Here is a 57,671-nt window from a genome sequence, read left to right as displayed (position 1 = left end):
GCTCGAGAATCGCCATGGTGCAGCCGCCGCAGCCCGCGGCCTGCAGCCATAACAGGTTGATCGGTCCCATCGCGCTCCCTGGCCGGTCACTGTGCCGGATCTTGGCGGCAAGGCCTGCCGCCGTCCCTGGCCCATTTGTCGCCGATTTTTTGCGACCGCGCCACGGGGGAAATCGGCGACGCCGGCTCCGCGAGGTTTGTTCCTTAGGCCCATTCTCCCTTGCGGAACACCGGCACGCGGCGGCCGTCGGCCGCGATGCCGTCGACGTCGGTCTCGGCCGAGCCGATCATCCAGTCGATATGGATCAGGCTCTTGTTGCCGCCCTGATCGGCGATCTGCTCAGGCGTCAGACGGTCGCCGCCGAGGAAGCATTTCGAGTAGCATTGGCCGAGCGCGATGTGGCTGGCGGCATTCTCGTCGAACAGCGTGTTGAAGAACAACAGGCCGCTGTGCGAGATCGGCGACGAATGCGGCACCAGCGCGACCTCGCCAAGCCGGCGCGCGCCCTCGTCGGTGTCGAGCACCTTGTTGAGCACCTGTTCGCCGCGGCTCGCCTTGGCGGCGACGATGCAGCCATCCTTGAATTCCACGGCGATGTCGTCGATCAGCGAGCCCTGATAGGACAGCGGCTTGGAGGAGACCACCCGCCCCTCGACGCGGCGGGCATGTGGCGTGGTGAACACCTCTTCGGTCGGGATATTGGCGTTGCAGGTGATGCCGTTCTTGGCGGTGGACTCGCCGCCCTGCCATTCATGGCCATCGGCGAGACCAATCGTCAGATCAGTGCCCGGCCCGGAATAGTGCAAGGCCGCAAAGCGCTGGCCATTGAGCCAGGCGGTGCGCGCCCGCAGCTCGGCATTGTGAGCGGTCCAGGCCGCGACCGGATCGTCATTGTCGACGCGCGACGCCGCGAAGATCGCCTCGGCGAGTTTGCCGACGGCCACCTCCTCGGCGTCGTCGGGAAACACCAGCTTGGCCCAGGACGCGCTCGGATAGGCCAGGATATTCCAGTTGACGTCGAATCCGACGATCTTTTCCAGCGCCGGCTTGTAGGCGATCGAATTGGCTTTGCTGGCCCGCGACACCCGCGCCGGATCTTGCCCCGACAGCAGCATCGGATCGTCGCCGACGATGGCGAGCCGCGCGGTGTTTGCGCCGAACGCCTTCGCCATCCCCTCATAAAGCCAGCCGGCGGCGCGATCGAAGCTTTCGTCTTGCGCGAAGCGATAGCGCGCCAGCGTGATCGCGTCGTCCGACAGCATCGGGATCACCAGCCCGGCGCCGGCTCGATAGGCGTGCTCGGCGACCAGCCGGACCAGCGGCAGCGCCGCGGTCGGCGCGGTGACCAGCAGGTCCTGCCCGGCCTCGAGCCGCAGCCCGACCTTGATGGCGAGTTCTGCCAAGCGGTCCAGCTTCACCGGATCGATCGGGCTCGAGATGCCGCGCTGATGAATCGTCATGCGATCGCCTTTAACGTCGTGAGTGTCCCCTATCGTCGCCGGATCTTGCGGCTTTGTCGACCGCGGCGGCGGCATTTCGTGGCTGCATCGCGGTCATGTGTGCCAAGCCGCTCGGCTCAGGACGCCCGCTTGCCGTGCCCGCTCGGCCGCCGCTCGGCGGCCACGATCTCGAGCAGCCGCCATGCCGGATGATCCTCGGTGAGGCTGTCGATCGAATGGGCGTAGCGCCGCCGCCAGTTCGGATGCTCGTGCGAGGTCGCGGGGACGTTGACGGGATCGTGCTCGTCGAGCAGATCGTCGAGCTGCGTCACCGCCAGCACCGACGCGGTGCGGCCGAGAAACCGATGCACCGCCTCGGAAAACGCCGCGGCGGAGATCGGCTCGACGTCCTCCAAATCCAGCATCCGCAGCACCTTCAGCCGCTGCGCGTCGCGCCGCACGCCCTGCGAGAGCGTCTCCTCCGGGGTCGGATAGAGTCCCAGCCGATGCTTCAGATCGATATCGGTGCCGGCCAGCCAACTGCGCAGCGTCGGCAGATCATGACTGCCGGCGACCGCCACCGCGAGCCGCGGATAGAGCTCCGGGGGAAAGAACTCGCCGAGCTCGTCGTGCTCGAAGAACAGCACCCGATAGGACAGGATGTTGGCCTCCGCCATGCGCTCGCGGAAGCCGGGCGGCACCGTGCCGAGATCCTCGCCGACCACCAGGCACTGATGCCGGTGGCTCTCCAGCGCGAGAATCCCGATCAGATCGTCCAACGGATAGCTGATATAGGCGCCCTGCGATGCCGGCAGGCCTTCGGGAATGCAATACAGCCGCTGCAGCCCCATCACGTGATCGATCCGCAAGCCGCCAGCGTGGCGCATGTTGGACTGCACCAGATCGACGAACGGCCGGTAGCCCTGCCGCATCAAGGCGATCGGATTGAACGGCGGCAGGCCCCAGTTCTGCCCGGCCGGATTGAAAATATCCGGCGGCGCGCCGACCTGGGTCTGCGCCATGAAATCCGTCGGGCTCGCCCAGGTCTCCGAGCCGGTGCGATCGCAGCCGACCGCGAGATCGCGATACAGCCCGATCCGCATGCCGGCGCGCATCGCGGCGTCCTTCGCCGCAGCGAGCTGCTGATCGGCGATCCACTGCAGCCAGTTGTAGAAGTCGACGTTGTCTCGATGATCGTGGGCGAACTGCATCAGCTCGGGCGAATCCGGACGACGAAAGGCATCGGGCCAGCGCTGCCACTCGCCGAGCGCCGGATCGGTCGCGGTGAAGTGATCGCGCAGCGCCTGAAACAGCGAGGTGTTGTGCAGGCTTTCGCCGGCCTCTTTGACGAAGCCGTCGAATTCGCTTCCGCGCGCTTGATCGGCGTGGGCGTGAAAATCGGCATGGACCAGCCGCAAGGCTTCGAGCTTCAGCGCGTTGACCGCGCGGTAATCGACCTGGGCCGCGGCGCGGCAGCACGACAGGCGCTCGCTGAACGCCGGCTGCTCCAGCAGCGCGCGGGCGCGTGCCGAATGGCGGAATTCCGGGATCGCCGGCACGTCGATATAGAGAACGTTGAGAAAGCGGCGGCTCGCCGGCGAATACGGGCTGGCATGCTCCGGGTTGTCCGGAAACATCTGATGCAGCGGATTGAGGCCGAGCACGTCGCAGCCGTGGCTGGCGGAGAGCTTGGCGAACTGCGCCAGATCGCCGAAGTCGCCGATCCCCCAATTGCGCGCCGAGCGCAGCAGATAGAGCTGCAGCGAAATGCCGAACGAGCGGCCGCCGCGCGCGACGTTCTCCGGCAGCCAGCAACGGCCCGGCGTCACGATCAGCACGGTGTGCGCCTCCGGCGCCTCCAATGTCAGTTGATGATAGCCGTAGGGAATGTCGGATAACACCAACTGGCGGGGGGACCCGGGGCGGGCGCGGGTCGGTTCGGTTTCGCCGCGCCGCCGCTTGCCGTTTTCGAAGCGCACCTGCCAGGCGATCTTGCCCTGCGGAACGGCGTCGCTCAGCGTGATGGCAATTCGGCCGCGCTCGGCGCGGATCACCATCGCCGGCGGCAAGACCGCTGCGGCCTGCAACGCTTCGGCGACCTCGCCGCCGGGCCCCAGCATGCCCATGGCGTTCAACAGCCTCAGCAGCACGTCGTCCGCGACACCCACCGTGCCGCCGCGCGCATCGACATAGTCGGCGGCAATGCCGCAGTCGGCTGCAAGCCGCCTGATCTGTTGCGAATTCACTGGCTGCTCCCGGTCTCGTCCGCATCATCGGGGGTCTGCGGGAGCTGTCGGTCTGGCGGCCGACCATCGACCCGCGGATCGCGGGACTCCAGCTCCGGATGATGATGTCGGGTGAACACGCGGCGGGCGCTAGCGTTCCTTGTCGAGGAGCACCGGATGCAAGAATGCCGAGCATCTTCTGGTTCCCGGCCGATGCACGTGATCGGCTGCGGACCCATAAGCTGATGAGCGGTGGCGGCGCGGGCGCGATCGCGAGATCGAGCCCGACGCCTTCCACGTGATGGCCGGGGACGCGCTATTCCGCGGCGACGGGTTTCAGGAAGCGGAAGTCGCAGCCCTCGTCGGCGCCGAGAATCTGCTCGGCGTAGAGCCGCCCGTAACCGCGCTCGGGAACCGGCGGAACGACGCTGCCCTTCGCAGCGCGGCGCCGCTCGAGTTCAGCAGGCTCGACCAGCAGGTCGATACGCCGCTGCTTGACCGACAGCCGAATACGGTCGCCGTTGCGGACGAAGGCCAGCGGACCGCCCGAGGCGGAATCCGGCGTCACATGCAGGATGACGGTGCCGAACGCGGTGCCGCTCATCCGCGCATCGGACAGCCGCACCATGTCCTTGACGCCCTGCTGCGCGAGTTTCTTCGGGATCGGCAGATAGCCGGCCTCCGGCATGCAGGAGGCCGAGAACGGCCCGGCATTCTGCAACACCAGATAGTCGTTGGCTTGGACGTCGAGATCCGGATCGTCGATGCGCGCGGCGAGATCGGCGAGGGAATCGAACACCACGGCGCGCCCCTCGCCTTCGAACAACCGCTCGTCGGCGGCGGAGCGCTTGAGGATGGCGCCGCCGGGCGCCAGCGAGCCGAACAGCGCCACCAGACCGCCGACCGGCTCGATCGGCCGGTCGTAGGCCGCGATGATGCTGCGATCGACCCATTCCTCATCGGCGGCGAGCCGCTCGCCGAGCGTCTCGCCGGTCACCGTCAGGCAATCGAGATGCAGGTCGTTCTTCAATTCCCGCATCACCGCGCCGACGCCGCCGCCGGCGAAAAAGTCTTCCATGTAGTTGTCGCCGGTCGGCTTGAGATTCACCAGCACCGGCGTGGTGTCGGACAGCTCGTTGAGGCGATCGAGCGACATCGGCAGGCCGGCGCGGCCGGCGATGGCGGCGAGATGGATGATGGCGTTGGTGGAGCCGCCGATCGCCAGCAGCACCTGCAAGGCATTTTCCAATGACTTCGCGGTGATGATGTTGCCGGGCGTGCGGTTGCTGCCGATCATCTGCACCGCGGCGATGCCGCTGGCCTCCGCGGCGCGCAGCCGATCGGCATGGACCGCGGGAATCGCCGCGGTGCCGGGCAGCATCATGCCGAGCGCCTCGGCGAGACAGGCCATCGTCGAGGCCGTGCCCATCACCGCGCAGGTGCCGCTGGTGGTGGACAGCCGGCCCTCGATCTTGTCGATGGTCACCTTGTCGATTTCGGTCGCGCGATACTTGCTCCAGAACCGCCGGCAATCGGTGCAGGCGCCGAGCCGTTCGCCCTGATGGCGCCCGGTCATCATCGGACCGCCGACCAGTTGGATCGCCGGCCGGCCGGCGGACATCGCGCCCATCAACTGCGCCGGAACGGTCTTGTCGCAGCCGCCCATCAGCACCACCGAGTCCATCGGCTGGGCGCGGATCATCTCCTCGGTGTCCATCGCCATCAGATTGCGGAATCGCAGGCTGGTCGGGCTGAGGAACACCTCGCCGAGCGACACCGTGGGAAATTCCAACGGCAATCCGCCGGCCGCGATCACGCCGCGTTTCACCGCGTCGAGCAGTTCCGGAAAATGCCGATGGCAGTTGTTGAAGCCGGACGGCGTGTAGGCGATGCCGACGGTCGGCCGCGCCAGCATCTCGTTGGAATAGCCCATCGACCGGGCGAAGGATCTGCGCAAGTACAACGCGAAATCGCGGTCGCCGTAGTTCGTCAGCCCGTTGGCAAGGCCGTGCACGTCATCATTTTTCATGGGGGCTCAGTTCTCAGGTCAGACGGGTCTTGATGAATTTGGCTTCGAGATAGTCCTTGATGCCGAGGCTGCCGCCCTCGCGGCCCATGCCGCTTTCCTTGATGCCGCCGAACGGCGCATCGGCGGAGGCGATCGCCACTTCGTTGATGCCGACCATGCCGACTTCCAGCGCCTCCGCCGCCATCGTGGCGGTGCGAAGATCGCGCGAGAACACGTAGCCGGTCAAGCCGAACGGAGTTGCATTGGCGCGCGCCACCACGTCGTCGAAGTCGCGGAAGACCGCCAGCGGCGCGATCGGCGCGAACGGCTCCTCGATCATGATGGTGGCGTCGTCCGGCACATGGCCGAGCACGGTGGGTTCGAAGAAGAAGCCGCGATCGAGCCCGGCCGGCTGCTTGCCGCCGGTCAAGAGTTTCGCGCCGCGCTCCAGCGCGTCTTTCACGATACGCTTGCTATGCGCGAGCCCGCGGGCGTTGGCGAGCGGCCCGAAATCCGCGCCCGGCGCGTCGAACCGGCCGATCGTCAACTGCTGCGCGACCTCGGTGAACCGCTTGGCGAAGCGATCGTAGGCGGCTTCCTGCAGGTAGAACCGGCTCGGCGAGGCGCAGACCTGGCCGCAATTGCGGAATTTCGCCTTGGCGCAGGCCTCCGCGGCGGCCTCGATATCGGCATCGGCGAAGATCAGCACCGGCGCGTGGCCGCCGAGCTCCATGGTGGCCTTCTTGACGCCGTCGGCGCACAGGTGAAGCAACTGCTTGCCGACCGGAGTAGAGCCCGTGAGCGACACCTTGCGGACGATCGGCGAGCGGATCAATTGCTCGGCGATCCGCGCCGAGTTGCCGGTCACCATGTTGACCGCGCCGGGCGGCAGGCCGGCATCGTGGCAGGCCTTGACGATCGCCGCCGCGCAGCCGGGGGTTTCGCCCGCGGGCTTCAGGATCACCGAGCAGCCCGCCGCCAGGGCCGCCGCGATCTTACGCGCCGGCAGCAACGCTGGAAAATTCCACGCCGAAAACGCCGCGACCACGCCGACCGGCTGATAGATCACCGACATCCGCGTCGCCTCGTCGCGTCCCGGATAGATCTGTCCGAAAATCCGCTTGGCCTCTTCGGCGTACCACTCGAACTGCTCGGCGCAGGCGATCCATTCGCCGCGGGATTCGGCGAGCGGCTTGCCGGATTCCGTCGACATCACGATGCTTAACTCGTCGATGCGCTGGCGCAAGAGCTGCGACACGTTGCGCAGTTTCTCGCTGCGCTCCCACGGCTGCACCGCCTTCCACAGCTTGAAACCCGCCGCGGCGGACTGCAGCGCCTGCTCGATATCGTCGGAATTGGCGTCCGGGATGTGGCCGATCACGCCTTCGGTCGCCGGATCCAGAATCGGCTTCTTCTGCGTGCCGCTGCCCCAGCTCCAGCGTCCCTCGATGTAAAGCCCGAAATCGCGATCATGATACATGTCGATTACCCGCTGGTTGAATTCAAAGGTCTTGATGCAGCCATTCGTGCTGAACCGCCTCGCACCAATTGCCGACGTTCCATTCGCCCCAGGCGCCGAGCCCGCCGAGCGGATTTTCGCCGGCATAGACCGGAACGTGCAGCACGCTGAGGCCATCGTGGCCGTGCGCTTCTTCAAGCGCGCTCTTCAGCTCGGCCGCGGTCCAGCCGCCGTGGATCGCCTTGATGCCCGACACCGCCTGCGCCATCATCACATAGTCCACCGCGACGCGGTCGTTGGTGCGGAACTGCTCGCCATATTGCGCGAGCTGCAGGCTGGTGATCGCCGCCATGCGGCGATTGTCGAAGATCACCAGCATGCCGCGGACGCCGTGCTCGACGGCGTCGATCAGGATCTGCGGGTTCATCATGAACGAGCCGTCGCCGGTGAACGCGATCGCGTAACGCGGCTTCTCGGCCGCGGCCGCGGCGAGCAAGGCGCTCGCCGAAAACCCCATGTAGGAGGCGCCGGTCTCGGTGAAGGTGTCGCCGGTGCGGTCGTCCTCGACGACCTGGAAGCCGTTAGCTTGCACGTCGCCGGCGTCGAAATACTTCACCGCGTCGATCCGCCTCGCAAAATCCGCCACCACCTTGATCGCTGCCGGCTGGCCCAGCGCCGGCCGCTGCCACACCTCGTCGGCCAAGGGGCTCGCGTGAAAGCGGGTCTCGCGATAGGCGCGCCATTCCTGCTTCTTGGCGAGGCAGGCCTGCAGCCAGGCGTGCTTGCCGGCGTGATCGGCGGCCGCGGTGCGGGCCTCGAGACGATCCGCCAGCGCGTCGGCGATCACCGAAATGTCGCCGACCAGCGGCAGCGTGTGGTTGTAGTGCATCACGTCGTTGATATCGCCGTTGATATTGATGACGTTGGTGGCCGACTTGTAGCCGATGCCTGAGCAATCCGCCTGGCACACCGCGCGCGAGCCGACCATGATCACCAGCTCGGCATTCTCCATCGCGTAGTTGCCGCTGATCGAGCCCTTGGAGCCGCCGACATGCATGTTGCGCGGATCGGCGTCGGTCAGGACGCCGCTGGCGCCGGGCGACAGCACGACCACCGCGTTGGCCGCGTTGGCGAGCCGCCGGATCGCCCAATCGTGCCCGCGGGTGCCGCCGCCGGCCTTGATCATCACGCGGGCGTGGCTGGCGATCAGCTCGCTGGCGCGATCGAGCACCTCGGCCGAGGCGACCGTGGTGAGCGGAAACTCCGGCCGCTCCGGCAGCGCGGCGAGATTCAGCTCCACCATCTGCGGCTGGGTGTTGATCGGCAGCATCAGATAGAACGGCCCGGCCTTGTAGGGGTGAAACACCCGGCCGGCACCGCGACGCAGCGATTCCCGCAGCGCTTCCGGCGTATGCAGCGTATAGGCCTCGCCGATCTCCGCCATCATGCGACCGTACAGGCCCTGCTGCGGCTTCGGGATCTGCTGCATGTTGTAGCCTTCGCCAAACGTCGTCTCGTCGCCATAGACGTGATACACGCCGACGCCGTTGGACGCCGCCGCCAGCGACCCCGCCATCGCCTGCAGCGCGCCCGGCCCGATCGAGGTGATCACCGCCGGGGTCTCGCCGTAGGTCCAGCGCAACGCGGTCGCGGCGTGCGCCATCTCGACCTCGTTGCGGCAGTTGATGGTCTTGGTGACGCCCTCGTCATCGTAGATGCGCAGCACGTTGGCGATGTCGGTGGAGCCGTGGCCGAAGATCGCGAAGAACGTCGCGACGCCCTGCTTCAACAGACCGAGGATCAGCGCCTCCGACAGCGAGACGCGCAACTGGGTCGGCAGCGTGCCGTCCGCCAGAGCATGACCGAGTCCGCCGGCGGCGTGGATGGCGCGCGCGCGCGCCCGGATCTCGGCATCGCGGTCGTCACCCTTGCCGGGTTTCTTATCGATCTTGCCCAGCTCGCGGAGCGCGCCGCTGGCGACTGCCTGTTTGCTCATAGTGCCGTCCTCTGAAGTTTCGATGGGTGACCGGGCGCGTCCGTCAGGTCGCCTTAATCTCCGCGGAATGCCCCATATCCCAGGAGCGGGTTTCCTCGGTTTCGACAAACCCGGTGCGCAGCTCTTCCGCCGCGACCTTCATGTCGACCGCGCCGACCCAGCGGCCCACCACCAGCGTGGCGATGATGTTGGAGGTGAGGTTGGTGGCGGCGCGGATCTCGGCCATGAAGCGGTCGACGCCGAGCAGCAGCGCGAGGCCGGCGATCGGCACCGAATCCAGCACCGGCAGCGTGGCGGCGAGCGCAATGAAGCCGCCGCCGGTGACGCCCGCCGCGCCCTTCGAGGTGAACAGCATCACCAAGAGCGCCGAGAGCTGATGCCAGATCGTCAGCTCGACGTTGAAGGCGTGCGCCAGGAACTGTACCGCCATGGTCATGTAGATCGCGGTGCCGTCCATGTTGAAGGAGAACCCGCCCGGCATCACCAGGCCGACGACTTCCTTCGACACGCCGACCTTTTCCAGCTTCTGCATCGAGCGCGGCATCATCGTCTCGGCGGAGGTCGCCGCGAACACGAAGATGATCTCTTCCTTGAAGTAGCCCAGCACGTGAAAGATGTTGAAACCGGCCAGCCGCAGGAAGCCGCCGAGCACGAGGACGACGAACAGGATGCTGACGACGTAAACCGACGCCACCAGCTGGCCGAGATCGAGCAGCGTCCCCAGACCATATTTGCCGACGGTGAAAGCCATCGCGCAGAACGCCGCGAGCGGCGCGACGTACATGATGATCCGCACCATGCCGAACAGCGCCACCGAGATCGATTCAAGGAACGAGACGATCGGCTTGCCGCGCGATTGCGCGAGACTGAGCGCCATGCCGAGCAACAGCGCGATGAACAGCACCGGCAGGATGTCGCCCTTGACGAACGGCTCGACGAACGACGTCGGGATCATCGACAGGAAGAAGTCGGTCATGTTGACGTGCTTGGCGACCTTGGCGTAGTTCTCGACCGCCCTGGTGTCGAACGACGCCGGGTCGGCGTTGATGCCGACGCCGACCTTCCACAGATGGCCGACCACCATGCCGATCACCAAGGCGAGCGTCGACGCCACCTCGAAATAGATCAGCGCCTTGAGCCCGACATTGGCGACGCGGCGGATGTCGCCCATCTTGGCGATGCCGACCACGATGGTGGAGAAGATGATCGGCGCGACCACCACCTTGATCGCCTTGATGAAGGCGTCGCCGTAGGGCTTCAGATATTCCGACAGGTCTGGAAACTGGTGGCCGAGGATCGCGCCGAGCGCCACCGCCATCAGCACCTGGACGTAGAGCTTGCGATAGAACCGCGGTTTTTCCGCAGCCGCCTTGGCGACCACCACACCATTGGGCACGACCAGGCCCGGCGACGGACCGTCTGCGTTAAGCGTCGACATCGGTTTCCTCCAAGTGCCAATTCTTATGAATGGCTTCTGATTTCGCTGATCGTCGGATTGCGCTGTTTGGCGAGGGCTTCCAGGATGCGTTCCGGCGAGGCCGGAAGCGAGGTGATGCGCACGCCGATCGCGTCGTAGATGGCGTTCATCACCGCCGGAATGGTGGGCACCATGGCGGGCTCGCCGATCCCCTTGACGCCGAGCGGGCCGATCGGGTCGCGGTCTTCGACGATGATCGACGTGACGTGCGGGACATCGAGCGACGTCGGCAGGATGTACTTGGCGAAGCCCGGCGTGGTGGTGTGGCCCTGCGCCAGCTTGTAGTCCTCCATCAAGCCCTGGCCGAGTGCCTGGACGATGCCGCCTTCGATCTGGCCTTCGACGCCACGCGGGTTGACGGCACGGCCGACGTCGTGCGCGGCCCACACCCCGAGCACCTGGACCTCGCCGGTGACCGTGTCGACCTCGACCTCGGCGACCTGGCAGCCGAACACATAGGCCTGCCACGGCCGGCCGCTGCCATCCACCGGATCAAGCCCGGTGTGATGCGCGGTGAAGTTGGCCGAGCCGACCACCACGACGCCGCGCTTCTTGATCTGTTCGACGGCCTGCGCCATCGACTGGCGGAAGTTGGTATCGACCGCCCAGACATAGCCGTTGCCGGTGGCGATGGAGTCCGGATCGACGCTCCACATCTCGGCGACCGCCTGCACGAAGCGTCCCTTCGCTTCGCGGCAGGCCATCGCCACCGAATTGCCGAGCATGTAGGTCTGCCGCGTCGCGCCGGCATGGGCGGCTTCCGGCGACCGCGCGGTGTCGTTGTCGCCGAGCACGACGTCTTCCGGCCGCACGCCGATTTCTTCCGCGGCGATCTGCGCCAGCACGGTGAGGATGCCTTCGCCGATTTCGGTGACGCCGGTGACCACCTTGACGGTGCCGCCGTCGTCGATCTCGACCCAGGTGCCGGCCCGATCGACCGCCGCCGTCCGGGCGATGCCGTACCAACCGCCGGCCATGCCGCGTCCGCGTTTCCTCGCCATCACGCGGCTCCCTTCTCGTGCTGAAGCTTAGGCGCTGGCGTCTCGGCGACCGCGCGCGGCGACAGCGTGCAGGACGGCCGGGTGCCTTCGCCGGCGAGATCGGACCGCGTCGCGCCGCGGATGTTTGGCGCGCCGTGCTCCCAGCGCGACGCGGTGCGCGCGGCCTCCAGCACGTCGGACATCGCCGAGGATTTCAGCGGCTGCTTGGTGTGGGTGGCGTCGCCCTTGCGCATCGCGTTTGTCAGCCGCAGCTCGAACGGATCGATGCCGAGCCGCTCGGCGCAGATGTCGAGGTGGGACTCGGTGGCGAATTGCGACTGCAGCGATCCGAACGAGCGAAACGCGCCCGACGGGGTGTTGTTGGTGTAGACGCCGTAGGTGTCGATCTGGATGTTGGGGATGTTGTACGGCCCGCCGCCGAGGATCGCGCCCTTGCGGATCACGCCTTCGGTCGACATGCCGTAAGCGCCGCCGTCGTAGACGATGCGAACCTGCGAGGCGAGGATGCGGCCGTCCTTGGTCAGGCCCATCTTGTAGCTGGTGCGCGACGGATGGCGTTTCGCCGTGGTGGCGATGGATTCTTCGCGGGTGAACACCAGCCGTACCGGCCGCCGCGTCTTCATGGTCAACAGCGCCAGCATGCCCTGATAGATCATGTCCTCCTTGCCGCCGAAGCCGCCGCCGACCGGGCTCATGATCATCCGCACCTTGTTGATCGGCAGATTCAGAATCCGCGCCAGCATGTGGCGGTGATGCGTGATGTTCTGGCTCGGCGAATGCACCGTCACCACGCCGTCGTGATCGACATAGGCGAGGCCGGCTTCGGTCTCCAGATAAGCGTGCTCGACCTGCTGGGTCTCGTAGGTCTGCTCGACGATCAGGTCGGCTTGCGCAAATCCCGCTTCGATGTCGCCCTTACGGATCGGGATATGCTTGACGATATTGTCCGGCGCGTAGTCGTGGACGATCGGCGCGCCTTCTTTCATCGCCTCGTCGGGGTCGAACACCGCCGGGAGCATCTCGTATTCGACGCGCACCTTGGCGATCGCCCGCCGCGCCTGCGCCAAGCTCTCCGCGGCGATCGCCACGACCGGCTCGCCGACGTAGCGCACCTTGTCGCGCGCCATCACCGGCTGATCGCTGACGAACACGCCGAAGCCGTCCTGGCCCGGCACGTCGACCGAGGTCACGATGCCCTCGACGCCGGGCAATCCCTCGGCGTCGGTCACGTCGATCGACACGATGCGGGCATGCGGGTGCGGGCTGCGCAGCACCTGGACGTGCAGCATGTTCGGCAGCACCATGTCGCCGGCATAGCGCAACGCGCCGGTCACCTTCGACGGCGCATCGATGCGGCGCACGTTGACGCCGATATATTTGCCGTCTTCGGCGTCGAGCTCGTCGAACGCGGTCGCCGACAATTTGCCGTTGAGGAAATCCCGCGCCATTTCCACGGCGTCGAAGATCTTCTGATAGCCGGTGCAGCGGCAGATATTGCCGCCGAGCCGTTCCTTGATTTCCTCGCGATCGGCATCCGGGTTGAGCCGCAGCGCCGCCGTCGCGGCCATCACCATGCCGGGAATGCAGTAACCGCACTGGCTGGCGCCGGCCTTGTGAAACGCCTTCTGCACCGCGGACATTTCGCCCGAAACGGCGAGCCCCTCGATGGTGTCGATGGTCTTGCCGGCGACTTTCGCCACCGGCAGCAGGCAGGACTTCACCAATACGCCGTCGACGAACACCGAACAGGTGCCGCATTCGCCGGCGCCGCAGCCTTCCTTGGTGCCGGTGAGGTGCAGATCGTCGCGCAAAAAATCCAGCACGCGCTGCGACGGATCCACCCGCCTGGCGATGCGGCGGCCGTTCACGGTGGTCTCGATCTTGAGCTCAGCCATTTGCAATCTCCTTCGCGATGCCGCAGGCGTCGGGGCTTCCGCCGGCGCGTTCGATGGCGTTGGCAAGACCGCGCGCGACGAAACCCGGAGCGACCAGCTTTCGATATTCCTGCCGCGTGCGCGACATGACGAACTGCTCGCAACCGACCAGACACGCGCGCAACAATTCCGCGGTGATCGGCTGGCCGATCAGCCGCTGCTCGACATCCGTCATGCGCCGCGCCACCGGACCGACGCCGCCGATCGCGACGCGGACGTCCTCGAAGCGCGTGCCCGACGGATCGAGCCGAACCACCGCCGACAGGCAGACCACCGCGATCACCAGCGAACGGCGATGGCCGACTTTCTCGAACGCCCCGCCATAGCCCTCGAGCGTGTCGCATTCGACGCCGAGCAGGATCTCGTCGTGCTCGGCTTCGGTCTGGCCGGGGCCCTTGATGAAATCCACAAGGCTGACCCGGCGACGGCGGATGGCGCCGTCGCGCAACGCGGCGAGTTCGATCGTCGCATTGGCGGTGAGCAGCGGCGGAATGCCGTCGCCCGACGGCGAGGCGTTGACCAGGTTGCCGCCGATCGTCGCGGATTCCCGGATCTGATTGTCGGCGAACCACACCGCGCAATCCGGCATGCCGGGCATCAGCCTGATCAGCTCAGGATGATCGAGGAACCTCTGAAACGGCGTTGCGGCCCCGATCCAAATCCGTCCATCCCTGGGCTCGATGGTCCGCAGATCCGGAATGCCGGAAATATCCACCAGCAACGGGACGTGGACGTCGCCGGCGCGGCCCTCCCGCGCCCAGGGCAACAGATCGGTTGCCCCGGCCACGAAACGGAACCGGCCGTCGCTGGCAGCCACCGCTGCCAGCGCGTCGTCCAGAGATCCGGGACTGAGATAGGTGTCGCAACTCAACATGGGATGTCCCGACTATTCCGCCGCCACGCTGGTGATCGCCGCATGACCGTGGGTCTTGACCACGACCTTGATGGCGTCCTCGATGCGCTCGCGGGCGTAGCGCAGCGCGGTCGGAAGATCTTCCAGCGCGAAGGTGTGGGTGTGCACCTTGGTGGCGTCGAACCGCTTCTGCGCCATGAACGCTTCGGCGCGATGCGTGGCGCTCTTGCCCTCGCCGCGAATGCCGAACACGTAGATGTTGTTGCGCACCAGATAGGCGATATCGACCTCCACCGGCTTGCCGGGGAATGCCGCCAGACAGATCCGGCCGCCGCGATTGACCATGCGGGCGGCTTCGTTCACCGCGTCGGGCGCGCCAGAGCATTCGACGACGTAGTCGACGCCCTTGCCGCCGTTCAGCTTGCGCACCGCAGCCACCGGATCCTCATTCTTGGCGTTGATGACGTAGTCGGCGCCGAGCTCAAGGCCGATCTGCAGGCGATTGTCGCGGGTGCCGGTCAGGATCACCGGATTGGCGCCGAGCGCCTTGGCGACGGCGACGCCGAGCAGGCCGATCGGACCCGGGCCGGTGACCACCACGCTCTCGCCGGCAACCAGCCCGCCGAGCTCGGTGAGGCCGTACATCGCGGTGCCGGCGGTGACCACCAGCGTGGCTTCTTCGTCCGACATCTCGTCGGAGACGCGAACCAGGGTGTTGATGCTGTTGACCGCGTATTCGGCAAAGCCGCCGTCGGTGGTGAAGCCGTTGGCGCGATGGCCCTTGTCGACGTCGCCGTAGTTCAGCCCGTAGTTGTGGCACGAGGTGTACATGCCCTCGCGGCAGCGCTTGCACTGGCCGCAGCCGGCGTGAATTTCCACCGTGACGCGCTCGCCGATCTTGTATTCGTCGACGCCCGGCCCGAGCGCCGCGACGGTGCCCATATATTCATGGCCCGGCGTGAAGTTCTTGTTGTAGGGCAGTCCGCCCTGGATCATCGCCGGCGGACCATGATGGATGATCTCGAGGTCGGTCGCGCAGATCGCCACGGCATCGATACGGACCAGGACCTCGGCCTTCTTCGGCACCGGCACCGGCTTGGTGGCGAGCGTCAGCTGATCCGGATCGCCCAGCACCCAGGCGCGCATGGTGTCGGGAATCGGGAAATCGGGCGAGGTCTTGACGTTCTCAGGATTGTACATCGGTTGACCCTTTTGGTTTCTTGACTATTCGGCGGCGATGGCTTTGGGATTTCCTCCAAGGACGGCGCCGAGCGCGCCGAGTTCGCTCGACAATTCATTGGTCGCGGAGATCAGGTGACGCTTGATGTCGTCGACGTAGTCGTCCGTGGCGCGAAACAGCGGTGACGACACGCTGATCGATCCGACGACGGCGCCGGCGTGGTCGCGGATCGCGGCGCCGATGCAGATCACGCCGGGCTGGAATTCTTCGCGATCGACCGCAACGCCGTTGCGGCGCACGATCCGCAGCTCTTCCTTCAGCCGATCGAGATCGGTGATGGTCTGCGGCGTGAACGCGGTGAGCCCCTTGTCGGCGATGATGCGATCGAGTTCGCTGGGCGGCAGCCACGCCAGGATCGCCTTGCCGGTCGCGGTGGCGTGCGCAGCATTGGATTTGCCGCCGAGCCCCGCATCGACCCGCACGGCGTGCCGCGACTCGCGGCGCAGCACGTTGACCAGATTGGTGCCCTGCATGATGGCGAGCTGCACCGCCTCGTGGGTCTGGTCGTTCAGCCGATCGAGATAGATCTGCGCGCGGCGCGGCAGATCCACCTGGCGCAGACACGCCGCGCTGAGATGCAGGATGCGCGAGCCGAGCACGTAGCTGCGGCTGTTCGGACCGCGCGCGACGTATCCCCAATTGTACAGCGTCGAGATCAGGTGATGGCAGGTCGAGACGTTCAGGCCCGCAATGCCGGCGATCTCGGTCAGCTTCGCTTCGCCGCCGGCGTCGGCGATAATATCCAGAATGAGGAAGGCCCGGTCGAGCGCCTGGATTCCGCCGTTGTCGCGCCCCATCGGGGGACGCGCCGGCATCACGCAATGCCTCTCGGCGTCTCGTTGACGTTCCATCTTCGCCGTCTCCGCCCAAATACGTCTCTTGTTGAGCTCAATAGAGAGGCATCCCAAGCAATCCGGCAAATGAATTTTCACATCGTCGCGGATGTTTTTATTAGGTGAAATTTGTTGTGCGGGAACAGGTTCGCTTGTGTTGCAGAGCGGTCGTTTGTCAGCTGACCCGCGTGCAGTTGGGCATCCCCATCATCGTTGGCGTGCCCTATCGCAACCTCGACCAATGGCGGTTGTTTGCCGGCGGCCTTGCCGAGGAATGCGAAACGACCTCGCCCCGATTATCGCAATGGCTGCTGCAACACGGCCTGGGACCGGGCGGAAAGGCGTTGCGGCCGATGTCGGGGCCAGAGCATGGAGCGGGCTGCCTCATCCTGCGAGACGCGGCCACAAGTGGCGGCTGCTCAGGATGAGGGCCTCAGCGTGCCGGAGGCATTCGACGGCTCGTGAGTTCAGCACGAGATTATCCCGCGCCCGATTTTTGTCAGAGAATTCCCTTGCGGACCTTGGCGGTGAGCCATTCGCTGAACACGACTGTCGCCAGAATCATCAGCAGGATCACGCTCACTTGTGGCCATGCCAATGTATTGAGCGAGGTCTCCAGCGCAAGTCCCAGGCCTCCCGCGCCGACAAGCCCGAGCACGGTCGATTCACGGATGTTGATGTCCCAGCGGAACACGGAAATGGTCGCGAAGGCGGGCAGGATCTGCGGGACGATGCCGTAGGTGATCACCTGCGCAGGCGAGGCTCCGGTCGCCCTGATCGCTTCGACTTGCATCTCGTCGATCTCCTCGATGGCCTCGTAGAGAAGCTTTCCGATGAAGCCGATCGAACGCAGTGCGATGGCGATGATGCCCGCCAGGACGCCGGGGCCGAGCACGGCAACCAAAAGCAGCCCCCACACCAGTGCGTTGACCGAGCGGGAGGCCACGATCACGAACAATGCCAGCGGTCGCAGGACGAGCATGCTCGGCGTCGTGTTGCGCGCTGCCAGAAAGGCGAGCGACGTCGCAACGACGATGGCGATCGCCGTGCCGAGCGTGGCCATATTGATCGTATCCCACAACGGCCGCCACAGGCTATTGGCATAGTCCCAGCGCGGCGGCAGCATGCGACCGAACAGGTCCGCGGCCTGACGGGGCGCGTCCTCGACGAACGACCAGATGGTGCCGGCTGTCATCACGCGCCAGCACAACACCGTCAGCGCGACCAGCGCCAGCCAGCCGAGCCACTCCAGCCGCGTTCGTCGCCAGGTCTTGAACCGCCACCCTGAGGTCTTGCCCGTGGCCGTGCGCGTCGTCGGCATTTCAGGCGAACCGTTTCCGTATGGCGCCTGCGCCGTATTCGCAGGCCATGACGATGCCGATGATGATGAGAAGAATTGCGCCTGCCGTATCGAACTCGTAGCGGTCGAGCGCGGTATTGAGCGTCGCGCCGATGCCCCCGGCGCCGACAATGCCGATCACCGAGGATTCCCGGAAGTTGATGTCGACCTTGTAGGCCGTGAGCCCGATGAGGCGGGGAATCACCTGGCTCGCGACTGCAAAGTCGATCACCTGCCAAAAGCCGGCGCCGGTCGCGCGGATTGCCTCCACCTGCCCCGGGTCGATCTCCTCGATGTCGTCGGCGAGGAGCTTGGAGAGAAACCCGATCGTCGAGACGGTGAGCGTCAGAAAGCCCGCGAATGGACCAAAGCCGAACATGGCGACGAAGAAGATCGCGACAATGATGTCCTGCAGTGCGCGCGACGCTGCAATAACACCGCGGCAAATGCCGTAGACCCACCAAGGCGCGAGATTGCGCGCGGCGCCCAAACCGATCGGAACCGCCAGCAGCACACCGGCCACGGTCGCCGTGACCGTCATGGTCAAGCTTTCAATCGTCCCTTGCTGAATGTCGCTCCAGCGGGACGTAAAATTCGGCGAGATAAAGCTCTCGAACAGCCGAGCGGCCCGCACCACGCCTTCTGAAACCCGCGTCCAGTTCACGTCGATGGTGGCAAAGGCCAGAGCCAGATATGACGCAATCCCGAGCAACGCCGCCCAACGGACCAACGGGCTTTCGATCAATCGCGGCGGCCGCCAGCGCCGCGCCGAAACTGCGGCAAGACTGGTCGAAACAGCGCTTGATGCGGAGGTGCCCGAATTCACTGCTCGGCTTCCATCCGCGCGATGACCAAGGGCTCCCCATCGTCACTCCCGCCCTCCCCCGCCGCGGTCCGGGTCCAATCTTCCTCGCCATAGATGGAGGTCAACACCTCGGCGGTTAACCCGCTGGCAGGGCCATCATAGACGACGATACCGGCGTTGAGCCCGACGATTCGGGGAAGGAACGCCTGGGCAAGGACCACGTCGTGGATGTTGACGATCGCCGCCAGCCGGTTTTCGATGCACAATTCCGTCAGCAGCCGCATCACCGACCGGGACGTCTTGGGATCGAGACTCGCCGTCGGCTCATCGACCAGCAACAATTCCGGCTGCTGAATCAGGGCGCGCGCGATGCCCACGCGCTGACGCTGGCCGCCCGACAGCGCATCAGCGCGCTTGTCGATGTGGTCGATCAGTCCCACGCGTTCGAGGAGCGCAATCGCGCGTTGGACGTCCTGCGCAGCGAAGCGTCGGAACCAGCTGTTCCAGAATCCGGTATAGCCGAGCCGGCCGGCGAGCACGTTCTCCATGACGGTGAGGCGCTCGATCAGCGCGTACTCCTGGAAAATCATGCCGATCCGGCGACGTTCGCGACGAAGCGCGCCGCCAGAAAGGCCGGTGAGTTCCACCTCGCCGAGCTGCACCCGCCCCGAGCTCGGCTCGATCAGCCGGTTGACGCAACGGATCAACGTCGACTTGCCCGCCCCCGACGGGCCAATCAGGCCGATGATCTCTCCTGCTTCGACACCGAGGGAGACGCCTTTCAAGGCGGCTTCGCCGTTCTTATACGTCTTGGTCAGCGCCTGGATTCGGAGCATCAATTGCGATCCCAAGGCGGCTGCCCAAAGGCGCCTGCGCCGTCATTTGCACGTATAGCTGATGCCCATGGCGGCGTCGATGTCGCGAACGACTTTCCACGAGTCCTTGAAGGAGATCTCGACGAATTTTTCCTGTGGCGGCTCAGACTTTTGGAATTCCTTCAGCAGCTCCGATCCGTCCCAATTGAAGGAAAAGAACGCCGACTTGATCTTGTTCTGAAGCTCCGGCTTCAAGTTGTACACAACGCCATAGCCAGACGTCGGGAACCGATCGGAGGCGTAGATGACCTTGACCTGCTCGCGCTTGATCACGTTGCGGGCGATCATCCGGTCCATGACGGAGGAGGCGATCGAAGCCGCCGGATAGTCCTTGTTGGCAACGCCGAGGATCGAGTTGTCATGCTTGCCGGAGAACACCGGCTCGTAGTCTTTCTTGGCTTCCATCTTGAACTGATCGCGAAGCAGAGCCGAGGGCGCCTTGAAGCCCGAATTCGATGTCTCGCTGGTAAAGGCGAGCTTCTTTCCTCTGATATCCTCGACCTTTTCAATTCCCGATCCCGGATAGGTAATGAACTGCATCCGGTAGCCGAATTCGTCGTTCATCGCAGCCATCATGGCGAACGGACGGAATCCTGCGCAGGCCACCGCGATCGGGTTCGATCCGGTGTTGAAGGCCGCGACGTGCAACCGGCCGGCGCGCATCGCCTCGATCTGGGCGGCGTTCGACTGCACCGGAAAAAACTGCACCTTCTTGCCGGTCACCACTTCCATGTGCTTGAGGAACCCCTCCCACACTTTTGTATAGACGGCAGGGTCCTCGACCGGCGTGTAGGCGAACACCAGCGTGTCGGGATCGATCAGCTTGCTCGGGTCGGTTGGAACGTCTGCGAGCAAATCGCCATCGGCATCAAGGTAGCGCTCGTCAAGTGCATGGCTGCCGCCTGTCCCGAGCGCGGTGACGCCCGCCAGGGCCAATCCGAAAATGCACGCTTTGAGCCAATGTCTCACCCTCGTCTCCTAACAGGTCAATGGGCCTGAAAGAGCGAGATATCACCGATTCATGACACCCCCGCTACGCCTGCAGATCCATCAGCCGTTGCAGCCGCTTCAGGCCAATGGGCTCGTCCTTCAGCAAGGGCACCAGGGCGTAGCGACTGGCGTGTTGGTTGGCGACCGAGTCGATTTCCCGCAATTCATTGCGCGCGCGCTGCGCCAGCAATGGCGACGTCACTTCGGCTGCGGCGACACTGTTGTTGATGATCCAGGCCCACGGTTCGATTCCGGCGCGGCGCAGATCGGCCTGCAGATCCGCGGCCTCGAGCACCGGCGTGGTCTCCGCCAGCGTGACGATCAGGACCTTGGTCTGCTTGGGATCCTGCAACTGCATCATCGGCGTCGTGAAATGCATGCCGGTTTCACCCATCTGGCGGGCGACGTCCCGGTGATAGGCGCCGGTGGCATCGAGCAACAGCAGAGTGTGCCCGGTCGGGGCGGTGTCCATCACCACGAATGTCTTGCCGGCCTCGCGAATGACGCGTGCGAACGCCTGAAACACCGCGATCTCCTCGGTACAAGGCGATCGCAAATCTTCCTCCAACAGGGCGCGCCCAGCCGCGTCCAACTTGTCGCCTTTGCTGGCCAGCACCTGCGCGCGATACTGCTCAGTTACTTGTTCCGGGTCGATGCGACTGACCGTCAGATGGTCCAGCGTGCCATCCAGGGTGTCGTTCAGATTCGCCGCCGGGTCGGAGGTGGTGAGATGACCCCCAAGTCCTCGCCGCGCCAGTTCGATCGCGATGGCGGCAGCCAGGGTGGTCTTGCCGACGCCCCCCTTCCCCATCAGCATCACGAGGCCGTGGCCCTCCGCGGCGATGTCACCGATTAGCGCGGACAGGCTCGGCGCTTGGACACTAGGCGGCTCAGCCGGCGGATCGGCGGTCGCTGGGCCGGTTTGCAGAAACAATTGACGCAGCGCCTCGAGCCCGACCAGATTGAACGGCTTGAGCGCAATCTGGTCGGTCGGCAACGCGCTGAGCGCGGCGGGAATGGCCGCCAGCGCCGCCTGCTCCCTCGTCACGATTGATTCAGCCAGCGCATCGCCGGCAACAGCGTCGATTGGAAATACGCCGTTGATCACCAGATATTGTCGGGAGATCCCGATGCTGGCGAGTTCACCGCAGGTGCGGGCTGCTTCCTGCAAAGTGGTGCGCTGTGCGCGGGCAACCAGCACCAAACGCGTCTTGGCGGGATCGGCCAGCCCGTCCACCGCAGCCTTGTATTGGGCGCGCTGCTTTTCCAGCCCGGCCAAAGGCCCAAGGCAGGATGCATCACCCTTGCCGTGTTCCAGAAAGCCGCTCCAGGCGCCCGGCAATTGCAGCAACCGGATGGTATGTCCTGTGGGGGCCGTGTCGAACACGATGTGATCGAACGCCTGCGTCAGCACCGTATCCGTCAGCAACTCGGTAAATTCGTCGAACGCGGCAATCTCGGTGGTACAGGCCCCCGAGAGTTGTTCCTCGATGCTCTTGACCACCGTGTCCGGCAGCAGGCCGCGCACCGGCCCGACGATGCGCTCGCGATAGGCCTGCGCCGCCGCCTGAGGGTCGATTTCCAGCGCGGAAAGACGCGCGACGGCGGGGATCGCCGTGATCTGATTGCCGATGCTGACACCGAACACTTGTCCCACATTGGAGGCGGGATCGGTGCTGACAAGCAGCACTCGGTTGCCGGCTTCGGCCAACGTGATGGAGGTCGCGCAGGCGATCGAGGTCTTCCCTACGCCGCCCTTGCCCGTGAAGAACAGGAACCGCGGAGGTTGCTGAAGGAACTTCATGAGACTGGGTTCAGCCGCATCGCCCGCCGGAACAGCAACTCTCGACAGGCTGCGCTTCCGCGGCCGGCTCGGTCCCGGCCGTCCAGCGGGTCAATTCCGCGCGGTTCGGGTAGCGGCCAGCGAGGGCGACCTCGCCGTCCACCAGCGTCAATGGCAGGGCTTCCTGGCCCGAACGCTCCAGGAAGCTCTTGACGGTGTGGTTTTCGGCAAATGCCATCGGTTGCTGAGCCAGATTGAAGCGCTCGATGTTCGCCCCGTTCTGCTTGGCCCAGTCCACGTCAGCCGCGAAGCTGACCAGTGCCTGGTCGATGTCGACGCCACAGACACCCGAGCTGCAGCACAGTGCTGGATCGAACACTTGAATCGTCTTCATCGCGGCATCTCCTTCAGATGTGGCAGGCGGCAGAGGCGTGGTCGATGATCAGCCGGCGGCGGCACAACCGCGTCACCTCAAGCGCACGGGATGCGGCGAGCCGTCCTCGTACCAGCCCTTCGAGCGGTTCACGATCCACACCACGGACAGCATCACCGGCACCTCGATCAGCACGCCGACCACGGTGGCGAGCGCCGCGCCGGACTCGAAGCCGAACAGGCTGATCGCGGCGGCCACCGCCAGTTCGAAGAAGTTGCTGGCGCCGATCAGCGCCGAGGGGCCGGCCACGCAATGCTGCTCGCCGGCGGCGCGGTTGAGGACGTAAGCGAAGCCGGCGTTGAAATAGACCTGGATCAGGATCGGCACCGCCAATAGCGCGATCACCATCGGCTGCTTGATGATCTGCTCGCCCTGAAAACCGAACAGCAGCACCAGCGTCGCCAGCAACGCCACCAGCGACAGCGGCTGGAACACGCCGAGGAGGCGCTGCAAGCCCGCCTCCCCGCTGGTCGCCAGCACCCGGCGGCGCAGCAATTGCGCGATCGCGACCGGCACCACGATGTACAGCACCACCGACAGCAACAGCGTGTCCCACGGCACGGTGATCGCGGAGAGCCCGAGCAACAGGCCGACGATCGGCGCGAACGCGAACACCATGATGGTGTCGTTCAACGCCACCTGGCTCAGCGTGAAATGCGGCTCGCCCTTGATGAGGTTCGACCACACGAACACCATCGCCGTGCAAGGCGCGGCGGCGAGAATGATCAGCCCGGCGATATAGGAGTTGATCTGATCGGCGGGCAGATAGTCCTTGAACAACCAGCCGATGAACAGCCAGGCCAGCGCCGCCATCGAGAACGGCTTCACCGCCCAGTTGATGAACAGCGTGACGCCGATGCCGCGCCAATGCTCGCGCACTTGCGCCAGCGCGGCGAAATCGATCTTCACCAGCATCGGGATGATCATCAGCCAGATCAGCGCCGCCACCGGCAGATTGACCTTGGCGATCTCCGCCGTGCCGACCAGTTGAAACAGCCCCGGCATGAAATGGCCGAGCGCGATGCCGGCGAGGATGCACAGCGCGACCCACAGCGTCAGATAGCGTTCGAAGCTGGACATGGTGGCCTCAGGCGGTTGCGACGGGGCGGCCGGCGGCGTCGATAACGCGTTCGCCGTCTTCCTTGACGAATTCGCCCTGCTGCGGCGGCAGCAGATCGAGCACGGCTTCGGAGGGGCGGCACAGCCGCACGCCGTTCGGCGAGACGACCAGCGGACGATTGATCAGGATCGGATGCGCCATCATCGCGTCGAGCAGATCATCGTCGCTGAGCGCTGGATCGTCGAGCTTCAGCTCCTGGAACGGCGTGCCTTTCTCGCGCAGCAATTCCCGCGGGCTCAGCCCTGCGCGTGCGATCAGTTGCGTGAGCAGCGCCCGGCTCGGCGGGCATTTCAGGTACTCGATCACGTGCGGCTCGATCCCGGCATTGCGGATCAGGCCGAGCGTGTTGCGCGAGGTGCCGCAGGCGGGATTGTGGTAGATGACGACGTCCATCACGCCACGTCCGGGCGGCCGTGGCTGGCGCCCTCCGAGTGCCCGATCTCGCGCAGCTTGGCGCCCAGCGCGACGCCGTCGAGCCGCTTGATCGGCAGTGCCGCAAACACGCTGATGCGGTTCTTCATGAAGCGGAACGCCTGAACGAAGGCGCGCTCCTTATCGATATCGCCGCCCTCGACCGCTGCGGGATCGTCGATGCCCCAATGCGCCGTCATCGGCTGGCCGGGCCACACCGGGCAGGCCTCACCGGCGGCGTTGTCACAGACGGTGAAGACGAAATCCATCACCGGCGCGTCCGCGGCGGCGAACTCCTGCCAGCTCTTGGAACGAAGCCCCTCGGTCGGATAGTTGCTGTCGGCGAGCACTTTCAGCGCGAAGGGATTGACCACACCCTTGGGCTGGCTACCTGCCGAGAAGGCGTTGAATCGACCGGCGCCGTCCTTACGCAGGATGCTCTCGGCTATGATCGAGCGGGCGGTGTTGCCGGTGCAGAGAAACAGCACGTTGAAGACGCGGTCAGGCATCGACGGATTCCTTCGGAGGACAGCAGGGGATCAGGTCGGCGAACAACGGCGCGCAGATCTCGCTGCGGCCGTCGCAGCAATCTTTCAGCATGAACAGCATCAGTTCGCGGAAGCGATTGAGATCGGCGCGATAAACGATGGAGCGGCTGTGCCGCTCGGAGCTGACGAGGCCAGCCCGGCTCAACACGTTGAGATGCACCGACATGGTGTTGGCCGGGACGCCGATGGCCTTGGCGAGATCGCCAGCGGCGACGCTCTGCGGCTCGCGACGAACCAGAAGCCGGAACACCTCCAGCCGGGTGCGCTGCGACAGGGCGGACAAAGCGTCGGTGGCCAGCTTTATTTCCATGATTCATGAATAATGGATTTGTCAGACAAGCGCAAGAGCGTGCACGCGGTCAACGCTGCGGTCGCCGGTATCCGGCTCGTGGCAGGAACCGGATCGCCGCACCCACACGCCCCGGTCAAGATCGCCTGCAGAACGCTGTTGTCGGCTGCCATCGACATGTGCAGCGCCGAGGTTCCAGAGCTCAGCATTGTCGGCGATGAACTCCGGCAGGCTGTGAAAACGCGTCAGCGCGAGATCACCGACAAATACGTCAATGTCATCGAGGCAGTCCGTGAGGCGCATTCAAACCGGCTCGTCGATATTCCGGACACCCTTCCGAACGTGTCGAATCTCTATCGGAAAAAAGGCCGAGCGACTGACTGAGGCGCACAGCACACTCGAGGATCGTGGTGAGGCTGCCGAAGCCATCCGCCCAGCGATGCCTTTTGCTCCAGCTTGCCAAAGCGGGCGCGCGGCTTCGCTATCATGGTGATTTCGATTGGCCTGGATTGCACATCGCAACCAAGTCATGCGTGAGCATGGGGCCGAGCCGTGGCGCTTCGGCGCCGCTGACTACGCAGCCGCAGCCGCAAGGATCTCCCTTTTCGGGCAGCCCTTGCAAGGTAAGTCGGTCGCAGCCCGTTGGGATGGAGAATTGACGACCGCCATGGAACAACATCGGGTCGCAATCCCCGAGGAATTCTTGGCAGACTCGCTGTTGCAAGATCTGGTTAGCAAATCTTAGCGCCGCCTATTGCCCTGGGCAGTTCATCCAGAGGATCGACCAAACTGGCCTTCGACGAACGTCGAATGTAATGCGTCGCTTCATGCAGCAAGCGACCAACCAAACGGCAAAGATCGGCCAAGACATCGGCCATTCTTGATACAATATTAGTTTTGCTGCTGTATTTTCAACATCTTAACATCTTACCAGATCGGCCAAATGGCGAAAGAAACAACCCAGCGGATCGAACCGACCCGGCTTGCAGAAACGTCAGAAGCGATCGCCGACGTGATTGCGGATTTGTCGGCCGCCTCAGCCAGATTAGGAACCGGCCTGCATCCGCGCACGGCCGCCAATCTCGCCGATCTCGTGCGGCTGATGAACACCTATTACAGCAACCTCATCGAAGGCCACAACACCCGCCCGAGAGATATCGCTCGCGCCCTCGAAGGACAGCTTGATCAGGATCAGGAGCGCAGGGATCTGCAATTGGAAGCCGCTGCCCACGTGCGCGTGCAGACCAAAATTGATCGCATGGCCGACGCCAACAATCTCCCTGAACCTGCGTCGATCGAGTTCATCAAATGGCTGCACCTCGAATTCTATCGCGACGTTCCGAAGGAGACGCTGCGGATGAGCGGTGATCATGCCGAGTTCAGTTTGGAGCCCGGCGCCTGGCGCTCGCGTCCCGAGCATGATGTCACGGTCGGGCGGCACATTCCGCCGTCGAGCCATCGGGTCGATGACTTCATGGCCTATTTCGAGGAACGCTACTCTTTCAAGTCTTTGAAGACGGCGGGCCGGATCATGGCCATGGCCGCCGCGCATCATCGTTTCAACTACATCCATCCTTTTCTGGACGGCAATGGCCGCGTGAGCCGCCTCATGAGCCACGCCATGGCTCAACTCGCTGGCGTCGGCGCGCATGGGCTTTGGTCGATCTCGCGGGGGCTTGCACGCGGATTGAACGCTCCGAGCGAATACAAGCAAATGATGGACCTTGCCGATATGCCGCGTCAGGGCGATCTCGATGGCCGTGGCAACCTTTCGCTCCGGGCGCTCGGCGACTTCGTACTTTGGTTTCTCAAGGTCTCGCTCGATCAGGTGCAATTCATGGGAAGCCTGTTCGAACTCGACAAGCTTGGGCCACGACTCGGCGTCTACGTCGAACGCAGCGAAACATTGAAGCCGGAAGCCCGGCGACTGCTCGAAGAGGCGCTGATTCGCGGCCAGTTTGAGCGCGGCGAGATTGCCCGCATCACCGGCCTGCCCGACCGGACCGCGCGCCGCATCCTGGGGGATGTGATCAATGCAGGGCTTCTCGGATCGGAAACCCCCAAAGGCCCGGTGTCGTTGCGCTTCCCAACAGAGGCACTCGACATTCTGTTTCCACGCCTGTTTCCGGAAACTTGACGCAGAGCGGATGGTGCCGAAACGGGTACCGTCGGGTGTCGCCGTGGAAGGCCGGGTCATTCAACCAAGCGGCCGGCCTTCCCAAACCTGTAGAGGCGTCCGTCGGCCGAGGGAGGAGCAGCCCAACGTGGATGAGCGGCCTCACCAAATCGCGGTGTGGATTTTTGTGCCCAAGAAAGGATTGATGGTAACGTTCAGGAAGCCTCTGCAAGACATGAAAAAGCCCGCTACAGGCGGGCTAATTCATTGTAACTATTTAGAAAAGTTTGGTTGCGGGGACCTGCAACACCCGATTCTTGCGATTGGTCGAGAGGGCCATACCAAAGCTCGTAGCATCATTGGTGTACGTAAGACGAGTTCCTATCCGCCCGGCTCCGCCAACTGTAATTATCTGAAATCATTCAGCTCGTTTTGCCTATGGGCGTCGTTGGCCCGCAAGCTGTCCGCCAATGCAGAAAATGCATTTGCGATTTTGATTGCAGTTTTCGGGGCCGGCATCGGGATTTTCAGGCTCTTTGCGCCGGAGGCCCGATCGTGCTCAATCCATGGATGCGCCGGCGCGTTGGCTTCGTTGCCAGACGCGAGCGCCGCGACAACTTGCATGCCGATTTGCACCAGGAACTGCCACGGATCTGACGTCTGATCGCGCGGCGACGGCGCGCCAACATTCGCGCGCGCGACCGCCGTGGCGGCAGCTCCAATCGGTGCATCCGCATTCGCATTCGCGAGTTCAGCCGCATGCCGGGCCTCTCGCGTCGAGAACTGGCTCTGAGTTGAGTGCAAGCGCCGCGCGGCCGGCCCCGCGCAATTCCTGACACCATCGACGGAAGCCGATATGGCTGGAACAAAGCCACAAATCCGCTAACCTATGGCGCCGATCGATATCTGCAGTCCAGGACCATCTGGAAACGTCCGATGCCAGCCGTGAGCGATTCAGCCGAACTGTTCAGGCATGTCAGCGCCGAGAAGTCGGCGTTGTATCGCTGCATCATGGATGTGTTTGCCGCGGCCAAGCGGCAATATCGCCTGCAATTGCGGCCCGACGACGTCTTGACCGAAGCCCGATGGCCGGACGGACAGACCCCACGCATCGAAGACGTCAACGCAGCGCTCAGCCAGCTTTCGGCCTGGGGCAATCTGGAATCGCATCATGATACGGCGCGGGTTTCCAGCCTGAACGATTTCTACCGGGCGCGCCTGCTGTACCGGCTGTCGCAGGGCGGTGAAGCCGTGGAATCGGCGCTGGCGCTGTTCGTGCAAACCTTGCAACGCCGCGCCGAGCTGCAAACCGTGGCGCTCGAAGACATCGCCAGCCGATTGCAGGCGATGAAGGCGCTGGCCGATGAGACCGAACCGGACGCCGCAAAAATCCACGCGACGCTGCGGGATCTGGTGCGGGTGTTCGAGGGCCTGGCCGACAACGCCCAGGCGTTCATGGCCGGGGTGGCGCGCAGCATCGAACTGCAGCAGGCCGAAGAAAATGCCGTGGCGAACTACAAGCGGCGGCTGATCGACTACCTGGAGCGCTTCATCGGCGATCTGGTGCGCCGCTCGGACATGATCGCCGGGCTCATTCTCGCATTGGAGCCGAGCATCGACGCGATGTTGCAGCAGGTGGCTGCGCGCGAGGCCCGCGACGCCGCGCCCGGCGACGAGCAGGATCGCATCGATGCCCAAACCCGATCCTGGAACGTCTGGCGCGAACGTTGGACGGGTCTGCGCGGCTGGTTCTTCCGCGCCGGCCACGAGCCTTCGCAAGCCGAATTGTTGCGGGCGCGGGCGAGGTCGGCGATTCCGCAATTGCTCGGCGCGATCGCCGCGCTGAACGAGCGCCGCAGCGGCCGCAGCGATCGCTCCGCGGATTTTCGCATGCTCTCGCTGTGGTTCGCCGACTGCGCCGAAGATGGCGAGACGCATCGGCTGGCGCGCGCCGCCTTCGCGCTCAATCCGGCGCGGCATTTTTCGCTCAATCCCGACGCCGACGCGGAGTTGCCGGCCAGCACGCGCTGGATCGATGCGCCGGCTTTGCGGATTCACCCGCGGCTGCGCGAATACGGCGAGGCGGCGCCGCGCGGCCCGTTGGCACGGGTGCGCGACCGCGCCGACGCCCGCGCCCGGCTGGCGCGCGAACTCGCCGAGGAATCGCAGCAGGTCGAAGCGGCGCGCAGGCGCCTTGCCACCGGCCACCCCACCCGCCTGTCCGACCTCGGCGAACTCGACCGTCACGCCTTCGGGCTTTTCCTCGGACTGCTCGGCGAAGCGTTGAGCGAACAGGCCGGACCGGACGCCACCGCGGAGCGGCAGACCGGCGACGGGCTGTTGCATATCAGCCTGACGCCGCTGGCGGCGGACAGTCGCGCCCGCATCGACACGCCGCTCGGGGTGTTTTCCGGGCGCGACCATCTGATCACCATCACGCCGACACGGGACGCCGATGCAGCCCAGCCCTGAAAGGTCCAGCGACAGTCGCAGCATCGGCCAGCAACAGAAGCGTTTCCAGCGCGAGGAGTTTCGCAGCGCGGTGCGCGCGTTGCTGATGACGCCGCTGATGAGTCCGGAGCACGACGATTTTCCCGGCATCCGCCGCCAGGCCGACGCGCTGCGCGACTGGTTCGCGCGGGAAACCGGCTGGCCGCTGCAGATCGAACATGAGGGCGCCCGCCTCTATAAGCGTCCTGCCGATCTCGACAGCACGATGCGCGGCCTGCCCGGCTACGATCGCCGCCGCTATGTGCTGCTCTGTCTCGCCTGCGCGGTGCTGGAGCGCGCCGATCCGCAGATCACGCTGCGGCTGCTGGGCGAGCGGCTGCTGCAATTGGCCGCTGACCCGGCGCTGGCGGCGTCGAACTTTAGCTTCACGCTCGGCGCTCCGCACGAGCGGCGCGAACTGGTGGCGGTCTGCCGCACGCTGCTGGAGTTGGGGGTGCTGGCGCGCGTCGCCGGCGACGAAGAGGCCTTCGTACATGCCGGCGGCGATCAGGCCGACGCCCTTTACGACGTGCAGCGCCGCGCGCTCGCCGGCATGCTGGCGGCGGTGCGGGGGCCATCGACCTTTCGACCGGAAGACGCCCCGATCACGCTCGAGCAGCGGCTGCATGCGCTGGTCGATGAGCACGTGGCGGACAGCGACGAGGGCCGGCGCACGGCGCTGCGCCACCACCTCGCCCGCCGGCTGCTCGACGATCCCGTAGTCTATCTCGACACGCTGGACCCCGACGCCCGCGGTTATTTCGTCAATCAGCGCGGCGCCATGGCCGCGCGCTTGCGCGACGCCGCGGGCCTGGTGGCCGAACAACGCGCCGAAGGGCTGGCGCTGGTCGATGAGACCGGCGTGCTGACCGACGTAGCGATGCCGGCCGAAGGCACCGACGCCCACGCCACGCTGCTGGTCGCGGAGCATTTGGCCAGCAGTTACAGAATGCGCCTGGCCGAGGCCGCTGCCGCGACACCGGCCGCGGCGGCGTTCACCCCGGAGCACGACATCATCGCCTTCCTGCGCGACGCCAAGACCAGGTTCGGTCGCTACTGGCGCAAATCGGCACGCGAGCCTGGTGCCGAACGCGAGTTGACGGAGATCGCAATCGAACGGCTGGAAAAACTCCACCTCATCGTCCGAGATGCCGACACCGTGCAGCCGCTGCCGGCGCTGGCGCGCTTCGCGCTCGGCGACGCCGAAATCCGCGACAGCCGTGAACCGCGCGCCGGCTCCGTCGGCAAGGATCGGTTCGGATCGCCATGAACGACCGCCCGACTTCGTTTCTTGCGGAGACCGCAAGACCAGCCTTGCCGATCCCGACGCGAACGCGCTGGCAGCCGCTGCGGCTCGGCCTGGTGGAGCTGTTCCACTACGACAGCGAGGAGTTCTGGTTTCGCGACGGCCATCTGCTGCTGCGCGGCAACAACGGCACCGGCAAATCCAAGGTGCTGTCGCTGACCCTGCCCTTCCTGCTCGACGCGCAGCTGAAATCGTCACGGGTCGAGCCGGACGGCGACAGCGGCAAGAAGATGGCCTGGAACCTGCTGATGGGCAGCTACGACCGGCGCATCGGCTATGCCTGGATCGAGTTCGGTCGGCTCGCCGAGGACGGCACGCCGCATTATCTCACGCTCGGCGCCGGATTGTCCGCGGCAGCGGCGCGTCCGCAGGTGGAGAGCTGGTTCTTCGTGCTCGACGATAGCGACGCCGCGCCGCGCCTCAACCAGGATCTCTGGTTGATCAGCGAGCAGCGCAACGTGCTGACCAAGGAACGGCTGCGCGACGCGCTGCAGGGCCGCGGCCAGCTGTTCGACACCGCCTCGAGCTATCGGCGCGCCGTCGATGAGCGGCTGTTTCGGCTCGGGGCGCGGCGCTACGACGCCTTGATGGATACGCTGATCCAATTGCGCCAACCGCAATTGTCGAAGAAGCCGGACGAGACCGCGCTGTCGAATGCGCTGACCGAGGCGTTGCCGCCGCTGCCGACCGAATTGCTTGGCGACGTCGCCGAGGCGCTCGGCCAGTTGGAGGAAGATCGCCGCCAGCTCGAGGAATACCAGACGCTGGCCAGAGCCATCGACCGCTTCGAGCAACGCTACCGGATCTATGCCGGCACCCAGACCCGGCGCCAGGCCCGGGCGCTGCGGCAGGCGCAAACCGAATTCGACAATGCCAGCCGGGCGCGCGGCGAGGCGCAGGCGGGGCTGGCACAAGCGCTGGCCGCCGAAGCGCTCGCGCAGGACGCGCAGGACGAGGCCGAGCGTGCGCTCAAGCGCGACCAGGCGCGGCTGGAAACCCTGCGCAGCGGCCCCGGGATGGAGGACGCCAACCGGCTGGAAACCGCGGCGCGCGACGCCGCCGCGCGGCAGCGCGCGTCGCAGGCCGCCGCCACGGCGGCCGACGAGGCGGCGCGCCGGCTGACGCGTAGCGTCGGCGAAACCGCACAGGCGGCGCAACGCATGGCGCAAGCCGAACGTCAGCTCGCCGAACTGCGCCGCGACGGCGCGGCTTATGCCGCCAGCGCGGGCATTGCCGTGGCCCATGGCGGCAATCCGCTGGCAAGCTGCGACGCCGCGGCATTGACCGAACTGACGCCGCACGCCTTCGAGGCAGCGCGCTCCGAGCTTGCCGCTTTGGTCGCCGAGCGACGCGACCAGATCGCCGTGTTGCGGCGGCGCCAGGCGGAGGTCGCCGCGGCCGAAACTCTGCATGCGCAACACCAAGCGGCGCGCGACGAACGACGGGACGCCGCCGAAGCCGCTGCGAACCGACGCGAGCAGGCCGATGCCGCCGTCGAGCGGCAGGGCCAAAACCTTGTCCAGGATTGGGAGCGCCACTTCGCCGGCCTGACGCAATTGCGCATCGACCCCGACGATGGCCTCGCGGCGCTGACCGCGCTCGCCGACTGGGTGGTCGCCCTGCAGGGCGACAATCCGGCGCGGCAAGCATTGCAGGCCGCGCAGCAGCAGGCCAGCGTGAGTTTCGCGCAGCGCCGCGTCACGCTCGACGCCCAACAACAGAACCTTGAAATCGAGCGCGCCGCGCTTCAGGACGAATGCAGCCGTCTGGAAGCTGGCGTCGATACCTCGCCGCCGCAGCCCGCGATACGCGATGCCAATACCCGGACTGCGCGCCAAGGGGCTCCGCTGTGGCAGCTGGTCGATTTTCACGACGTCGTCACAGCGACGCAGCGCGCCGGTCTCGAGGCCGCGCTCGAAGCCGCCGGCCTGCTCGACGCGTGGATTTCGCCCGACGGCGCGCTGCAGACCGGCGACGGCGGCAGGCCGTTACACGACACGCAATTAATGCGGCGGTCGCCACATTCGCAATCGCTCGGCGATTGGCTGCAGGCCGATGTGCCCGCGGACAGCCCTGTGTCGGCCGATGTCATTGCTGCGATTCTGTCGGGCATCGCCTGCGCGGACGACGATCCGATCGACAGCGAAGCCTGGGTCGCCCCCGATGGCCGCTTTCGCCTCGGCGCGCTGACCGGCGCCTGGGACAAGCCGACGGCGGCCTATATCGGCTATGCCGCCCGCACCGCGGCTCGTGCGAAGCGACTGGCCGAGATTGCCGAGCGCCTGACACTGATCGCCGCCCAACTCGCGGCGTTGCAGGCGATGGCCGCGCAGCTCGCGCGCGACCAGGATCGGGCCGCCGAGGAATGGCGCTCGGCGCCCTCCGACGAGGCGTTGCGCCATGCCCATCTCGCCGCCACAGCCTGCGCACGGGACGCACAGGACGCCCTGCGACGACTGGCCGAGGCTGACGTGCGGTGCCGCGACGCCGAGCAGGCGCTGCAGACGGTGCGGCAACGGCTCGCCGCGGATGCCGCCGACCTGCGATTGCCGGCGTCGCCCGCCGACTTGCCGGCGATCGCGGCGGCGCTGGACAACTATCGCGATGCCCAGCTGCAGCTTGCGCAGGTCGCCCAGGAGTTGCGTTTCGCGCTGCTCGACCTGCAGCGGCAACGCGACCGCGAAAGCGAGGCGCGCGAGCACCTCGCGACACAGCAAGAGCAGCTGGCGACGGCCCGCATCGAAGCGGAAGAAGCCGCGACCCGGCTCGGCGTGTTGCGCGAAGCTGTCGGCGCGATGGTCGAGCAATTGCAACGCCAATTGGCCGCGGCCGTCGCCGCCGTCAAAGCGGGCGATGACGCATTGAAAGGGGCGCGCGAAGCCCTGATCAGCTCCGGCAAGGCGAGCGCGGTCGCCGGAGAAAAATCCAAGACTGCGGAGACGACTTTCACCGAAAGCAGCGAGGCGCGCGCCGAAGCGATCGCCAGGTTCCAGCATTTTGCCGCCACCGGGCTGCTGTCAGCGGCGCTACCGCAAGCAGAACTACCCGATATGGCCAGCGCATGGACGATCGATCCCGCGCTGACGCTGGCGCGCCGGGCCGAACAGGCGCTGTCCGAACGCAAGGACGACGAGGAAAGCTGGGCGCGGGTGCAGCGGGAGATGGCCACCGACCTCACCGAATTGCAGCGCGCGCTCAGCGCACTCGGCCACCAGGCCCAGGCCGAAACCACCGACTGGGGACTGACCGTCCACATCGTCTACCAGAACCGACCCGAACCGCCGGCTCGGCTGGCGGTGCGGCTCGCCGAGGAGATCGCGCAGCGCAGCGAACTGCTCACCGCCAACGAGCGCGCCGTCTTGGAAAATCACCTGCAGGCCGAGATCGCCTCCGAGGTGCAGCGTCTGCTGCAAGCGGCTGAAGTTCAGCGCGACGCCATCAACAAGGAGCTGCACAGCCGCCCGACCTCCACCGGCGTACGCTATCGCCTCCTTTGGCAGCCGCTGCCGGAGGACGAAGGCGCCCCGGTCGGGCTCGACGCCGCACGCAAGCGGCTCTTGAACACCAGCGCGGATCTGTGGTCGGCGGAAGACCGCCGCGTGGTCGGCGCGATGTTGCAGAAGCGCATCGCCGCCGAGCGCGAACGCACCGATCTGGGCTTCGGCAGGGACGGCGGCGGCAGCCTGATCGAGCAACTCGCCCGCGCGCTGGACTATCGGCGCTGGCACCGTTTCCGCGTCGAGCGCTGGCAGGACGGGCATTGGCGCAAACTCTCCGGCCCGGCCTCCAGCGGCGAACGCGCGCTCGGCCTCACCGTGCCGCTATTCGCCGCGATCGCCAGCTTCTACGGCCAGGGCAGCTCGGCGCAGGCGCCGCGGCTGATGCTGCTCGACGAAGCCTTCGCCGGGATCGACGATTCCGCCCGCGCCCATTGCATGGGGCTGATCCGGGAATTCGACCTCGACTTCGTCATCACCAGCGAACGCGAATGGGGCTGCTACGCCGAATTGCCCGGCGTCGCGATCTGCCAGCTGCAGCGCCGCGAAGGCATCGACGCGGTGTTCGTCTCGCGCTGGAACTGGGATGGCCGCGCCAAGAGCCGCGACGAGGATCCCGACCGCAGGTTTGCGCCGACATGAGAGCCGCAACCGACGCGCGGCTTCAGCGCCTGCTCGGCGGCGAGCGTCTCGCCTCGCTGCGCAAGCGGCTGCGCCGGCGCTTTGAACGCCACACGCCCGACGACGTCGTCGAAAGCCTTCGCATCGACCGACTGACCGCGGAGGAGCACGCCGCGCTCGCAGCATTGCTCGGCCGCCCGCAGCGCTACTCTGGCTCCTTACAGATCGACCTTCGCGTGCTCGATGCCGCGTTCCAAAACGCCGGGATCGCAGCTTCGCTGCGCGATGCGCTGGAACAGCTCGATGGCCCGATCACACACCTCGCCAGCGCACGCCTCGCGCTACAAACGCTATGGTCGGATGTGATTGGCGCCTGCCACCACGCGAGCCTGTCCGCATTGCTGCAGTCGCCGGCGGGCCTCGGACTGCTCAAGCGTCTTGCACGACAGAATGCTGCGGCGGCGATCGAACTATGTCGCCGCGCCGAGGCGGTGCTGCAACGGCTGCCCGCGCAGGGCCTCACCCGTTCGCAATTGGCTGCCGACGTGCTCGGCGATGCCCATGCGCTCGACGGCGGCCAAGCCACCGCGGCGCTGGTGCTCGCGGTGTTGCGTCGGTCTGCGCCGCAATCCCACGACGGCGATGACGACGCGCCAATTGAGGCCGCGGCAAATGGCGGTCTCGAACGCAACGCCAGCGTGGAGCGCGACCGCGAGATCTGGGCTCAAGCCGGCATCCTGGTCAATGAGTTGGCGCGCCCGGTGCTGTTCCTGAATCTTCCGACCCGCGAGGCGGAGAGCGATCGTCGGCGCGCGGGCGAGCCGAGCTACGCATCCTTGCGCGCGCTGCTGCGCTCACCGCCCACCTGGGACGTGGCCCACCGCACGGTCTATGTCTGCGAAAATCCCAATCTGATTGCGATCGCCGCCGATCGCTGGGGCGCCGATTGCGCGCCGCTGGTCTGTACCGATGGCATGCCCGCGGCCGCGCAACGGTGCCTGTTGCTGCAACTGAGCGAAGCGGGCGCGCGGCTTCGCTATCACGGCGATTTCGATTGGCCCGGATTGCACATCGGCAACCAAGTCATGCGTGAGCACAACGCCGAACCGTGGCGCTTCGGCGCCGCTGACTACGCCGCCGCGGCCGCAAGGATCTCATTCTTCGGCCTGCCTCTGCAGGGTAAGGCGGTCACAGCACATTGGGATGGAGCATTGACGACGGCCATGCAACAATGTCGGGTCGCAATCCCAGAGGAATTCTTGGCAGACTCGCTGTTGCAAGATCTGGTTTGCAAATCCTAGCAGGCTGTTGAAGAAGTGTTCGACGGCGGTCGATCTGGGGTGAATTTTGTTTAGCAGACTGGTGATTGAGGGCCAACCGAAACCACGACGCCCTCGCTTCGCTTGCCTGGGGTAGTTTAGCGGACTGGTGATTGAGGGCCAACCGAAACGGCCGAGGCCATCGCGTCGTTCGCCGGTAAAGTTTAGCGGACTGGTGATTGAGGGCCAACCGAAACGAAAACGACACCGGCACCGTTGACGCAAAAGTTTAGCGGACTGGTGATTGAGGGCCAACCGAAACGAACATCCTCGGCAAGAAGGGCGGCAAGGCAGTTTAGCGGACTGGTGATTGAGGGCCAACCGAAACCACGATGATCAGCGGCCGGTGCCGCTTCACAGTTTAGCGGACTGGTGATTGAGGGCCAACCGAAACAGCAAGTACAGCGGGACCAAATTCGTCACCAGTTTAGCGGACTGGTGATTGAGGGCCAACCGAAACGAAGGTCTTGTTGCTGTTGGCCGGCGGCTGCAGTTTAGCGGACTGGTGATTGAGGGCCAACCGAAACCGAGATGCCGGTCTATTTCGCGCTCACGCTAGTTTAGCGGACTGGTGATTGAGGGCCAACCGAAACAGGATTGTTGCGTCCGACATAGGGCGACTCAGTTTAGCGGACTGGTGATTGAGGGCCAACCGAAACACGTATGACCGCGGACGGATCGCCGACGCTAGTTTAGCGGACTGGTGATTGAGGGCCAACCGAAACCTCTGGTAGTAGCGCGAGCCGGGCGTCAGAGTTTAGCGGACTGGTGATTGAGGGCCAACCGAAACCCGCGCCGTGCATGTCAGCGTGCTGGAGGGAGTTTGATGTGTGGCGGCACCTCGGACTGGAACGCATCGCCCCACCATCTTGACGTTCGTTCGGTTGCCGATCACGCGGTTGCGCCCGGCAATTTTGGTAGTCGAATGACGTTATAGGCGGCCAGTGCCAGGGTGAAGGTGGCATCGACGCGGTCGCGGCCTCGCAGCTTGACTTTGGCGAGCCCGGCGGACGCCTTGATCCAGCCGAACACCTCCTCAATGCGCTTGCGGCAGCGTTGGCGGACGGCATATCCACTGCGATCAGCCCCGGATGGATGTTTCGGTTGTGCTTTCGCAGTTTCGGTTGGCCCTCAATCACCAGTCCGCTAAACTATCTCGGATTTCGCCGCAGCAATGGCTTCAGTTTCGGTTGGCCCTCAATCACCAGTCCGCTAAACTAATGGCACCTTTTTGGTTGATATCGGCGTCGTTTCGGTTGGCCCTCAATCACCAGTCCGCTAAACTTCCGGCGTAAGACGACCGCTTTCCTTAAGTGTTTCGGTTGGCCCTCAATCACCAGTCCGCTAAACTGAGGCCCCACACGTTGCTGCCGTACCATTTGTTTCGGTTGGCCCTCAATCACCAGTCCGCTAAACTGGCGCGGCCCATCTGGATGCCGTACGTCGGGTTTCGGTTGGCCCTCAATCACCAGTCCGCTAAACTGGGCGGCCTTTCACAGCCTGCATACACCCCGTTTCGGTTGGCCCTCAATCACCAGTCCGCTAAACTGTGACGGCTGAAGATGCCTTGAGCGAAGGCGTTTCGGTTGGCCCTCAATCACCAGTCCGCTAAACTTGGTCGGACCCTATGCATGCCGCGAAAGCCGTTTCGGTTGGCCCTCAATCACCAGTCCGCTAAACTCAAACCGCAAGCTGGCAGACGACCATCAGGGTTTCGGTTGGCCCTCAATCACCAGTCCGCTAAACTCGCCGCGATGCCGGCCATGAACCCTGATTGGTTTCGGTTGGCCCTCAATCACCAGTCCGCTAAACTAAAGTTGGTGACATGATCGCGCGAAACCCGGTTTCGGTTGGCCCTCAATCACCAGTCCGCTAAACTGGCCGGCGACGTTGGTCAATTCGTGATGGCGTTTCGGTTGGCCCTCAATCACCAGTCCGCTAAACTCGGCCTGCCGTTCGGATCGTGGATCACGCCCGTTTCGGTTGGCCCTCAATCACCAGTCCGCTAAACTGAAGGGGGAATTCGTCGACATGGTGGATCTGGTTTCGGTTGGCCCTCAATCACCAGTCCGCTAAACTCTCGGCGGCGAGCACAAGGACCATCGGCCGGTTTCGGTTGGCCCTCAATCACCAGTCCGCTAAACTAGCCGCTGCAGTTCGAACAGATGCGGGGTGTTTCGGTTGGCCCTCAATCACCAGTCCGCTAAACTGGCCTCGGTCGACACGTCGATCACCGTGCCGTTTCGGTTGGCCCTCAATCACCAGTCCGCTAAACTCGACGGCGCCAATGTGTGGAGCGCGTCGAAGTTTCGGTTGGCCCTCAATCACCAGTCCGCTAAACTTTCAACGTGTAACGCGACAGATAGGTTACTGTTTCGGTTGGCCCTCAATCACCAGTCCGCTAAACTGACAGCCACCACCGCGACAAGCGCGCACAAGTTTCGGTTGGCCCTCAATCACCAGTCCGCTAAACTCGCTCATGATTTAAGGCCTTGGAAACAAGGCCTTTTTTCGTTGAAACGCAGCGCCTGAAAGCGCCGGCGGCGTCAGAACAGGGCATATTGAGCCGGATTCTGAGGGCTCTGTTCACGGTTTCGTCCCCGGTAGGTGCGGATGTTTTCATATTGTTTGTCCGTGATGGCGATAATATGCACCTTGCCCGACGAAGGCATCGCCTGCTCGATTTTGCGTTGATAGACCTCGGCCTGCTCCTTGCCGGCGCAGAACCGTAAATAGACCGAAAACTGCGTCATTTCAAAGCCGAGATCGAGCAGTTTCAGGCGAAAGCCGGTCGCGGCCTTGCGTTGTTTCTTGGTGCCTACCGGAAGGTCGAACAGCACGACGAGCCACATGATTCGATAACCTGACAAGGCCGGCGGCGATCCGTTGCCGATCGGCGCCATGGATCAAAAGCCGAGCGGCAGGCCGGGCTTCGGCAAGATCAAGCGGTCCGCTTCGCCGGCATAGGCTTTGGCCAGCGACGCCGCGAGCCGCTCAAGGCAAGTCATCACCGGGCTGAGCCCGTCGTCCACGGCCAGATCGATGATCATGGTTCGCGCCAGCGCCGCTTTGGCTTCGCCGGTGACGTCGAGGATTCCACCGCCCTTCAGCCGATGCACCTCGCGATCGACGGTCGGCCGGAACGGCTCCATCAGATCATCGACCAGGACCATGGCGTTGCCCCGGTTCGAATGCATCAGGCCGAGACTGGGATGCAGGCCGGCCGCCATCACGGCCCGGGCGGTCGCGGCGCGAAGCACCGCGTAGCCGTAATTCAGAAGCCCGTTGAGACCGTCGCCATCCTGGTCGCGGCGGAAATCCGATCCCATCAACAACGGCCAATAGCGCCGTGCCGCCTCGGCTTCGACGTTGTCGGGATCGCCGGCGCGGACTTTCCGCGCCAGCAGCCGGAAGCCGCCCGCTTCGGCGCCGACCGCGGCCAGCGTCGCGCCTTGCGCCAGGATTTTCGCCTGCACGATCTGCTGCCAAAGGCGTTTCTTGAGCGGCGCCGATGCGCTGGCTTGATCGCTCATCCGCCCGGATTGGGCGTGATGACCATCCACCGGCCAGACCAGCGCGGCCGGCCGGTGGTTCGGTGCGCACAGCACCACCGGCACGCCGCGCGTCGCGAGGGTGACCAACAGGTTGTTCGAGTAGGTCAGGCCATGCGCGTTGGCGACGACGGCGGCCAGATCATCGAGCGGCACCCGGCCAAGCTCGCCGCCCTTCTCGGCGATGGTCATGAAGCCGCGGTCGATCGCAAGATGCCGACCGTCGGTCGCAATTTCCACCACGCGCCCGACCATGGCCGCTCGCCTCCAACGGATACGCTCCTCGACAGGCGAGATTATGCGGGCGCGTCTTGCTACACGCAACGCGTGTAGCAAGACGTAGTTAACGCGGATCGATGCGCCAGACCCGCCCCAACTCATCGACGCGGACCGGCACGGCGGACATCTTCTTCAGCGTGCCATAGGATGCCATCAGCCAGCGGAACGGATCAATGTCGTTGTTGGTGGCGTGGCGCTTGTCGAGATTTCCGGTCTCATTATGCGCGGCAAGCTTGAAGCCACCCTTCGCCGCGTCCAGCCGGTGCACCACCATGATCTTGCTCTGGCCGTCGTGCTCGAGCCGGATCAGATCGCCCTTGTGAACGCGCATCACCAGCCGGGCGCCGAGGTGATCGGCACGCCAGCGCGGAGCGTGCGGCGTTTTCGCGCCGGCATTCTTCTTGTTGGCGTCGAAGCGGCGGATCGCCTCGCCGTCCCATTTGCCGTCCGCCGTCTCGAACAGTTCGACGCAGAAATTCTCGCCGGCGCTATAGGCCTTGTAGGGCTCGCCGGTGCGTCGGTCGGCGATCGGGACCAGATAGTCCGGCTTCTCCTTCTTCAGCAGCCGCACATGCCGCAGGCCGTGCTTGAAATGCGGATGGTCCGACGGCCCCTTGAGCTGCCGCAGCGCGTCGGCGATCGCCACGCCCTTGGCCTTTTCGGCATCGACATGCGCGCGGACCAGGTCGCGCAGCCGGCGATCGCGAATCCGATCGATCTCGTTGTCGTTCAGGCTCTCGATCGGTTTGCGATAGACCAGATTGGCGCCGTCCTTGTCGCCGTCATCGACCAGCTCCGGTTGTTTGAGCAACCCATAGGCCGAATCCTCGTGCAGCTTGCCTTCGACGCCGTGGTCCGGCTTGTGCGAGACCACCATTTTTTCCAGCGCGGCTTTGAGATCGTCGCGCATCGACGCCCAGGGCGGCTCGATGACGAATTTCTCCCGCTCCTCGTCATAGGCATTGGCCATTTTCCACAGCAAGGAGCGGTCGGTCAGCGCCGCGACCAGACCGTCGATGGCGTGGTGACGATGATCGGCGCGATTCTTTACGCCGGAAAATTCCATGTCGTCGGTCGAGGCGAGAAACTCCTCGGCTCTGTCCTGCACGCCGGCGTAGTTGTGGTCGGGCAAAAGCGAATTCAGCCCCCATTTGCCGCGCAGCATGCTGGTGAGACGGCCGGGGACGACCCAGATCTGGTTCGGATCGGTGATCGCCCCGAGATATTGCTTGGCGAGCCGTGCCAGCCAGCCGGTCTCGTTGAGCTGGCGGGCCAGAAATCCGCCGCGTTTGTCGAACTCCTCGCGGGCATTGGCATCGAAGCGCCAGCGCTTGTTCTTCGGCAGCGCCGCGGCGCGCGCGGCAATCTCCTCCCAATCGTAGCGGCGACCGTCGATCGTCGGGCTGCCGCCGAACGCCTCGACCGGCGTCTGCTTGCGCTTGTGCCGATTGGCGTAGCGCAGGCAAACGATCTTGTTGGCTGCGCTGTCGTCCAGCGTCATCGCCACCGGCAGGATGTGGTCGATATCGACCTCCTCGCTCAACAGCCTCTGGATGCTGATCTGCTCGCCGGTATAGACGCATTTGCGGTCGAGCGGATCGCGCAAATTGAGCTCTTCCCACAGCCGCAGCTTGAGAAGGTTGCGCGGGTTGGCCGGAAAGCCGAACTTCTCCAGCTCGGCGGCGCGCGCTTTGTTCTTCTCCTGGTTCTTTCTTTGCTCGCGCTGCACCTCGACCTTTTGGCTCTCGGACAGCTTCAAGGCGCGGGTGAACTCGATGGAAATCTCCGCTGGCGGCCCATAATTCCGGATCAGCTCGTTAGTGAGGCGACGCAGTTGTCCCAAGCCGATATGCACGGTCGGATTGGGAAATTGGCCATATTGGCGTTCCTTCTCATCGCGCGCATCGCCGCTGCCGACCACCGCGTCGGCCAGCCATTGGCCGTAATAGGGCAGATAGTCGAGCTGCTCGCCGCTCGGCAATTTGGCGTGATCATAGCCGGCGCGCTTGGCGGCTTCGTGATAGCCGGCGCCGGCGACGCCGTCGTCGCTCAACTGATCCTGCAGGATCGGCACGATGTTCTTGATGGCGCGCAGGCCGAGACGGCAATGCCCCTCCGGCAGCGTGGTATTGGCGACCCGCGCGGCGGCTTCCGGCTCCAGGCCACAGTCGCGCTCGAGCCAATCGACCAAGTCCGCTTCGACCTCAGCCTCCAGCAGCTTTTCGACGATCGCGATCTGGCGCTCCAGCGCAAGGCCGCGCCAGGCTTTGCCGAAGCCTTTCTTATCGGAGAGCCGAGCGGCGGTCGCATCGCCGTCGAGCGCAGTGCGGCGTTCCGATTCCAGATTGAATGTCGCTTCGACGGGTAGTTTCAGCAACGTCCGCAGCTTGTCGAACGTGACCTCCTTGTTGCCGAGCAGCGCCAGCACGACCCTGTCGCTCTGCTCCTTGCTGAGTTTCCGCGATCCCTTGCCGGTCTCGCGGATTTCCAGATTGCGCGCTTCCGACAGAATCCGAAACCGCTGCGCCAACGGATGCGCCCACGGCGCGCGATAGCCTTCGGGGTCTTCCTTGAACGGCCGTGTCGCCGGCGCGAGCGTGCATTTGCCGACGATCGCGTCCTTCAGCGGCCGCTGAAAAAAGACGATGTGTGCGATCTCGTCGCGGGCCGCCTCCGTCATCGTCGGATGATGCGGCGCCTGGGCGTCCCAGATCTTGTTGAATTCGTCAATCAACAGATCGCGGGTCGGATAGAAATCGTAAGATGCCTTGGTGCCGGTGATGTTGGCGCGGGCGCGCACGCCGTCCGGCGCTTCGCCGGCATCGAGCACGTCGTTGCCGAACATCCGCTTGCGCAACTTCGCCCAGGCTTTCTTGCGGGCATTGCCGGTCAAATGATCCTTGCCGATCCGTTTCAGTTCGGCACGCAGCTTATCCTGGCGCGCGAGGTATTTTTCCGACAGATGCCGGTTGGCGAAGAACACGCCGAGCGTCTCGGCATTCTCTTCCGCCATGCTGTCGCGCAGGCGCGAGGCGGCCTGCTTGATCGCGCCGTCCTCGGTGGTCTTCTTGTTGTCGGTCTTGCGATTGGAGAGGAAGCCACGGCGCTGGTTGAGATGAAACAGCGCGCGGCCGACATGATGCGCCGGCAGCGCCTCGGCGAGCGCCTTGACGCGCAACTGATAGGGATCGAGCCCGGCCAGCGCCCGGCGGGCCGCCGCCTCCGCCGGCATCAGGCCGTGGCGAACCAATGCCTCCAGCAATTGCTTACGGCGCTCGACAAACCGATCGCGCCGCTTGCGCGCGCCACGCGCCATCCGGCGATCGACGGCATTGGACGCTTTGCTCTGCGGATCGCGGCCATCCGGAAATATCCTGACACCGCCGGGACCAAGCGCGATCGGCTCTAAGCGATCGCCACGCTTTTCAAGCCGCGTGACGAACCAGCCGAGCGAGTTCGAGCCGAGGTCCAGACCGAGACGATATGGTTTTGATTTTCTTTCAAGCACTACCACCCCCGCCGCCTTGACAGCCGGATTAAAGCATTCCACAATCCGTGCGTGCAATAGCCTTTATCGGCAGACTAACTGGTTTTAGCGGACTGGTGATTGAGGGCCTCCCGTTAACAAGCTTATGCACAAAATGGGGCATCCTGCGGGATGCCCCTTCCATTTAGGCAAGCTAATTCTTCAAGCTAAAAAATCACTTCGAAGTTTGCGGCGTCACCGTTGCTACCTGTCTGCAGTTGATCGCATCGTCGAACCCCATCCTGATTTCGCCCCGACCGTAATTACCAGCTCGCGCTAGTCTCTAGGGCGATGCGCTTTCTGGATCTGGCTTTCCTCCGCGCATCGCAGAGCCGACGATCGCGCAATCGCGACGTATCGTTGCTGACACCCAGTCATCGACGTGTTCACCAGGCGCTCCGATCGCGGCCGCCCCGTTGGCGGACGAGCCGCTGAGGCCTCCGGATCGCAATGCCGGGACGTGCGAGACTTAAAGGATGCGAACTGAAGGATGCGGCCCAAAGCATGCCAGCCAAAGCATGCCAGCCAAAGCATGCCAGCCAAAGCATGCCAGCCAATGAATGCGACCCGCGGCGCCAGGCCAACGGCCGGTGAGACGGCCGGCGATCGCGGCGGGGCGCCACATTGCCGTCCGATAACACGCTGTCCGGCTCAGTGCGGCATCGTGGCCGCACTGCAACGCATGAAAAAACCCGCCAGAGGCGGGCTAATTCATTGAAATCATTTAGAAAGTTTGGTTGCGGGGATAGGATTTGAACCTATGACCTTCAGGTTATGAGCCTGACGAGCTACCGGGCTGCTCCACCCCGCGATAAACCTTTGCACGCCCTTGCAAGACCGTCTCCAGACGCCACCGCCAACGCCCACGGGCGCCGATCGATCCCATCTGGAAGGTTCCTGAGAGGGCAACCAGGGCGAACGCCGTGGTGCGAGGGGTGTGTACCAATGCTCGACGGGTTTGGGAAGGGCTGTCTGCATTATTTTCAAGATATTATGACGGCCGGGAACCGCCTACCGGTTGCACCATTGCGGACGATGCAATCTGTGCGCAAAATGCGGAAAATCCGGCGTTGCACAGACCGGGATCTCGGCGAGGACACATCATGGATCAGGCGGTGCAGAGTGCCGGGCGCAGGGCGCTCGACGACGGCTTTCATCGGATGCGGCAAGTCTCCCGGCAGAGCCCGCCGCCGTCGCTGGAGACGCGGCGCGACCGGCTGGCGCGGCTGCGGGCGTTGATTCTCGACCATGAAGAGCGCTTCAACGCGGCGATCTCGGCGGATTTCAGCCATCGCTGCGCGGTCGAGACCCAGATCGCCGAGACGCTGTCGGTGCTGGGCGAGATCAAACACACGTCGAAGCAGCTGAAGGCCTGGATGGCGCCGCGGCGCATCGCCACCCAGCTGCAGTTCCTGCCCGGCAACAACCGGCTGCTGCCGCAGCCGCTCGGCGTCGTCGGCATCATCGCGCCGTGGAATTATCCGCTGCAGCTGACGCTGGCGCCCGCGGTGGCGGCGCTCGCCGCCGGCAACCTTGTGATGATCAAGCCGAGCGAATTGACGCCGCGATTCGCAGCCCTGCTGCAGGAGACCGTGGCCGCCACCTTCGACCCGACCGAGATGGTGGTGACCGGCATCGACGACGACATCGCCGAGGCGTTTGCCGCGCTGCCGTTCGACCATCTGATGTTCACCGGCTCGACCCGGGTCGGCCGCATCGTCGCCGCCGCCGCCGGGCGCAATCTCACCCCGGTGACGCTGGAGCTCGGCGGCAAGTCGCCGGTGATCATCGACCGCTCCGCCGATCTCGACCAGGCCGCGGCGCGGATCGCCTATGCCAAGCTGCTCAACGCTGGCCAAACCTGCATCGCGCCGGATTACGTGCTGGTGCCGCAAGCCTCGCTGCAGGCCTTCGCCGAGAAGGTCCGCGATGCCATGACCAGGATGTTCGGCACCGAGCCCGGCAACGCCGACTACACCTCGATCATCGCCGATCGGCATTTTGCGCGGCTGGAGGGCCTGCTCGCCGATGCGCAGGCGCACAGCGCCAACGTGGTGCAGACCGCTAAGCCGGACGACGCGGCGTGGAAAGCGCTGCGCAAATTCCCGCCGACGATTCTGACGGGCGTGACGTCCGAGATGAAGATCATGCAGGAGGAAATCTTCGGGCCGCTGCTGCCGATCCTCGGCTACGACGAGGCCAGCGAACCGATCGCCTTCATCAACGCCCGCGACCGGCCGCTGGCCTTGTACTGGTTCGGCACCGACGAGGCCGCGCGCGACGAGGTTTTGGCGCGCACGGTGTCCGGCGGCGTCACCGTCAACGACTGCCTGGTGCATTTCGCGCAAGTCAACCAGCCGATGGGCGGCGTCGGCGCCTCGGGCTCCGGCGCCTATCACGGCGAATGGGGCTTCACCACCTTCAGCAAGCTGAAGCCGGTGTTCTATCGCTCGCCCTACAACCGCTTCGCCGACCTCTATCCGCCCTATGGCGGCAGGCTGAAGCGGCTCGCCGCTTTGCTGCGCTGGCTCTCGTAGCCTCGCGCCGACACTACGACGACAACGCCGGCGGCCGACGCGCCGACCGGCGATCAATAACAAACGATAGGGACGGAACATGAGCGAGAGCAGCGAGAGCTATGATTTCATCGTGGTCGGCGGCGGCTCCGGCGGCTGCGCGGTGGCCGGTCGATTGTCGGAAGATCCCGCGACCTCGGTGGCGCTGCTCGAGGCCGGCGGCGCCTGCGACAATTGGCTGGTGAAGACGCCCTACACGCTGGCCTTCATGGTGCCGAGCAAGCTCAACAACTGGCATTTCCAGACCGTGCCGCAACGCGGCCTCAACGGCCGGATCGGCTATCAGCCGCGCGGCAAGGGGCTCGGCGGCTCCTCGGCGATCAACGCCATGGTGTATATCCGCGGCCACAAGTCGGACTACGACCATTGGGCGTCGCTCGGCAATGCCGGCTGGTCCTATGACGACGTGCTGCCCTATTTCAAGCGCTCGGAAAACAATTCCGATTTCAACGGCGAATATCACGGCCAAAGCGGCCCGCTCTACGTCAATAAGCTCCGCACCGACAATCCGGTGCACGAGATCTATCTGCAGGCGGCGCGCGAGGCCCAGTTCCGGATCCGCGACGACTTCAACGCCGAGGAGCAGGAGGGCCTCGGCCTGTACCAGCTAACCCAGCACAATGGCGAGCGCTGGAGTGCTGCGCGCGCCTATCTGCAGCCGCATATCGGCAAGCGCAGCAATCTGCGGGTCGAGACCAAGGCCCACGCCAGCCGCATCCTATTCGACGGCACCCGCGCCGTCGGCGTCGAATATCGCCAGGGCGACAAGACGCTGCAGCTGCGCGCGCGGCGCGAGGTGATCCTGTCGTCGGGCGCGTTCCAGACCCCGCACTTGCTGATGCTGTCCGGCGTCGGCAATGCGCACGCGCTGGCGCAGCACGGCATTGCGTCGGTGCATCATTTGCCCGGCGTCGGCCAGAATTTGCAGGATCACCCGGATTTCATCTTCGCCTACATGTCGGACCGCCCGTATTTCACCGGCACCTCGTTCCGCGGCATCGCGCGGCAACTGGCCTCGATCGGCAAGTATCGCCGCGACGGCCGCGGCGCGATGACCACCAATTTCGCCGAATGCGGCGGCTTCCTGAAGACCCGCCCCGAGCTCGCAGCACCAGATATCCAGCTGCATTTCGGCATGGCGATCGTCGACGACCACGGCCGCAAGCGGCGCTGGGGCACCGGCTTTTCCTGCCACGTCTGCCTGCTGCGCCCGGACAGCCGCGGCAGCGTCGGGCTGACCAGCGCCGATCCGCTGGCGCCGCCGTCGATCGATCCGAATTTTCTCGGCGAGGACAGCGACCTCGAAGCCATGGTCGCGGGCTACAAGACCACCCGCCGGCTGATGGAAACCCCGGCGCTGCAGGCGCTGCAGCAGAAGGACATGTTCACGGCGGAGGTGCGCAGCGACGATGACATCCGCACAATCCTACGCCAGCGCGTCGACACCGTGTATCACCCGGTCGGCACCTGCAAGATGGGCGTCGATGACGCGACGGCGGTGGTCGATCCGCAACTCAAGGTGCACGGGGTGCAGGGGCTGCGCGTGGTGGATGCCTCAGTGATGCCGACGCTGATCGGCGGCAACACCAACGCGCCGACCATCATGATCGGCGAGAAGGCGGCGGACATGATCCGCGAGGAGTTGAGGGTGAATTGAGTAGTTTGCCTCTTCTTTTATCGAATTGATACGCGTCTGAATTGATGCGTGGCCCAAATATCACCTGTCATTCCGGGGCACGAGCAGCGAAGCTGCGAGTGAACCCGAAATCCAGTACTCACCGACCTGGAATACTGGATTCCGGGTTCGTTCGGCCTGCGGCCTCACGCCCCGGAATGACGGCCTCGTTTGAATTGAACGCCTGCAATCAAAGACCCTTGGCTACAGGAACAAATACGCAATGGCGCGACATTGCTCGCCTACGTCAGCAGAAACCCGCCATCGACGGTGATGACGCTCCCCGTCATGTAGCGTGAGGCGTTGGAGGCGAGCAGCAGCAGCGCGCCGTCGAGATCGGATTCGTGCCCGACGCGGCGCTGCGGGATGCGCTTGGTGAGCTTTTCGCTGCCCGGCGTCGCCCAGAACTCATGGTTGATCTCGGTGTCGATATAGCCCGGCGCCAGCGCGTTGACGCGGATGCCGCTGCCGGCCCATTCCAGCGCCAGCGCCTTGGTGGCCTGCACCAGGCCGGCCTTCGAGATGGTGTAAGGCGCCAGATACTTCATCACCGCGAAGCCGAGCACGGAGGCCACATTGACGATGTTGCCGCCCTGCCCGCGCGCCGTCATCCGCCGCGCCGCTTCGGTCGCGGTGAAGTAGGCGCCCTTGAGGTTGGCGCCGATCACCGCGTCCCAGTCCGCTTCGCTCTGCTCGACCGCGAGCTTTTCCACCGCGATCCCGGCGTTGTTGATCAGGACGCTGAGCGGGCCGAGTTGGGCTTCGGCCTCGTCGATCGCCGCGCCGATCCCGCCGATGTCGGTGACGTCGAGTTTCACCGCCGCGGCGCGGCCGCCGGCGGCGGCGATCTCGGCCGCGAGGCTCTGCAGCTTGTCGACCTGCCGCGCCGCCAGCACCACGGCGGCGCCATGCGCCGCCAGCACCCGGGCGAATTGCCGGCCCAGCCCCTGCGACGCGCCGGTGATGAGGATGGTTTCTTTACTGACGTCGAATAAGTCGGACATGCGGTTTCCTCGGTTGTTGCTTGCGCCCCTGATAGCGCGGCGCGCAGCAGGAGCAAACCGCAGACAATTTGACGAGAACAGTCCGTCCCGCGGGCGCGGCCCGCTGCCCGCTGCCCGGAGCCGCCATGAACGCCTTCGACATCGTGGTCTATGTCGCACTGCTCGCCGCGGTGGCGATCGGCTTCCAGGCGGGGTTGCTGCGCAGCGCCGTCACCATCCTCGGTTATCTGCTCGCCATGCCGATCGCGCTGTGGGCCACCACGCTGATCGGGGCGCGGCTCGACACCGCATCGGAGATGCCGACGGCGCAGAGCTCGTTCACCTTCATCGCGGCCTTTCTGGTCAGCGGCATCGCGCTCGGCTCGCTGTTGCGCGCCGCGATCAACGAAACCGTCGGTTCCCGTATCGGCCCGGTCGACCGGCTCGGCGGCGCCGCGCTCGGCGCAGTGCGGGTCGGCCTGGTGGCGATCACCATGGTGCTGATCTTCGACGAGTTGATCCCCGCCCATGCGCAACCGGCGTTCCTCGCCGGTTCGCAATTGCGGCCGTTGTTGTCGGCAGCAGGGCAGCGCGGCTTCAAATCGCTGCCGCCCGACGTCGCCGCCTATATCGCCCAGTTGAAGCAGACCCATCGGCTTTGACGAGCGGGCAACAGCGTTGCGGTGCTGCGATCTAGGCAGGCTGCACCCGGGCGGCTAGTGTCCACGGCATTCGACCTCGTCGACATCAATCAGGAGCAATTCAACGTGGATCTTGGAATCAAAGGCCGCCGCGCGCTGGTGTGCGCATCCAGCAAGGGATTGGGGCGCGCCTGTGCCGCGGCATTGGCCGCGGAAGGCGTGCACGTCACCATGACCGCGCGCGGCGCCGAAGCGCTGGCGCAGGCCGCGGCTGACTTGCGTAAGCTCTATCCCGAGGTCGAGATCACCGAGGTCGCCGGCGACATCACCACGCCGGAAGGCCGCGCCGCCGCGCTCGCCGCCTGCCCGTCGCCCGATATCCTGGTCAACAACGCCGGCGGCCCGCCGCCCGGCGACTTCCGCAACTGGACCCGCGACGACTGGATCAAGGCGCTCGACGCCAACATGCTGACCCCGATCGAACTGATCAAGGCGACGGTGGACGGCATGATCGAACGCAAGTTCGGCCGCATCGTCAACATCACCTCGGCCGCGGTGAAAGCCCCGATCGACGTGCTCGGGCTATCGAATGGCGCGCGCTCCGGCCTCACCGGCTTCGTCGCCGGGCTGTCGCGCAAGACCGTGCGCCACAACGTCACCATCAACGCGCTGCTGCCGGGGCCGTTCGACACCGATCGGCTGCGGACGGTGTCTGCCGGCCAGTCCAAGGCCAGCGGCATTCCGGTCGAGGAAATCATGAACAAGCGGATGGGCGAGAATCCGGCCGGCCGGTTCGGCGATCCGGAGGAATTCGGGCTCGCCTGCGCGTTCTTGTGCGGTGCGAAAGCGGGCTTCATCACCGGCCAGAACCTGCTGCTCGATGGCGGCGCGTTTCCCGGGACCTTCTGATCGAGGGACTTTGTGATCGAAGGACCTTGTAATCGAAGGACTTTGTGATCGAAGGACTTTGTGATCGAAGGACCTTCTGCCCGGACCGTCTCGGACAGGGCCCCTCGCAGGACACTGCAGTCCCGTCGCGCCCCGCGGCCGCAATCAATGGCCGCGGTCACCGCGCAGCAGCACGTGCGGTTCAACGATCCGCGGATCGTTGAACTTACGCTCTCGGCACTGCGGCCATCACGATCCGCACCAGATCGGTGGCGTTCTTGGCGCCGAGCTTCTTCATGATGTTGGCGCGGTGATACTCGATGGTGCGCGGGCTGATGCCGAGCTGACGGCCGGCCTCCTTGTTGGTGTTGCCCGCGGAGAACAGCTCCAGCACCTCGCGCTCGCGCATCGTCAGCGGTTCGCGGCCGGGGAAATTCAGCGACGGCACCTTGGGCACCAGGCCGGCGGCGCGACGGCGGGTGAAGGCTTCGATCGCCTCCTCGACGCGCGTGACGATCTCAGGGCCGCGGAACGGCTTCTCGATGAAATCCAGCGCGCCGTTCTTGATCGCGTTGACCGCCATCGCGATGTCGCCCTTGCCGGAGATCATGAAGATCGGCGCCGGATAATCCTCGGCGTGCAGCTCTTCCAGAATGTCCAGGCCGGAGCGACCGGGAATATGGACGTCGAGCAGAATACAAGCCGGGCAACGCGACCGCGCCACCGCCAGCAACGCATCGCCATCGGCGAAACAAATCGATTGGTAGCCGGCTGCCGACAAGACGATGGACAGGGTTTCGCGAACGGCCGGGTCGTCGTCGACGACAAATATCTCACGTCCCGATGTGTTTACATTCATGAATAATACTCCGCGTTCACCTTTAGCCGAGTCGCTAATCGGTTCAACCCTCGTAGCTGTACGAGGCATGCTATTAACGCAAAACTAGCAGGAAAGCACCTAACTCTGTTGCCGCAGAGTACCACGATCAGTAGGTTCCGTGTGCCCTATTCGGTGCATAATGCGGGGCGCTTGCGGACCATCCCCAGAACGCTGCAGCGGGAGTCTTGCGCAGCACGCGGTCTGGCACCTGATAAACTGGTGGAACCGGCATGAGACTGAGTAGAGCTACTTCGCCGAATAGTCCAACCACTCCGGTCCGTCTCCACAAGAAACTCACGCTCCTGCCCGGCGCGCTGCTGGCGCTGTCGGCGACTGCGCGCGCAATCCGACTATCCGGCGCGCTCCATCACGGTCATCGTCGCGTTCGCAGGAGCGACATCGATCGATCGATGCCGCTCAGATCCGCCGACGCACCGCCGGTGATCCGACCATGAAACCCTCCTTCAAACGATCGCTCGGCGCGCTGCTGCTCACCAGCTGCAGCCTGATCGCCGCCATCGTCGGCACCAACCTTTACGTACTGAACAATCTGCGCGAAAGCACGCTGCGCACCGCGGAAGTCAACCTCGCCCGCTACAGCCTGACGCTCGCCGAAGAGGCCGACCGCTCGTTCAAATCGCTCGACCTGGTGCTGTCCAGCGTCGGCGATTATCTGGCCCGCCGCGGCGTCACCGGCAGTGCGTCCTATCAGCGGACCATGGCCGATCAGGACACCCACCTGATGCTGCGGGAAAAGATCACCGGGCTGCCGCAGGTCGACGCCGTGGCCATGATCAATGAGCGCGGCAAGCTGCTCAATTTCTCGCGCTACTGGCCGATTCCCGACCTCGACATCTCCGATCGCGACTATTTCGCCGCGCTGAAGGCCGACGCCGATCTGGAGAGCTTCATCAGCGCGCCGGTCCGCAACCGCGGCAACGGCACCTGGAACATCTACATCGCGCGACGGCTCAACGAGCCGAACGGCGAATTCATGGGCCTGTTGCTGGGCGCATTGTCGCTGTCGTATTTCGAGAGCTTCTTCGGCGCCACCTCGCCCGGGGCCGGCACCTCGGTGTCGCTGATGCGCGACGACGGCCTGCTGCTGGCGCACTACCCGACCTCCGACCACATCGGCAAGGCTTCGTCGGGCGCGGCGCAGCGGGCGCTGGCGGCCGGCGGCCGGCTGCGCGACGCCAGCGACAAGGATCACGAGATGCGGCTGCGCTCGGCGCGGCGGCTGCCGAACTATCCGGTGCTGATTTCCGTGAGCCAGACCGAGGCCAGCGCGCTGCAGAGCTGGCGCGAGATCGCCGTGCTGCTGCTGGTGATGACGTCGATCACCGCCGTGGTTCTGTTGATCGTCACCATCGTGATCGCCCGCTGGTGGATCCGCAAGGAGCAGTTGATCGTCGACGCGCAATCCGCCAACGCCGCGAAGTCGGCCTTCGTGGCGATGATGAGCCACGAGATTCGCACGCCGATGAACGCCGTGCTCGGGCTCGCCACCTCCCTGCTCGACAGCCGGCTCGACCCCGAGCAGCGGCGCAGCGTGGTGGGCATCCACGACGCCGGCGACGCGCTGCTCGACCTGCTCAACGACATTCTGGATTTCTCCAAGCTGGAGGCCGGACGGCTGTCGCTTGAAACCATCGCGTTTTCGCCCGAAACGCTGGTGGAAACCGCGCTCAGCATCGTGCGGCCCCGCGCCGCCGCGCGCGGGCTGCAGATCCGCAACGAGATCGATCCGCAGCTCCCCTTCGCGCTGCAAGGCGACGCCGGCCGGATCCGGCAGGTGCTGCTGAACCTGATGTCGAACGCGGTGAAATTCACCCCGGCCGGCGAGGTGGTGGTGACGACGAAGTGCCGGTGGGCCGACGAGAAATCGGCCTCGTTGGAGTGGACGGTCAGCGACACCGGCATCGGCATCGCCGAGCAAGACATCGGATCGCTGTTCACCGACTTCGCGCAGGCCGACAGCTCGATCAGCCGCAGGTTCGGCGGCTCCGGTCTCGGGCGGGCGATCTGCAAGCGCCTGGTCAAGCAGATGGACGGCGAGATCCGGGTGAGTTCGACGCTCGGCAAAGGCACCACGTTCTGGTTCTGCCTGACGCTGCCGCTCGCCAGCGAGCTGCCGGCGCCGGACACCGACGATCCGGTGGTGTACAGCGAATTCCGCGAGCGGATCGAAGCGCTCGGCCGGCCGCTGCGGATTCTGATCGTCGACGACAATCCGACCAACCGCCTGGTCGCGGCAAAGATGCTGCAGGATTTTGCGACCCAGACCAACACCGCTTCCGACGGCAACGAAGCGGTGACCGCCGCGGCCCGCTTCAGCTACGACGTGATCCTGATGGACGTGCGGATGCCGGAGATGGACGGGCTCGAGGCGACCCGCGCGATCCGCGGCTGCGACGGCGAGATGCACAACGTGCCGATCATCGCCTTCACCGCCAACGCCTTCGCCGAAGACGCGATCGCCTGCCGCGAAGCCGGCATGAACGACTTCGTCTCCAAGCCGGTGCGCAAGAAGGCGCTGGTCGAAGCGATCCTGCGGGTGCTGCCGCGGCAGGCCGCGGCGGACGGAGGCGCGATCGCGCGCCTCGAAGCCGCACCTACGTCGCAACTCGAGCCAGGCGAAGCCGCCGCGACGAGGCTGCGCGTGGCCCGCGAGGTGTTCGAGACCATGGTCGAAGAGATCGGCCGCGAGGCCACGATGGAGATCGTCGCGGTGTTCCTCAACGACACCGAGGAGCGGCTGACAATGTTGCGGCAATGGCCGGTCGCGGCGCATCGCCGCGAGATCGAGCGCGAGGCGCATTCGCTGAAGAGCGCAGCCGCCACCTTCGGGCTGCACGACCTCGCCGGGCTGGCGCGGGAGCTGGAAAGCACCGCGGCCACGATCGGCGCAGCGGATTACGCCGTGCTGGTCGAACGGCTCGCGGGCGCGTTCGGCGCGGCCTGCAATGCCGAGGCACCCGACGATGGCTACGTGACGGTCGCGGTTTAAGCGCGGAGGTGTAGTAGATCCGCCGCTCAGGCCTTGCGCAGCGTCTGCGACGCCGGCGGGCCTTTGACGCGCAGCTCCGCGTTCCAGGCGTTGCGCCAGGCCCGAAACCCGTCGTGGCGCAGCGCCGGGGAGAACACATAGCCCTGCCCGCCGTCGCATCCCAATGCGGCGAGCGCCTGCCAGGTGGCGACGTCTTCGATGCCCTCGGCGACGGTCGTCATGTTGTAGGCGCGCGCGATCGCCACCGAGGACGCCACCACCTTCCACAGGTCGGGATCGGCCAGGCAATGGCTGACGAAGGAGCGGTCGATCTTCAATTCGCAGAACGGCATCTGCGCCAGCACCGACATCGACGAGTAGCCGGTGCCGAAGTCGTCCATCGAAATGCCGATCCCCTTGATCCGCAGCCGCAGCAGCGTATCCATCGCCAGCGAGACGTCGCCCATCGCCGTGGTCTCGGTGATCTCGATCATCAGCGAGCGCGCCGGCACGCCGGCTTCCCGCAGCAGCCGGCCGATATCCTCGGATATCGTCGGATCGGACAGCAGCGTCGCCGACAGGTTCACCGCCACGACGAACGTCGCATCGTCGCGGCCGATCTCGCCGGCCAATCGCAGCGCGCTGCGCAGGATCTGCAGCGTCAGCTCTTTGATCGCGCCGGTGCGCTCGGCGAGCGCAATGAACAGGTCGGGTCCGACCGGGCCGAGCGTCGCGCTGTCCCAGCGCGCCAGCGCCTCGCAACCGATCACCTTGCCGGTCGCCAATTCGATCTTCGGCTGAAACGCCGCGTAGATCTCGCCGTGGCTGACCGCGTGATCGAGGTCGGCGGCGGTGATCACAGCCGGCTCGCGTACCGGACGCCGCAGCGTGCTGCAATCGCAGGGCGCGGTGGTCAGCGCCTTGCGCAGCGCCGCCAGTTCGATCGGCTTGGGCAGCGCCACCGCGTCGCACACCCCGGTGGAATGCGCCAGCCGCACCGCGGCGTTGAGGATGCGTTGCTCGCAGCCGCTGATCACGATGACCCGCGGCCGGACCTGCAACTGGGCGATCAGCCGCAACAGCTCGATGCCGTCGCGGTCGCCGAGCGCCAGATCGATGGTGACGTAGCTGAACGGGGTGCTGGAGATCAGCTCGGCCGCCACATCGTAGGACGGGGCAAACACCGAGCGATAGCCGATCCGCGAACAGACGTCGCCGATCAGGCGCCCTTGCATGCGATCGTCGTCGACGATCAGAACCATTGGCGCGACATTGTCGGTTTCGGAATCGGGCATCGCATCGTCCGTTCACCCGGCGCCGCCGTTTCTCGGCGGCAATGATCAGTGACCGGGCCGAACCACTATGCGCCGAGCGCATGAAAGAAGGGTAAGCCCGACCCTGCGAATTTCTTGCTATCGGCCGGCGCGGCGCCGTATCGCGACGCACGCGCCGATCAGGCGGTGGCCTGGTCGTCGCGTTTGGGTTTGCCGTTCTTGCTCTTGGCCTTCAGGAAGCGGACGTCGATTTCCGAACCGTTGACGCGGATCAGCTCGCAGCGCCGATAGGCCAGGCCGGTCGACGACAAGAGCAGGAAGAACTCCTTCAAGTTCAGCCCCTCGATCGAGCCGTCCAGCATCAGTTCGGCGTCGTTGGCCGACACCGCCTTCAGCACGCAGTTGCGGCGCCAGGTTCCGTCGATGCCCATGATCCAGACGCTGTAGCCGCGCCCGAATGTCACCCGCTCCGGCCCTGAATTCTCGGTCGCCATCGCACTCTCCTAACGGCCCGACGCTGTGCCGGTCTTCAGTCCGCCCGCGAACTGCGGCGCCGCAGCCGGCGCGCGCGCCGCGGCCGGATTCGGCAGATACACGCCGCGGCGCTTCGGGCAGACCCGATAGCTGTCGGTGAGGCCAACGACGGTCTCGGCGGCGCCCAGGAACAGATAGCCGTCGGGCTCGTTGGCCTTCATCAGCCGGTTGAAGATGTCGGTCTTGGTCGGCTGGTCGAAATAGATCAGCACGTTGCGGCAGAAGATGACGTCGAACTTGCCGAGCGGGGCGAAGTCCTGCAGCAAATTGAACTGCCGATATTGCACCATCGCGCGCGTATCGGGATTGAGCTGCCACATCGCGCCGACCTGCTTGAAGTGCTTGACCAAGAGCTGAATCGGCAAGCCGCGCTGCACCTCGAACTGGGTGTAGAGCCCCGAGCGGGACTTCTCCAGAACCTCGGGCGACAGATCGGTGGCGATGATTTCGATGCGCCAGCCGGCGAGCTGAGCCGACATGTCTTTCAGGATCATCGCCAGCGAATACGGCTCCTGGCCGGTGGAGGCGGCGGCGCACCAGATCCGCAAGCTCTTGCGGCCGGCGCGGGCCTTGATCAGATCCGGAATCACGCTGTCCTTGAAATGATCGAACGGCGTCTTGTCGCGGAAGAAGAAGGTTTCGTTGGTGGTCATCGCCTCGACCACGTCGTGGATCAGCGAGTCCGGCCCGGTCTTCATCTTCTGGACCAATTCGCTGATGCCGGGGACGCCGATCTTGCGCGCCAGCGGCAGCAACCGGCTCTCCAGCAGGTAGCGCTTGTCCGCCGACAGCATCAGGCCGGAGCGATCCTTCAGGAGCTTCTGGAGATACTCATAGTCGAGTGGGGTCATGATCTCTTTCCTGATGGAACATCCCGACGGTCACCGACACGATGAGACGGGATTGCGGAAACTTGGTTGGATCGCCGATTCATCCTGGTCGCTGATCTCACCGAATAGTCACTGTCGTTGTTAGGCGGCCTGCGCAGAACCACCGATTTCGAGGACGCGGTCGACGTCGAGGACGACCATCAGCTGGCCGTTGAGGCGGTGGACGCCGCAGGCCATTTTGGCCATGCGGGGGTCGAGGTTGACGGGATTGACCTCGCGGCTGTCGTCGGCGAGCTTCAAGACTTCGCCGATGCTATCAATCAGCAGGCCGTAGGATTCACCGCGCAGATCAACACCCATCGCCATCGGCGGCTTGGTGTCGTCGATCTTCGGCAGGCCGAGCCGGGCCCGCATGTCGATCGCGGTGACGATGCGGCCGCGCAGGTTCAAGACGCCGGCGACGTCGTCGGGCGCCAGCGGCACCTTGGTCAGCCGCTCCGGCATGAACACGTCCTGCACGCGAGAGATCGGCAGGCCGAACAGTTGCCCGCCGATCATCGCGGTGACGTATTCGGTGATGGCGCTGTCGCCGGTCACCGGCTTGAGCGCCTGGACGCTGGAGATGTTGGTGGTCATCG

44 protein-coding genes, 1 tRNA gene, 2 pseudogenes and 1 CRISPR repeat array (1 of these 48 running past the window's edge) are annotated in these 57,671 nt (G+C 65.1%); of the genes and pseudogenes, 13 read left to right on the top strand and 34 right to left on the bottom strand.

Translation table 11 applies throughout. From position 1 onward, the window contains the following. From HNR60_RS10150 to HNR60_RS10095, 12 genes are all read right to left on the bottom strand, one after another. Positions 1 to 70: the 5' portion of an NADH-quinone oxidoreductase subunit B family protein gene (locus tag HNR60_RS10150; RefSeq protein WP_184257003.1), read on the bottom strand. 932 nt of this gene lie to the left of the window's left edge; 70 of the gene's 1,002 nt are visible here — the first part of the coding sequence; it begins with the start codon at positions 68 to 70; its stop codon lies off the left edge, out of view. 133 nt (positions 71 to 203) lie between these two features. Continuing rightward, the gene (locus HNR60_RS10145; protein WP_184257001.1) at positions 204 to 1,460 is read right to left on the bottom strand and encodes an aminopeptidase; all 1,257 of its coding nucleotides are present in this window, start codon (positions 1,458 to 1,460) and stop codon (positions 204 to 206) included. 116 nt (positions 1,461 to 1,576) lie between these two features. Further along, on the bottom strand, positions 1,577 to 3,685 hold the full coding sequence (gene malQ, locus HNR60_RS10140; protein ID WP_184256999.1) for a 4-alpha-glucanotransferase: 2,109 nt from the start codon (positions 3,683 to 3,685) through the stop codon (positions 1,577 to 1,579). Between the two features lie 295 nt (positions 3,686 to 3,980). Further along, complete coding sequence (locus tag HNR60_RS10135) at positions 3,981 to 5,693, bottom strand: dihydroxy-acid dehydratase (RefSeq protein ID WP_184256997.1); 1,713 nt, start codon at positions 5,691 to 5,693, stop codon at positions 3,981 to 3,983. A 13-nt stretch (positions 5,694 to 5,706) separates the two neighbouring features. Then, positions 5,707 to 7,152, bottom strand: coding sequence for an NAD-dependent succinate-semialdehyde dehydrogenase (locus HNR60_RS10130; protein WP_184256995.1), 1,446 nt, complete (start codon positions 7,150 to 7,152; stop codon positions 5,707 to 5,709). A gap of 22 nt (positions 7,153 to 7,174) precedes the next feature. Then, positions 7,175 to 9,127 carry a thiamine pyrophosphate-dependent enzyme gene (locus HNR60_RS10125; protein ID WP_184256993.1) on the bottom strand — a complete coding sequence of 651 codons (1,953 nt, stop codon included), beginning with the start codon at positions 9,125 to 9,127 and terminating at the stop codon, positions 7,175 to 7,177. A 43-nt stretch (positions 9,128 to 9,170) separates the two neighbouring features. Next, entirely contained in the window at positions 9,171 to 10,565 is a 1,395-nt protein-coding gene (gene dctA, locus HNR60_RS10120) for a C4-dicarboxylate transporter DctA (RefSeq protein ID WP_184256991.1), read from the bottom strand. Between the two features lie 23 nt (positions 10,566 to 10,588). Then, on the bottom strand, positions 10,589 to 11,605 hold the full coding sequence (locus tag HNR60_RS24335) for a xanthine dehydrogenase family protein molybdopterin-binding subunit (RefSeq protein ID WP_210313421.1): 1,017 nt from the start codon (positions 11,603 to 11,605) through the stop codon (positions 10,589 to 10,591). Then, entirely contained in the window at positions 11,605 to 13,500 is a 1,896-nt protein-coding gene (locus HNR60_RS10110; protein WP_184256987.1) for a molybdopterin-dependent oxidoreductase, read from the bottom strand. The genes HNR60_RS24335 and HNR60_RS10110 overlap by 1 nt, the downstream gene beginning before the upstream one ends. Beyond that, positions 13,493 to 14,413 carry an FAD binding domain-containing protein gene (locus HNR60_RS10105; RefSeq protein ID WP_184256985.1) on the bottom strand — a complete coding sequence of 307 codons (921 nt, stop codon included), beginning with the start codon at positions 14,411 to 14,413 and terminating at the stop codon, positions 13,493 to 13,495. The genes HNR60_RS10110 and HNR60_RS10105 overlap by 8 nt, the downstream gene beginning before the upstream one ends. 12 nt (positions 14,414 to 14,425) lie before the next feature. Continuing rightward, positions 14,426 to 15,592 carry a zinc-dependent alcohol dehydrogenase gene (locus tag HNR60_RS10100; protein ID WP_184256983.1) on the bottom strand — a complete coding sequence of 389 codons (1,167 nt, stop codon included), beginning with the start codon at positions 15,590 to 15,592 and terminating at the stop codon, positions 14,426 to 14,428. A 24-nt stretch (positions 15,593 to 15,616) separates the two neighbouring features. Continuing rightward, positions 15,617 to 16,483: an IclR family transcriptional regulator gene (locus HNR60_RS10095; protein WP_184256981.1), complete on the bottom strand. Its 867-nt coding sequence runs from the start codon at positions 16,481 to 16,483 to the stop codon at positions 15,617 to 15,619. A gap of 104 nt (positions 16,484 to 16,587) precedes the next feature. Between HNR60_RS10095 and HNR60_RS24475 the strand changes: the two genes are divergently transcribed. Next, positions 16,588 to 16,893 carry a DUF2478 domain-containing protein gene (locus HNR60_RS24475; protein ID WP_184256979.1) on the top strand — a complete coding sequence of 102 codons (306 nt, stop codon included), beginning with the start codon at positions 16,588 to 16,590 and terminating at the stop codon, positions 16,891 to 16,893. 71 nt (positions 16,894 to 16,964) lie between these two features. On the opposite strand, the gene phnE (HNR60_RS10085) is transcribed toward HNR60_RS24475, so the two are convergent. The 10 genes from phnE (HNR60_RS10085) to HNR60_RS10040 form a co-directional block, all read right to left on the bottom strand. Then, positions 16,965 to 17,786, bottom strand: coding sequence for a phosphonate ABC transporter, permease protein PhnE (gene phnE, locus HNR60_RS10085; protein WP_184256977.1), 822 nt, complete (start codon positions 17,784 to 17,786; stop codon positions 16,965 to 16,967). Position 17,787: 1 nt separating this feature from the next. Next, positions 17,788 to 18,630 carry a phosphonate ABC transporter, permease protein PhnE gene (gene phnE / locus HNR60_RS10080; RefSeq protein WP_184256975.1) on the bottom strand — a complete coding sequence of 281 codons (843 nt, stop codon included), beginning with the start codon at positions 18,628 to 18,630 and terminating at the stop codon, positions 17,788 to 17,790. Then, positions 18,627 to 19,445, bottom strand: coding sequence for a phosphonate ABC transporter ATP-binding protein (gene phnC, locus HNR60_RS10075; RefSeq protein ID WP_184256973.1), 819 nt, complete (start codon positions 19,443 to 19,445; stop codon positions 18,627 to 18,629). Before phnC ends, phnE (HNR60_RS10080) begins: the two co-directional genes overlap by 4 nt. A 42-nt stretch (positions 19,446 to 19,487) precedes the next feature. Further along, positions 19,488 to 20,429: a phosphate/phosphite/phosphonate ABC transporter substrate-binding protein gene (phnD, locus tag HNR60_RS10070; protein ID WP_347339337.1), complete on the bottom strand. Its 942-nt coding sequence runs from the start codon at positions 20,427 to 20,429 to the stop codon at positions 19,488 to 19,490. Positions 20,430 to 20,517: 88 nt separating this feature from the next. Then, on the bottom strand, positions 20,518 to 22,278 hold the full coding sequence (gene arsA, locus HNR60_RS10065) for an arsenical pump-driving ATPase (RefSeq protein ID WP_184256969.1): 1,761 nt from the start codon (positions 22,276 to 22,278) through the stop codon (positions 20,518 to 20,520). Between the two features lie 10 nt (positions 22,279 to 22,288). Next, positions 22,289 to 22,651, bottom strand: coding sequence for an arsenite efflux transporter metallochaperone ArsD (gene arsD, locus HNR60_RS10060; protein ID WP_184256967.1), 363 nt, complete (start codon positions 22,649 to 22,651; stop codon positions 22,289 to 22,291). A 72-nt stretch (positions 22,652 to 22,723) separates the two neighbouring features. After that, entirely contained in the window at positions 22,724 to 23,770 is a 1,047-nt protein-coding gene (arsB, locus tag HNR60_RS10055) for an ACR3 family arsenite efflux transporter (protein ID WP_184256965.1), read from the bottom strand. A gap of 7 nt (positions 23,771 to 23,777) precedes the next feature. Then, positions 23,778 to 24,203: an arsenate reductase (glutaredoxin) gene (gene arsC / locus HNR60_RS10050; RefSeq protein WP_184256963.1), complete on the bottom strand. Its 426-nt coding sequence runs from the start codon at positions 24,201 to 24,203 to the stop codon at positions 23,778 to 23,780. Continuing rightward, entirely contained in the window at positions 24,203 to 24,730 is a 528-nt protein-coding gene (locus HNR60_RS10045; protein WP_184256961.1) for an arsenate reductase ArsC, read from the bottom strand. The genes arsC and HNR60_RS10045 overlap by 1 nt, the downstream gene beginning before the upstream one ends. Then, positions 24,723 to 25,079 carry an ArsR/SmtB family transcription factor gene (locus tag HNR60_RS10040; RefSeq protein WP_184256959.1) on the bottom strand — a complete coding sequence of 119 codons (357 nt, stop codon included), beginning with the start codon at positions 25,077 to 25,079 and terminating at the stop codon, positions 24,723 to 24,725. The genes HNR60_RS10045 and HNR60_RS10040 overlap by 8 nt, the downstream gene beginning before the upstream one ends. Positions 25,080 to 25,091: 12 nt before the next feature. On the opposite strand from HNR60_RS10040, the gene HNR60_RS10035 reads away from it, so the two are divergent. The 3 genes and pseudogenes from HNR60_RS10035 to HNR60_RS10025 all read left to right on the top strand — a co-directional run bounded on the left by HNR60_RS10035 (position 25,092) and on the right by HNR60_RS10025 (position 27,195). After that, complete coding sequence (locus HNR60_RS10035) at positions 25,092 to 25,442, top strand: hypothetical protein (RefSeq protein ID WP_184256957.1); 351 nt, start codon at positions 25,092 to 25,094, stop codon at positions 25,440 to 25,442. A gap of 23 nt (positions 25,443 to 25,465) precedes the next feature. Then, a pseudogene (locus HNR60_RS24470) lies at positions 25,466 to 25,803 on the top strand (DUF2399 domain-containing protein). Positions 25,804 to 26,001: 198 nt separating this feature from the next. Beyond that, on the top strand, positions 26,002 to 27,195 hold the full coding sequence (locus tag HNR60_RS10025) for a Fic family protein (protein ID WP_184256953.1): 1,194 nt from the start codon (positions 26,002 to 26,004) through the stop codon (positions 27,193 to 27,195). A 387-nt stretch (positions 27,196 to 27,582) separates the two neighbouring features. Here HNR60_RS10025 and HNR60_RS10020 read toward each other — a convergent pair whose 3' ends face one another. Then, positions 27,583 to 27,978, bottom strand: a complete 396-nt coding sequence (locus HNR60_RS10020) for a hypothetical protein (protein ID WP_184256951.1) — start codon at positions 27,976 to 27,978, stop codon at positions 27,583 to 27,585. 141 nt (positions 27,979 to 28,119) lie between these two features. Between HNR60_RS10020 and HNR60_RS10015 the strand changes: the two genes are divergently transcribed. From HNR60_RS10015 to HNR60_RS10000, 4 genes are read left to right on the top strand one after another with little or no spacing between them, the layout of a single operon-like run. Then, on the top strand, positions 28,120 to 29,646 hold the full coding sequence (locus HNR60_RS10015) for a TIGR02677 family protein (protein ID WP_347339335.1): 1,527 nt from the start codon (positions 28,120 to 28,122) through the stop codon (positions 29,644 to 29,646). Further along, positions 29,630 to 30,934: a TIGR02678 family protein gene (locus HNR60_RS10010; RefSeq protein WP_184256947.1), complete on the top strand. Its 1,305-nt coding sequence runs from the start codon at positions 29,630 to 29,632 to the stop codon at positions 30,932 to 30,934. The genes HNR60_RS10015 and HNR60_RS10010 overlap by 17 nt, the downstream gene beginning before the upstream one ends. Next, positions 30,931 to 35,109, top strand: coding sequence for a TIGR02680 family protein (locus HNR60_RS10005; protein ID WP_184256945.1), 4,179 nt, complete (start codon positions 30,931 to 30,933; stop codon positions 35,107 to 35,109). Before HNR60_RS10010 ends, HNR60_RS10005 begins: the two co-directional genes overlap by 4 nt. Continuing rightward, positions 35,106 to 36,389, top strand: a complete 1,284-nt coding sequence (locus HNR60_RS10000; RefSeq protein ID WP_184256943.1) for a TIGR02679 family protein — start codon at positions 35,106 to 35,108, stop codon at positions 36,387 to 36,389. The genes HNR60_RS10005 and HNR60_RS10000 overlap by 4 nt, the downstream gene beginning before the upstream one ends. Positions 36,390 to 37,298: 909 nt before the next feature. On the opposite strand, the pseudogene HNR60_RS09995 reads toward HNR60_RS10000, so the two are convergent. The 5 genes and pseudogenes from HNR60_RS09995 to HNR60_RS09975 all read right to left on the bottom strand — a co-directional run. Next, a pseudogene (locus HNR60_RS09995) lies at positions 37,299 to 37,484 on the bottom strand (transposase); the annotation flags it as partial. A gap of 40 nt (positions 37,485 to 37,524) precedes the next feature. Continuing rightward, positions 37,525 to 38,881: direct repeats of the CRISPR family, unit length 36 nt; unit sequence GTTTCGGTTGGCCCTCAATCACCAGTCCGCTAAACT. A 72-nt stretch (positions 38,882 to 38,953) separates the two neighbouring features. After that, positions 38,954 to 39,310 carry a CRISPR-associated endonuclease Cas2 gene (gene cas2, locus HNR60_RS09990; protein WP_246432893.1) on the bottom strand — a complete coding sequence of 119 codons (357 nt, stop codon included), beginning with the start codon at positions 39,308 to 39,310 and terminating at the stop codon, positions 38,954 to 38,956. Between the two features lie 3 nt (positions 39,311 to 39,313). Next, a complete protein-coding gene (cas1, locus tag HNR60_RS09985; protein WP_184256940.1) occupies positions 39,314 to 40,213 on the bottom strand; it encodes a type II CRISPR-associated endonuclease Cas1 in 900 nt (299 codons plus the stop codon). 88 nt (positions 40,214 to 40,301) lie between these two features. After that, complete coding sequence (cas9, locus tag HNR60_RS09980; RefSeq protein WP_184256938.1) at positions 40,302 to 43,745, bottom strand: type II CRISPR RNA-guided endonuclease Cas9; 3,444 nt, start codon at positions 43,743 to 43,745, stop codon at positions 40,302 to 40,304. A gap of 752 nt (positions 43,746 to 44,497) precedes the next feature. Continuing rightward, positions 44,498 to 44,574, bottom strand: a tRNA-Met gene (locus HNR60_RS09975). Between the two features lie 292 nt (positions 44,575 to 44,866). Between HNR60_RS09975 and HNR60_RS09970 the strand changes: the two genes are divergently transcribed. Together HNR60_RS09970 and HNR60_RS09965 are read left to right on the top strand one after the other, a co-directional pair. After that, positions 44,867 to 46,300: an aldehyde dehydrogenase family protein gene (locus tag HNR60_RS09970; RefSeq protein ID WP_184256936.1), complete on the top strand. Its 1,434-nt coding sequence runs from the start codon at positions 44,867 to 44,869 to the stop codon at positions 46,298 to 46,300. A 79-nt stretch (positions 46,301 to 46,379) separates the two neighbouring features. After that, positions 46,380 to 47,996, top strand: a complete 1,617-nt coding sequence (locus tag HNR60_RS09965) for a GMC family oxidoreductase (RefSeq protein WP_184256934.1) — start codon at positions 46,380 to 46,382, stop codon at positions 47,994 to 47,996. Between the two features lie 260 nt (positions 47,997 to 48,256). Here HNR60_RS09965 and HNR60_RS09960 read toward each other — a convergent pair whose 3' ends face one another. Beyond that, positions 48,257 to 49,018, bottom strand: a complete 762-nt coding sequence (locus HNR60_RS09960; RefSeq protein ID WP_184256932.1) for an SDR family oxidoreductase — start codon at positions 49,016 to 49,018, stop codon at positions 48,257 to 48,259. 125 nt (positions 49,019 to 49,143) lie between these two features. Here HNR60_RS09960 and HNR60_RS09955 point away from each other — a divergent pair, with 125 nt between their 5' ends. Together HNR60_RS09955 and HNR60_RS09950 are read left to right on the top strand one after the other, a co-directional pair. Next, positions 49,144 to 49,659 carry a CvpA family protein gene (locus tag HNR60_RS09955; RefSeq protein ID WP_184256930.1) on the top strand — a complete coding sequence of 172 codons (516 nt, stop codon included), beginning with the start codon at positions 49,144 to 49,146 and terminating at the stop codon, positions 49,657 to 49,659. Between the two features lie 105 nt (positions 49,660 to 49,764). After that, on the top strand, positions 49,765 to 50,547 hold the full coding sequence (locus HNR60_RS09950) for an SDR family oxidoreductase (protein ID WP_184257129.1): 783 nt from the start codon (positions 49,765 to 49,767) through the stop codon (positions 50,545 to 50,547). Positions 50,548 to 50,752: 205 nt separating this feature from the next. Here the strand turns inward: HNR60_RS09950 and HNR60_RS09945 are convergent, their stop codons facing one another. Continuing rightward, entirely contained in the window at positions 50,753 to 51,385 is a 633-nt protein-coding gene (locus HNR60_RS09945) for a response regulator transcription factor (RefSeq protein ID WP_184256928.1), read from the bottom strand. A 472-nt stretch (positions 51,386 to 51,857) separates the two neighbouring features. Here HNR60_RS09945 and HNR60_RS09940 point away from each other — a divergent pair, with 472 nt between their 5' ends. After that, positions 51,858 to 54,416, top strand: coding sequence for a hybrid sensor histidine kinase/response regulator (locus tag HNR60_RS09940; protein ID WP_184256925.1), 2,559 nt, complete (start codon positions 51,858 to 51,860; stop codon positions 54,414 to 54,416). Between the two features lie 26 nt (positions 54,417 to 54,442). Here HNR60_RS09940 and HNR60_RS09935 read toward each other — a convergent pair whose 3' ends face one another. The 4 genes from HNR60_RS09935 to HNR60_RS09920 all read right to left on the bottom strand — a co-directional run bounded on the left by HNR60_RS09935 (position 54,443) and on the right by HNR60_RS09920 (position 57,669). Then, the gene (locus HNR60_RS09935; RefSeq protein WP_184256923.1) at positions 54,443 to 55,690 is read right to left on the bottom strand and encodes an EAL domain-containing response regulator; all 1,248 of its coding nucleotides are present in this window, start codon (positions 55,688 to 55,690) and stop codon (positions 54,443 to 54,445) included. Between the two features lie 158 nt (positions 55,691 to 55,848). Then, a complete protein-coding gene (locus tag HNR60_RS09930) occupies positions 55,849 to 56,163 on the bottom strand; it encodes a PilZ domain-containing protein (protein ID WP_184256921.1) in 315 nt (104 codons plus the stop codon). A 9-nt stretch (positions 56,164 to 56,172) separates the two neighbouring features. Then, on the bottom strand, positions 56,173 to 57,054 hold the full coding sequence (locus HNR60_RS09925; protein ID WP_184256919.1) for a CheR family methyltransferase: 882 nt from the start codon (positions 57,052 to 57,054) through the stop codon (positions 56,173 to 56,175). Positions 57,055 to 57,174: 120 nt separating this feature from the next. Continuing rightward, positions 57,175 to 57,669: a chemotaxis protein CheW gene (locus tag HNR60_RS09920; protein ID WP_184256917.1), complete on the bottom strand. Its 495-nt coding sequence runs from the start codon at positions 57,667 to 57,669 to the stop codon at positions 57,175 to 57,177. Between the last annotated feature and the right edge of the window lie 2 nt (positions 57,670 to 57,671).

This window comes from Rhodopseudomonas rhenobacensis, assembly GCF_014203125.1.
Lineage (GTDB): Bacteria > Pseudomonadota > Alphaproteobacteria > Rhizobiales > Xanthobacteraceae > Rhodopseudomonas_A > Rhodopseudomonas_A rhenobacensis.
The sequence above is the reverse complement of the archived record's forward strand: the minus strand, read 5'-3'. Positions and strand labels throughout refer to the sequence as shown.

What these genes read in the sequence shown, in the direction of transcription:
- HNR60_RS10145 (WP_184257001.1), bottom strand. Translation starts at nt 1,460, where the DNA reads ATGACGATTCATCAGCGCGGCATCTCGAGCCCGATCGATCCGGTGAAG.
- HNR60_RS10135 (WP_184256997.1), bottom strand. Translation starts at nt 5,693, where the DNA reads ATGAAAAATGATGACGTGCACGGCCTTGCCAACGGGCTGACGAACTAC.
- HNR60_RS10130 (WP_184256995.1), bottom strand. Translation starts at nt 7,152, where the DNA reads ATGTATCATGATCGCGATTTCGGGCTTTACATCGAGGGACGCTGGAGC.
- HNR60_RS10125 (WP_184256993.1), bottom strand. Translation starts at nt 9,127, where the DNA reads ATGAGCAAACAGGCAGTCGCCAGCGGCGCGCTCCGCGAGCTGGGCAAG.
- dctA (WP_184256991.1), bottom strand. Translation starts at nt 10,565, where the DNA reads ATGTCGACGCTTAACGCAGACGGTCCGTCGCCGGGCCTGGTCGTGCCC.
- HNR60_RS24335 (WP_210313421.1), bottom strand. Translation starts at nt 11,605, where the DNA reads ATGGCGAGGAAACGCGGACGCGGCATGGCCGGCGGTTGGTACGGCATC.
- HNR60_RS10110 (WP_184256987.1), bottom strand. Translation starts at nt 13,500, where the DNA reads ATGGCTGAGCTCAAGATCGAGACCACCGTGAACGGCCGCCGCATCGCC.
- HNR60_RS10105 (WP_184256985.1), bottom strand. Translation starts at nt 14,413, where the DNA reads ATGTTGAGTTGCGACACCTATCTCAGTCCCGGATCTCTGGACGACGCG.
- HNR60_RS10100 (WP_184256983.1), bottom strand. Translation starts at nt 15,592, where the DNA reads ATGTACAATCCTGAGAACGTCAAGACCTCGCCCGATTTCCCGATTCCC.
- HNR60_RS10095 (WP_184256981.1), bottom strand. Translation starts at nt 16,483, where the DNA reads ATGGAACGTCAACGAGACGCCGAGAGGCATTGCGTGATGCCGGCGCGT.
- phnE (WP_184256977.1), bottom strand. Translation starts at nt 17,786, where the DNA reads ATGCCGACGACGCGCACGGCCACGGGCAAGACCTCAGGGTGGCGGTTC.
- phnC (WP_184256973.1), bottom strand. Translation starts at nt 19,445, where the DNA reads ATGCTCCGAATCCAGGCGCTGACCAAGACGTATAAGAACGGCGAAGCC.
- arsA (WP_184256969.1), bottom strand. Translation starts at nt 22,278, where the DNA reads ATGAAGTTCCTTCAGCAACCTCCGCGGTTCCTGTTCTTCACGGGCAAG.
- arsD (WP_184256967.1), bottom strand. Translation starts at nt 22,651, where the DNA reads ATGAAGACGATTCAAGTGTTCGATCCAGCACTGTGCTGCAGCTCGGGT.
- arsB (WP_184256965.1), bottom strand. Translation starts at nt 23,770, where the DNA reads ATGTCCAGCTTCGAACGCTATCTGACGCTGTGGGTCGCGCTGTGCATC.
- arsC (WP_184256963.1), bottom strand. Translation starts at nt 24,203, where the DNA reads ATGGACGTCGTCATCTACCACAATCCCGCCTGCGGCACCTCGCGCAAC.
- HNR60_RS10045 (WP_184256961.1), bottom strand. Translation starts at nt 24,730, where the DNA reads ATGCCTGACCGCGTCTTCAACGTGCTGTTTCTCTGCACCGGCAACACC.
- HNR60_RS10040 (WP_184256959.1), bottom strand. Translation starts at nt 25,079, where the DNA reads ATGGAAATAAAGCTGGCCACCGACGCTTTGTCCGCCCTGTCGCAGCGC.
- HNR60_RS10035 (WP_184256957.1), top strand. Translation starts at nt 25,092, where the DNA reads ATGGATTTGTCAGACAAGCGCAAGAGCGTGCACGCGGTCAACGCTGCG.
- HNR60_RS10025 (WP_184256953.1), top strand. Translation starts at nt 26,002, where the DNA reads ATGGCGAAAGAAACAACCCAGCGGATCGAACCGACCCGGCTTGCAGAA.
- HNR60_RS10010 (WP_184256947.1), top strand. Translation starts at nt 29,630, where the DNA reads ATGCAGCCCAGCCCTGAAAGGTCCAGCGACAGTCGCAGCATCGGCCAG.
- HNR60_RS10005 (WP_184256945.1), top strand. Translation starts at nt 30,931, where the DNA reads ATGAACGACCGCCCGACTTCGTTTCTTGCGGAGACCGCAAGACCAGCC.
- HNR60_RS10000 (WP_184256943.1), top strand. Translation starts at nt 35,106, where the DNA reads ATGAGAGCCGCAACCGACGCGCGGCTTCAGCGCCTGCTCGGCGGCGAG.
- cas2 (WP_246432893.1), bottom strand. Translation starts at nt 39,310, where the DNA reads ATGGCGCCGATCGGCAACGGATCGCCGCCGGCCTTGTCAGGTTATCGA.
- cas1 (WP_184256940.1), bottom strand. Translation starts at nt 40,213, where the DNA reads ATGGTCGGGCGCGTGGTGGAAATTGCGACCGACGGTCGGCATCTTGCG.
- HNR60_RS09970 (WP_184256936.1), top strand. Translation starts at nt 44,867, where the DNA reads ATGGATCAGGCGGTGCAGAGTGCCGGGCGCAGGGCGCTCGACGACGGC.
- HNR60_RS09965 (WP_184256934.1), top strand. Translation starts at nt 46,380, where the DNA reads ATGAGCGAGAGCAGCGAGAGCTATGATTTCATCGTGGTCGGCGGCGGC.
- HNR60_RS09960 (WP_184256932.1), bottom strand. Translation starts at nt 49,018, where the DNA reads ATGTCCGACTTATTCGACGTCAGTAAAGAAACCATCCTCATCACCGGC.
- HNR60_RS09955 (WP_184256930.1), top strand. Translation starts at nt 49,144, where the DNA reads ATGAACGCCTTCGACATCGTGGTCTATGTCGCACTGCTCGCCGCGGTG.
- HNR60_RS09945 (WP_184256928.1), bottom strand. Translation starts at nt 51,385, where the DNA reads ATGAATGTAAACACATCGGGACGTGAGATATTTGTCGTCGACGACGAC.
- HNR60_RS09940 (WP_184256925.1), top strand. Translation starts at nt 51,858, where the DNA reads ATGAAACCCTCCTTCAAACGATCGCTCGGCGCGCTGCTGCTCACCAGC.
- HNR60_RS09935 (WP_184256923.1), bottom strand. Translation starts at nt 55,690, where the DNA reads ATGCCCGATTCCGAAACCGACAATGTCGCGCCAATGGTTCTGATCGTC.
- HNR60_RS09930 (WP_184256921.1), bottom strand. Translation starts at nt 56,163, where the DNA reads ATGGCGACCGAGAATTCAGGGCCGGAGCGGGTGACATTCGGGCGCGGC.
- HNR60_RS09925 (WP_184256919.1), bottom strand. Translation starts at nt 57,054, where the DNA reads ATGACCCCACTCGACTATGAGTATCTCCAGAAGCTCCTGAAGGATCGC.
- HNR60_RS09920 (WP_184256917.1), bottom strand. Translation starts at nt 57,669, where the DNA reads ATGACCACCAACATCTCCAGCGTCCAGGCGCTCAAGCCGGTGACCGGC.